Consider the following 57671-nt stretch of genomic DNA (forward strand, 5'->3'; position numbering starts at 1 on the left):
ATTAATAATTAACCACTGCAATGCAATAATACCTGCTGCATTTTGAATTAATCCTTTATTTAAATTTTTTACCGCTTCTTTAAAATCCCATACATGGGTACGAATATCTTCACCCTCATCTTTAAGACCATGAACACCACCCGCTTTGCTACTATCACAAATACCTAAATATAAGTAAATATATTCATTACTGCCGCCCACAGATGGATAGTAACGAGTGATGGGAAGTAGTTCTTTAATTTCTAAATTAGCTTCTTCAATTGCTTCTCGATAAGCTACATTCTCAGGGTCTTCACCTTCTTTATCGATCAAACCTGCAACGAGCTCTAACATCCAAGGGTTAGCACTTTTTTCAACAGCACCCACCCTCATTTGCTCAACAAATATGACTTTATCTAGCACAGGATCATAAGGCAGCATACAAACTGCATCAGGGCGCACAAATAATTCTCTAGAAAGAATAGGGCCCTCTTCACCAGAAAAAAGTTTATGACGTATTTTAAGACGATCTAATTTATAAAAACCACTGAAACAATTTTCGCGTTTAAGAATCTCTACCGCGCCACTATCTAGTGCTGTTGTTTTTTTTAAATCAATAATAGGATCAAAAGGTTTAGTCATTTTTTCAAGTAATCTCAGCAGTTATTTAATAATTATAGTCATACTCTAAGGTTTAATATCTTCGCCCCAGCGTGGGAAATCAGCCACCTCTAAGCCAAATAAATCCAAAGCTCTTACGACTGAGTGGTGCACCATATCATCTAATGATTTAGGTTTATCATAAAAAGCAGGTACAGGCGGCATTACTATTCCCCCCATTTCACTAACTGCTAACATTTGCTTAATATGACCTGTATGTAATGGTGTTTCCCTTAGCATTAACACCAGTCTACGTCGCTCTTTTAATACCACATCAGCAGCCCGCGTTAATAAATTAGAAGAAACACAACTAGCAATCTCTCCCAACGTTCTTACAGAACAAGGAGCAATTAACATTCCTACTGTTTTAAAAGAACCGCTAGAAATAGCAGAGCCTATATCATTAATCGCATAATTAACATCAGCTAAATCCCTTACTTCCTCTCTGCTAAAATCTGTTTCATATTCGCGGGTTAACTCAGCAGGTTTGGTAATCACTAAATGACTTTCTACATTTAATTTTTTTAATAGTTTGAGGGCATGCACACCATACACAAAACCTGTTGCACCTGTTATTCCCACTATAATTCGCTGCTTTGTCATACCAAACCTTTATTCGCTATCTTTTAGCATAATGGGTTGTTAAAAGCTTTTTTCAACCCAATGCTTAACTATTAACCTCTATATTTCTTCTAACACGTATTTAACAATGATTTGTTCAGGTATTTCTACTAAGCTTACAAAATACACCATATCATCTAAAACGTTATTATCTTCATCTTTAAAATACCAGATTAAATAATTGTTTAACTGATTAATAACCAAATCATCATAATTACCAACTTGCTGCCAACCATCTTCTTTATAAAGTTCGGCTAACTCTTGATCTAATAGATTAGAGCAATAGCTATACTCTGCACCTTGTGCCACTTGATAGTAAAGCATCAACGCTAAAAATGACTGTAAATCAAATTCTAAATCATAACTAGAGCCATCTTCATCACACTGAAAAACTTTGCCTTGCTGATCAACACCCCAATAGCACACACCTTGATTTTCTTCTAAAAAGACCAATAAATTATCTTTAATATGTAATTGTTCTGGCAAAGCAAACAACTGAAAAGCACTCATAAATTGAGGCACTTTACCCACTGTTTGATAGAGGCTTGTTAGCTCCACGGGTAAAGCTTGCCCTAGTCTTTGCTCTGTTTGATCTAATATACTTTGCTCAATTCCATCTTGGGCTGTTAAAGCTCTACCCAAAAGGCTTTCTGCAATAGTTTGAAAGGCGTTATTTTGCTTGTTTAGTTGCGTCATGCTAGCCACTTACCGTTATTAATAGATTACTAGGTGATAAGTATTAACGATGACCCCATGATTAGCAATTAATTTATAATGAATTATGTAAAAAAAAGGCCATACATTTTACTGTATAGCCCAAAGGAGTAGACTACAATTTAGGCAGGAATAGAAGCTATATTTGCCTCTCTTTCCCAAACTCTGTGTTGTTTCATTACTTCTAACAAGCTAGCTACTAATTTCTTAGGATCGTCATTTAATAGCACACCTGCATCCTCTACTAAATCAGAAGCAGCATCAAATACTTCTTTTGCATCCTCTTGTAAGGCAATGGCTTTTAAATGTTTAAAGGCTTGTAATAGATAGTGCTTAGCATCACCATTAGCAGCCAAGGTAGCAACATTCTCATTACCAGTAGGTATTAATACTGCATCAACTAATACTGATGGCATACCACCAATAATATCGTCAACCATCAACTGTTCACCTTCGCGCGTTTTTACCATACCTGAGCGAGGAGCTAATACCACACTAAAGACACCCGCCTTGGTAAGTGCATCTTTTATCTTGCCAACAGAAGTACCACATACGCCATCTGCTACCAATATCGCCACTTTACTTGCTGCCACTGGACGTTCTTTATTGGCATAAAGACTAAGGGCTGGATCTTTCTCTAACCCATTTACTGCCTTAGGCACAGGATATTTCAATTGTTCTGGAGTTAACTCAATGCTTAAATTCGCGCCAACACGTTTAGCTAGCTCATGATCAACATGTGCTAATAAATCAACAATGCGTTCTCTAATATATCTTCTCGCTACTTTACCTAATTCAAAACTAAAGGCGCCTACAATATGATCTTGTTCTACTTTAGTTTGGCTTAGCCAGAATAAACGAGGATGTGAATAGAATTCTGTAAAAGAAGGACTACGCTCACGAATTTTTTGCGCATCTATACGCTCGTGATAGCTCTCATAACCACCGCCTTTTGCAGCTGCAGGTGTTTCTCTTGGCCAGTTATTACTTACTGAATTAGGCTCATAGTTTGCACCTTGAATCACCTCAGATTGATGGAAACCATCACGCTGATGATTGTGATAAGGACAAACTGGACGATTAATAGGTATTTGATGGAAATTAGCGCCACCTAAACGATGTAATTGGGTATCTCTATAAGAGAAAATACGACCTTGTAATAAAGGGTCATTAGAGAAATCAATACCAGGCACAACATTAGCAGGGCAGAAAGCCACTTGCTCTGTTTCTGCAAAGTAGTTATCTGGGTTGCGATTAAGTACCATTCTACCTACTTTTTTCACAGGTACTAACGCTTCTGGAATTAGTTTTGTTGGGTCTAAAATATCAAAATCAAATTTATGTTCATCTTCTTCTGGAATAATTTGTAAACCTAACTCAAATTCAGGGTATTGGCCTGCTTCAATTCGCTCCCAGAAATCTTTACGATGGAAATCTGGATCTCTACCCATAATAGCGTTTGCTTCATCCCATAATAGAGAAGCTGTGCCATATTTAGGTTTCCAATGGAATCTTACAAAATGACTCTTACCTTCTGCATTAACTAAACGATAGGTATGAATACCAAAGCCTTCAATAGTACTTAAACTACGAGGTATACCACGGTCTGACATTGCCCACATCACATTATGTAATGCTTCTGGTTGTAATGAAATATAATCCCAAAACGTATCATGGGCACTTTGTCCTTGTGGTACTTCGTTATGTGGCTCAGGTTTAACAGCATGCACAAAATCAGGGAATTTCATGGCATCTTGGATAAAGAACACCGCTGTATCATTACCCACTAAATCATAGTTACCTTCTTGGGTATAAAACTTAGTAGCGAAACCACGAATATCACGTACAGTATCTGACGAACCTCTGCTACCTTGCACCGTAGAAATTCGTACAAAAACAGGCGTTTTTATTTTAGTGTTAGTTAAAAAATCCGCTTTTGTATATTTTTCTAATGACTCAAATACTTCAAAAAATCCATGAGCACCTATTGCACGTGCGTGCACAACACGTTCGGGAATACGTTCACGATCAAAATGCCCCATTTTATCTTGCATGATAAAATCTTCTAACAATGAAGGGCCGCGGTTACCCACTTTCAATGTATTTTGATTATCAGCAATTTTAGCCCCAAGATTGGTAGTTAATGGTTGTTGATCGCCACTAACACGAACTTTGTCGAGGTCTTTACTTTTATCAGTAGTATTATTAGGTAATTTTAATGAACCAGGTGCTGTTGGTTCTTGACCAGGTGGCGTTGGTTTGGGGGTTGGTTTAATCGATACATCAGAAGGAGCTGTGTCTTTAAGATGGGGGGCGACAGCTTCTTTACCAGGCATAGGTGCTTGATGTGACTTTTTACTCATCGTATTGCTCCTTATAATCACTGCAATTTATTTTGCGTTATTACAAGCAAATAGGCTCTGCTACTAACTAAACTTATAAGTAGAAACTTATAATACAATCGATTGTTATCACCGTAGAAAGCCTAAAGCTTTTATTTAATCGGTTAGGCTAATGTTACAAATCATCTATACCTTATGAGAGTAATCAAACATTTAATGGACGACAATAAGACGTTAGCCTTAGAGTTAATAAGGAGATGTTGTTTTTTAAATAGATTTTGTAGTGAAAAGTAATTTAGCTCTGTACTGTTATTCCCTATAATAGCGCTATGAAAAACACAAATATTTTAAACTCAGCTTGGCGTAAAGACTTTCCTGCCCTACAAAATTTAGCAAAACAAAATACAGTTTGGCTAGACAGTGCTGCTACCTCACAAAAACCTAACTCTGTAATACAGACTATTACCGAGTACTACCAACAAGGATCGGCTAATATTCATCGTGCTCAATATCCATTAGCACAAAAAATTACTAATGATTTTGAACACGTTAGGCACAAAGTAGCTCAATTTATAAATGCTGCCACTGATGAGCAAATTATTTTTACCCGCAGTACCACCGAAAGCATTAACTTATTAGTATATGGTTTAGAAGCTAACCTGCCCAATACGGGTAATATTGTCATCAGTGGCTTAGAACATCATGCCAATCTTTTACCTTGGCAACGATTGGCGCAACGGAAAGGACTCGAATTAGTGGTATTGCCATTTACCACTGAGGGAGTAATTGATTTACAAGCTGCTCAAACATTGATTAATCAGCAAACCCGACTGTTAGCGGTTAGTCAAATGTCCAATGTATTTGGAACGCTACAGCCTATTAAACAGCTTATCCAAATGGCTAAGCAACAGGGTGCTATCACCGTTATAGATGGCGCACAAGGTGTTGTGCATCAATCTACTGATGTACAAGCATTAGACTGTGACTTTTATGCTTTTTCAGGGCATAAACTTTATGCCCCTGAGGGAGTAGGTGTACTTTATGGCAAAACAGAGCAACTAAATAAACTCCATCACTGGCAATTTGGTGGAGAAATGGTACAAATTGCTACCTATCAAACTGCTAGTTTTTATCCTGCCCCATTAGGATTTGAAGCAGGTACTGCTGCTATCGGCTCAGTACTAGGATTAGGCGCTGCCATTGATTATCTAAATGCTCAAGATAGAGTGGCGATAAAAAATCATGAACAAGCCCTTCTAACTTACCTTATCAATGAGTTAACTCAACGCGAAGGTGTAAGTATTTTAGGTCAACCTGATCAATCACTTATTAGTTTCTATATTAAAGGCATTCATCCCTCCGATTTAAGCCAACTACTCAGTGAACAAAATATTGCTACTCGTGCGGGACAACATTGTTGTATGCCTCTTTATAATACATTGGGCTTAAATGGATCTATTCGGGTTTCTTTAGCACTTTATAATAACCAAGACGATATTCAACAATTCCTAATAGCGCTAGATAAAGCAGTTGAGTTATTAGCATGAGTCTTTCAAATACAGCCCAACAGATTCTTGATACCTTTACTGCTGCCAATAGTTGGGAACAAAAAATGCGTCTACTGATGCAAGTAGGTGCAACATTACAACCGTTGGATGAAAAAGAACAAATTGATAAAAACCAAGTTCAAGGTTGCGAAAGCCTAGTTTGGTTAATTGCAGAACAACACAACCAGTTATGGCACTTTAAAGCATACAGCGATGCACGGTTAATGCGCGGTTTATTAGTGGTACTAATAGTTCGAGTAAATGGATTAACCGCTGATGAAATAAAACAAATTGATTTAGAAGATTGGTTTCTACAGCTAGGATTAGCTAGACAATTATCAAGCTCTCGGCGCGATGGTTTAAAAGCCATTTTTCAGAAAATAAAATCTATTTAATAAACATAAAAAAACGGTAACTGCTTAAGCAAGTTACCGTTTTTACTATGCAATAGCAAATTACATATTTTGACGAATACCTGCCACTAACCAAGGCTTATTCTCACCCTGTTCACGCTCCATCCGCCAGCTTTCATTAAACGCTTCACCTTGATCAAAACGAGATGTCTTAGCAACGCCTGTAAACGTTAAAGTTGCTACCGTTTTTTCAGCATCGTTATCTACTCCATCAAGCACTACATCAAGATTTTCAATATAAGTTGACTGGAAACCATCACCTGCTTCTGCACGCTCTTGCTTTAAGAAAGTTAACAACTCAGGCGTCACATACTCAGCTATTTTATCCATTTCATTAGCATCCCAATGCTCTTGTAATGACATAAAATGCTCTTTAGCTGCCGCTACAAACGAATCTGCATTAAACCAAGCAGGTGCATTAATCACAGGTTCAGCACTAGTTGTTGTTACTCGCTGTGTTCCAAAGATAGGAGATTGATTATTATCATGTCCTTGGAATGTATTAACAGAATTATTAGCGCCCTGTTGTTGTGGTCTCATACGGCTTCTGATAAAACGAATAATAAAGAAGGCTAATAAGCCAATAACAATAATATCGAAGAAATTGATACCATTAAAACCACCCATAAACAACGAAGCTAACAAACCACCTGCGACAAAACCAGCTAAAGGTCCCATCCAACTTCTACCAGGCGCAGCCTGTTGATTAGGGTTAGTGGCAGGCCTATTAGGTGTTGCTTGACGGCTTTGTTGATGAGAAGGGGCTTTGCCAAATGAACGGCCGCCACCAAAACGTCTTGCATCAGCATCAAAACTCACCAATACCATCGATAAACTAAGACAAACGATTGCAAAAAAGCTAAAAATACGTTGCATTATGAAAAAATCCCCTCAATAACAGATAAATCTTTATACTACATGGTGACATATTATTAATATTTCATTACCAATAGTGATTAATTTTGTTTCTTTTCTTTGCAAAAGTCTATCACAGTAGTAAAAGACTATACAGTCTTTAAACAGGAGAAAGCATGGAACCAAGAATTAGTATTATCACCCTAGGTGTGAAAAGCTTAACTGATTCTTATAATTTCTATCACCACGGTTTAGGCTTTGCAACCAGCGGCACTCCTGACGATGGAATTTTATTCTTTAAAACAACTGGCTGCTGTCTAGCTTTATACCCCTATCAACAGCTAGCGGAAGATGCTTTACAGGAAATACCAAGCAAAGCTAGTTTTTCTGGAATTACCTTAGCGCACAATACGCGAACTGCAGAGCAAGTCGAACAAATACTTGAGCAAGCGGCAAAAGCAGGCGCTAACATTATCAAACCAGCTCAAACTACTTGTTGGGGTGGCTACCATGGTTACTTTACAGACTTAGATGGGTATCTATGGGAAATTGCTTACGGCGCGATGTGGCAATTTAATCCTGATGGTAGTTTATTAATCAAGTAACAATACTGCTATTCACTTTTAGCTTTCTTATTAAGCTCGTTACCTTGGGGCTTAAATGCTTTGCCACAGGGAGGACAAACAATATCCTCATTCTTTTTATAAGTTTGTTCAGTTACTTGAAAAATCTTGCCACAGGCTGGACATTTAATATCTATTTCTTTGTTCATAATTCGCTCCTTTAGGTTAAACTATTTACAGAGTATTAGCGTATCATTAGCAAACAAATAATAAAGTTATATTAAAGTCAAGAAAGGGCTATAACTTTGGTAGCATTTTCCCTAAATATGCCTTACTTTAACTCATTTTAAAAATACAAAATAACTAGCCAAGCGCAAGTGAGATAGGTATATTTTAGAATTTAAAAATTTAGTCATTAGCGAGTAAACATTTTTGCATAAAGTAATATTGTTGTTATTAAGTATCATAATAACAAATCAAGGATTAGCAGCCACCTATGAAAGCCATGGTTATGCGCAATTTGGACAACTTAAATACCCTGCTAATTTCAAAAATTTTGCTTGGGTAAATCCTAAAGCTCCCAAAGGCGGCACGCTTAAAATAATGGCTACAGGTACTTTTGACACCCTAAATCCTTATTCAATAAAGGGTACTAGCCCCATTGCTACACCTAACTTTTACCAATATGGTGTTAACGAGCTTAATGAAACTTTAATGGTAGGTAGTGGTATCTATGATCCATCTGGAGACGAACCTGCCTCTAATTATGGCTTAATCGCCAAAACAATAGAATATCCTGATGATCGCAGTTGGGTTATTTTTAATCTACGCCCAGAAGCACGTTTTCATGATGGTACACCAATTACCGCCGAAGATGTTGCTTTTTCTTACTATAGTCTGTCCGAAAAAGGTCATCCGCAATATCGCGCCATGCTACAAGATGTGGATAAAGTTCGTATAATGGGGCCGCACCGTATTAGTTTTGATTTAAAAACAGTAGGTAACTCCCTAACTATTTTACGTTTAGGGGAAATGCCTATTATTTCAAAAAAATATTGGGCTAATAAAGACTTTGCAGCAACCACTTTTACTCCTCCATTAAATAGTGGCCCTTATAAAATAGTGGCTGTTGAACCAGGTAGGCGTTTAGTATTTGAACGTGTAAAAAATTGGTGGGGAGAAAAATTAGCGGTTAATAAAGGAAAGTATAACTTTAATCGAGTTGAAGTTGAGTTTTATCGTGATTCAACGGTAGCTTTTGAAGCATTTAAAGCAGGCGAGTTTGATATCTATATTGAAAACAAAGCTAAAAACTGGCTAACAGCTTATAATTTCCCTGCAGTAAGACGTGGCGAAATCATTAAGAAAGAAATTAAAAATAAACTTCCAGCGCAATCCCAAGGTTTATTCTTTAATACTCGTCGCACAATCTTTCAAGATGTTAAAGTACGGCAAGCACTCTCTTTACTATTTGATTTTGAGTGGTCAAACCGTACTTTATTTAATAATAGTTATTTACGCAGTGAAAGCTATTATCCCAACAGTGAGTTTGCAGCAACAGGTATTCCTAAAGGTAATGAATTACTGCTACTAGGCGCATGGCGTGATAAATTACCTGAGCAACTGTTTACCACGCCCTTTCAACTGCCAAAAAATCAATTTGGTGGTTTAAGTAGAGATACTCTTCGACAGGCTTTTAAATTACTAAAAGAAGCAGGTTGGCACGCTACTAGAGACGGTATGCGAAATGATAAAATGGAATTATTGTCTTTTGAAATCTTATTAGTCAATCCAAGCTTAGAACGTATTTTATTACCCTACCGTAATAATCTAAACCTACTGGGTATCAATGTAACCATAAGAACTGTGGATCGTGCTCAATATAAACAACGACTCGATAATTTTGATTATGATATGATTCTAATGACATTACCACAAAGTTTAAATCCTAACTTTGAACAGTGGTTATATTTTCATTCTAGCCAAGCATGGGGCAAAAGTAGTAAAAACTTTGCGGGTGTTACTAATCCTGTAGTCGATGCTTTACTAGTACAATTATTGGCTTCAAAAACCAGAGAAGCACAAGTTGCTGCTACTAAAGCATTGGATAGAGTATTATTATGGAATTACTATATGATTCCTAATTGGTATATTGATAGCACACGTATCGCTTATCAAAACAAACTTGGTACGGTTAAATCTCCCCCCTATACAATGGGGTTACGTGGTTGGTGGTTAAAAAAGTGAGTAGCGCATGGTGATAACAACTAATAAAACTCTACCCTTATTAATTATTTTAATAGTGAGCTTTATTTGCCCTTTAACTCAAGCAAAACCTCAGCATGCTATGACCATGTATGGTGAGCCATCCAAATATCCCGCTGACTTTAAACATTTTGCTTATGTTAACCCTGACGCGCCTAAAGGAGGTACGTTAAGACTAGCCAGTTATGGTGGTTTTGACTCCTTCAATGGTTTTATACCCAAAGGTCAGGTTGCGGATTATGTTGGCTTAATCTATGACACGTTAACTATTCAATCTTATGATGAACCCAATACAATCTATGGACTAGTTGCAGAAAAAATAGATAAAGCACCAGATTCAAGTTGGGTACGTTTTTATTTACGTAAAGAAGCTAAATTTCATGATGGTCATCCTATAACGGCTGAAGATGTAGCCTTTACTTTTGATATTTTAAAAAGTGATGGACGCCCCTTTTTTCGTCAATACTATGCAGATGTAAGCAAAGTAATTGTAGAAAATAAACATCAAATACTATTTAGGTTTAAGGTTAAAAATAACCGTGAATTACCAATGATTATAGGACAACTTCCAATATTGCCTAAACATTGGTGGCAAGATAAAGACTTTACAGTTACAAATCTTATTCCGCCATTAGGCAGTGGTCCTTATAAAATAGGTAAAGTAAAAGCCAATGCCAGTATTGAATACGAACGAGTAGAAGATTGGTGGGCAAAAGATTTAGCTGTTGTTAAAGGCTTTTATAATTTCGATAAAATAATTATTGATTATTACCGTGATATGTCCGTTGCTTTAGAAGCTTTTAAGGCTGGGCAATTTGATTTTAATTTAGAATATTCTGCTAAAAGTTGGGCAATTGGCTATGAAGGTACCGCCCTAAAAGAAGGAAAGTTAATCAAAAAAGAACTAACCAATCATAATACTGCAAATATCCAAGCATTAGCTTTCAATTTACGGCGCCCTATTTTTCAAGATAAAAAAGTGAGGCAAGCTATTAGTTTATTGTTTGATTTTGAATGGTCAAATCGGCAACTTTTTTATAATAGTTATAAACGAATCAGTAGTTATTTTGAAAACTCAGAAATGGCAGCTCATGAGTTACCTACCGAAAAAGAGCTAACAATTTTAGAGCCTTTTAGAGGACAAGTACCTGATGAAGTATTTACGACTGTATTTACTGCCCCCCAATCAGATGGTTCTGGTATTATCCGAGAACAACAACGCAAGGCTTATCAACTATTACAAGAGGCTGGCTATGAAATTAAAAATGGCAAAATGGTTGATAAAGAAGGTCAGCAATTAAAATTTGAATTTTTAATGCACCAAGCAAATCTTGAGCGCGTTCTTTTACCATTTAAAAATAATCTAGCTGAAATAGGCATTGATATGGAAATCCGCCGTGTGGATACCTCTCAATTTATCAATCGTATTCGCTCACATGATTTTGATATGGTTTCTTATATTTGGGGACAAAGCACCTCACCAGGTAATGAACAACGCAACTATTGGTCATCATCTAGTGCCGATGTTGTTGGCAGTCAAAATATTCTTGGTTTAAAAGATCCTGTGGTAGATAAGTTAGTTGAACAGCTTATTCAAACTGACTCTCGAGAAAGTTTAATTCTCCACGCGAGGGCTTTAGACCGTGTTTTACAATGGGGCTACTACGTGGTATGGAATTACTACACGGATAAATGGCGTATAGCTTATTGGAATAAATTTGGCCAACCTGAAATAGCGCCAGACTATGATTATGGCCTGTTTACTTGGTGGGCTTTAGATACTGAGCCTAAAAAAGATAACACCATGCAACAAAATCCCAAAAATCCCACAACACAACCTGCTTCTAAAACAGAGCAGCCAACTACAGAACAGGTAGGCAAATAATAAATGTCTGACTATATTTTACGGCGTTTACTGCTCATTATTCCTACCTTATTTGGTATTTTGTTACTTAACTTCGTTATTATTCAAGCAGCGCCTGGCGGCCCTGTAGAACAAACCATTGCACGCCTTGAAGGTTTAGATGCAGCAACAGGTGGCGCCACTGGTCGTATTACAGGAGGTGGCGGTGAGGTTTCAGTCAGTACAGGTTATCGCGGGGCACAAGGGCTAGATCCTGATCTCATTAAAGAAATTGAGAAAATGTATGGTTTCGATAAACCAGCAGGTGAACGCTTTTGGATAATGGTAAAGAATTATGCCACCTTTGATTTAGGTAAAAGCTTTTATAGAGATACAAATGTGACTGACTTAATCCTAGAAAAAATGCCTGTTTCTATTTCTCTAGGGTTATGGAGTACCTTATTAATGTACTTAATCTCTATCCCCTTAGGTATCACCAAAGCCATACGCCATAATAGCAAATTTGATATTTGGACAAGCACTGTGGTTATTATTGGTTATGCTATTCCTGCCTTTTTATTTGCTATCTTATTGATTATTTTATTCGCTGGCGGTAGTTATTTTGACTGGTTCCCACTGCGTGGCTTGGTATCTAATAATTTTGACTCATTATCTTTATGGGGAAAAATTACTGATTACTTTTGGCATTTAGCATTACCCATTACTGCCTTAGTGATAGGCAATTTTGCTACCCTAACCTTTTTAACTAAAAATAGTTTCTTAGATGAAATCAGCAAACAATATGTTATTACTGCACGCGCTAAAGGGTTAACTGAACGACAAGTTTTATATGGACATGTATTTAGAAATGCGATGTTAATTGTTATCGCTGGTTTCCCTGCTGCGTTTATGGCTATGTTTTTTACAGGTTCATTATTAATTGAAGTTATTTTTTCATTAGATGGCTTGGGTTTGCTGAGTTTTGAATCAGCTATAAGTCGTGATTACCCTGTAGTATTTGGTACCTTATTTATTTTTACGTTGTTAGGGCTAATCATGAAGTTAATTGGCGATCTTTGTTATTGCCTAGTTGATCCACGTATCGATTTTGCTAATAGGGAAAATTGATATGGGATTTATGACTCGACTATCACCACTTAATAAGCGACGCTTCGCTCAATTTAAAGCCAATAAACGTGGTTGGTTTGCATTATGGATATTTATTACACTATTTGTACTTAGTCTAGGTGCAGAAATTATTGCTAATGATAAGCCGCTGATTTTTCGTTTTGATGGTAATTGGTATTTCCCTGCGTTTGTACGTTATAACGAAGAAGTCTTTGGTGGTGAAATGCCATTGCCCCTTGAGGCAAATTACAAAGGGCCATATATTCAAGAATTAATTAAACAAAAAGGTGGCTGGATGGTTTGGGCACCTATTCGTTTTAGTTATCAAAGTATCGATTATGATATGAAAGTACCTGCACCTGCTCCACCCTTTTGGAGTTATAAAACAGAGTATTTTAATGGCTGCACAAAAGCTCCTTATCCTGCATTCGATAGCGCTAGCAAACTACCTGATATAGAACAATTAGCTAAAACAGCCTCACTACCTGCTGCAACCTATAAATTATATTGTGTTGATATGCAAGGTAAACCACCACCCGTAAAATCATGGCATTGGCTTGGAACTGACGATCAAGGGCGAGATGTGTTAGCTCGAATTATCTATGGTTTTCGTATTTCCATATTATTCGCCTTAACACTTACTATTATTAGCTCAATTATAGGTGTCATTGCAGGGGCTATTCAAGGTTTCTATGGTGGTTGGATCGATTTAGTCGGTCAGCGCTTTATGGAGATTTGGTCAGGGCTACCCATGCTTTACCTGTTGATTATTCTAGCAAGTTTTGTGCAACCTAATTTTTGGTGGTTATTAGGCATTATGTTGTTATTCTCATGGATGGCATTGGTTGATGTGGTACGTGCTGAATTCTTACGCGGTCGTAACCTTGAATATGTCAGGGCTGCACGCGCCTTAGGCATGCGTAATAGCAGCATTATGTTTAAACATATTCTACCCAATGCAATGATTTCTACCATGACCTTTTTACCCTTTATTTTAACAGGCGCTATTGGCACGCTTACTTCTTTAGATTTCTTAGGCTTCGGTTTACCTGCTGGTGCACCATCACTAGGTGAGTTAGTAAGGCAAGGTAAAGAAAATTTACAAGCACCTTGGCTCGGTATCAGTGCCTTCTCTGTATTAGCCATAATGTTGTCATTACTGGTATTTATTGGTGAGGCAGCCCGTGATGCATTTGACCCAAGGAGATAATCATCATGGCTGATAACCTAATCGAAATTCGTAATTTATCGGTAGAGTTCACATCTGACAATGCTGTACGTCGAGTTGTTGAAGATATTAGCTTCGGTATTAAAAAAGGCCAAACAACGGCCTTAGTTGGGGAAAGTGGCTCTGGCAAGTCAGTGACTGCCCACTCTATTTTACGGCTTTTACCCTATCCTGCAGCTAGCAACCCAACAGGTAGCATCACTTATGATGGCGAAGACTTATTAAAATTACCACTTAGAAAAATGAGAGCTATTCGCGGTGACAGAATAGCCATGGTTTTTCAAGAGCCTATGACCTCATTAAATCCTCTGCATAAAATTAGCAAACAAATTGGTGAAGTTTTAGCACTGCATATGGGGATGCGAGGAAAAAAAGCAGAAGCACGGATTATTGAATTACTCACCTTAGTAGGTATTGAAAAACCTGAAACCAAACTTAATGCTTTTCCCCACCAACTATCTGGAGGACAGAGGCAACGGGTTATGATAGCAATGGCACTTGCCTGTGAACCTGCACTACTAATTGCTGATGAACCAACGACTGCACTTGATGTTACCGTTCAACTAAAAATTTTAGATCTACTAAAAGATCTACAAAAACGTATGGGAATGTCACTGCTTATTATCAGCCATGACTTGAATATCGTAAGACGCATAGCTCACCATGTATGTGTAATGAAAGAAGGTAAAATAGTTGAACAAGGAGACTGTGAGCAACTATTTAAAAATCCACAACACCCTTATACACGAGAACTTATAGCAGCAGAACCGACAGGTTACCCTTCGTCTAAAAAGTTAGGTGCTGAATTATTAAGGGTTGATGATTTAAAAGTCTGGTTTCCTTTACCAAAAAGATTATTAAGTCGCCAGCAAGAATATTTTCGAGCAGTTGATGGTATAGATATTACCCTACGGCAAGGTGAAACATTAGGTATAGTGGGGGAAAGTGGCTCAGGTAAATCAACACTTGGTTTAGCTGTATTAAAACTGCTAAAAAGTCAGGGCAAAATTAATTTCCAAGGACTTGAAATTGATCAATACAACCAAAAACAAATGCGCCCTATTCGTCGCCAAATGCAAGTGGTATTTCAAGACCCCTTTGGTAGCCTTAGCCCCCGAATGTCAGTGGGACAAATAATTGGAGAAGGCTTAAAAATTCACAACATAGGTTCGCGAGACGAGCAAGAAACTGCTATTATTAGAGCATTAAATGAAGTAGGTTTGGATGAAGATTGTATTAATCGTTATCCCCATGAGTTCTCTGGCGGACAAAGGCAACGTATTGCTATTGCGCGCGCCTTAGTACTTAAACCATCGCTCATTTTATTAGATGAACCTACCTCAGCGTTAGATCGTACTGTACAAAAGCAAGTTGTAGAACTTCTTAAATCACTTCAAGAGAAGTATAATCTTGCTTATTTATTTATTAGCCATGACTTAGCTGTAGTCAAGGCACTCAGTCATCAACTGATGGTAATTAAATCAGGGCATGTGGTAGAGAAAGGGCCTGCCGAGCAACTCTTTTCCTCTCCTCAACATCCCTATACTAAGCAATTATTGGAAGCTGCATTTTTGGCTCCCATTAATGACAATGAAACAGTTCCAAAAGAGGAATAAACTATGGGTTTTTTAACAGGTAAGCGTGCGTTAATTGTTGGTGTTGCAAGTAAATTATCAATCGCTTCTGGTATTGCTGCTGCTATGCATCGTGAAGGTGCAGAACTAGCCTTCACTTATCAAAATGATAAATTGAAAGGTCGTGTAGAAGAATTTGCTGAAGGCTGGGGTTCGAGCAAAGATTTGTGCTTTCCATGTGATGTAGCTAGTGATGAACAGATTGAACAAGTATTTGTTGATCTTGGTAAAAAATGGGATGGTATTGATATTATTGTGCATGCAGTAGGTTTTGCACCAGGCGACCAATTAGATGGCGACTTCACCGCAGTGACTAACCGTGAAGGTTTCAAAATTGCTCATGATATTAGCTCATACAGCTTTGTTGCTCTAGCGAAAGCTGGCCGTAAAATGCTAGAAGGCCGTAACGGTTCATTATTAACTCTTTCTTATCTTGGCGCTGAGCGCACTATGCCTAACTACAATGTTATGGGTATGGCAAAAGCTAGCCTTGAAGCTGGTGTACGTTACCTAGCAGGTAGCCTTGGCCCAGAAGGTATACGTGTTAATGCTATTTCTGCTGGTCCTATCCGTACTTTGGCTGCTTCTGGTATTAAAAGCTTCCGTAAAATGTTAGCGGCTAATGAACGCCAAACGCCTCTTCGTCGTAATGTAACTATTGATGAAGTAGGTAATGCTGCTGCTTTCTTATGTTCAGATTTAGCTTCTGGTATTTCTGGTGAAATCCTTTATGTAGATGGTGGTTTCAACACAACTGCTATGGGTACCTTAGAAGACTAATTCTACTCACCATCCAGCTTCTGCTGGATGGTATTACCTTATTTCAATTAACAGTACAGCTTTTGCTATATCATTTTAGACAAAGCGAATGACGAAGACATTACCACCTAGTCCACAAAGTCATTCAATGATGTATAAAAGTGTAGCGCAATAGTGATAGCTAGGGAAATACCTAAAGATGCCGTTATACCAACAGCCTTTTTTTGTTAGCTCCCTGCTAATAGTACTAGTCAGCCTAAATGCCAATGCCCTTCCTTTTAGTATTGGTCCTGTAGAAGGACAATTTGAAACTGAATTCTCTATCAAAAATAGCTGGGCAACTGCCAAAGCAGACCATAATCTTATAGGTCGTAACAATGGTGGTAGGGGTTTAGCTACAACCAATGACAATAATAGATTAAATTTTAAAAAAGGCGATAGCTTTTCCCGATTATTTAAGGGCAAACACAGTATGCACCTTAAATATGACAACTATGGCTTGCTTATTAGTGGTCAATACTGGTATGACTTTGTAGAAAAAAACCAACGGCAACCTTTTGCCAATATTAGTGATCGTGGTCGCTATATTAGTTCACGGTCTTCAGGGGCAGAATTACAACAAGCTTTTGTGTACCACCACTACCAACTAGCTGATAAACAAGGCACCGTTCGTTTAGGTCGACAATTACTTAATTGGGGAGAGGAACGTTTTATTACAGGTGGTATTAATGTAATCAATCCTATTGATAACCGAGAAGGCTGGCGTTCAGATATGAATACTCGTGCTGAACGCACACCTGTGAATTTACTGTCTTTTTCCCAACAGCTCACTCAAAACCTTTCTACTGAATTTTTTTATCAACTGGATTGGCGCCCTGCTGTTTCTGAAAATTGTAATTCTTTTTTCGCCACTAACGACTATACAACCCATGGCTGTACAGATAACTTACGCGTATTACGTTCCACCAATCAATTATCTAGTGCTGATTTGGCTGCTCTTACAGGTGTTAATATAAATAATGAAGGCGTTTTATTACGACGTGAAAAAGATAAACGAGCTAAAACTTCTGGACAATTTGGTATAGCCGTCAATTATTATGCTGAACCAATTGCTACAGATTTAGGTTTCTATTTTATTAATTATCATAGCCGTACAGGCTTTATCAATGGTCGTTCAGCCAATCAAACGGCAATTAACCAAGCAACAAGTTTAGGCCAACTTGCTCCAGAATGGTTAGCAGGCCATTCGAGTTACTTTATTGACTATCCTGAAAATATTCATCTATATGGGATTAGTTTTACTAAAGATATTAGTGCCGATTTAATATGGCGCGGTGAATTTAGTTATCGACCCAATAAGCCCATTCAAATTAGTCCTATTGAACTATTTAAAAATACCCTTGGTGAAACCAATACTTTAACAGCCAATCAAAAAATTAGAGGCTATGATCGTAAACGGGTGAGTCAATTACAAACCAGCTTAACTAAAACAGCTAATGAAGTAATGGGAGCCAAAACCTTTTACTTAACTTCTGCGCTAGGCATGACTTATATTGCTGGTCTCAGTCAGCAAACTTTGTATGGCCGTGATGCCGTATTTGGTAGTGGCTATGATTGCACAATTAGCACACGCTATTGTGAAAAAGATGGCTTCACTACTCGTTTTGCTTGGGGTTATCGAATCCAAGGCGAATGGCAATACCAAGATATTTTGTTACCCCGTTTAACGCTAAAACCTAGTATAAGTTGGTTGCACGATGTACAAGGTTATTCACCAAGCAATGAGGCTACTTTTGTAGAAGCACGTAAAGCGATTAGTTTAGGTGTAACGGCAGAATATCTAAAAACTTACTATGTCACTTTAAACTACACCAATTTCTTTGGTGGTCGCTATAACACTTGGTCAGATAGAGATTTCGCCAGTCTAGAAATAGGTTTAAAATTCTAAATAAAACTTTTCTACTAAAGTATTCTCTAAGCCTCTATTACTCTTTATAAAAAACACTAAAATATCACTTTTAACTATCATAGAGAATCAATCATGCCCGTTTGGTTAATTACTGCATTAATGCTTACCGTATCTAATTTATTTATGACTTTTGCATGGTATGGCCATTTACGCAGCATGCAAAGTAAACCATGGATTATTGCGGCTTTAGTAAGTTGGGTAATTGCGTTAGGAGAATACTTAATTCAAGTACCTGCTAATCGAATTGGTTATACCCAACTTTCTTTAGGGCAATTAAAAATTATGCAAGAAGTGATTACCCTTGCAGTATTCGTACCCTTTAGCATTTATGTGATGAACCAACCCCTAAAACTCGATTACCTATGGGCTGGAATCTGTATGATGGGTGCAGTGTTTTTTATCTTTCGCAGCTAATAACTGTATTACAATAATATAAACTAGAGCAAAATATCATTGATTAAGTTTACTGCTATAATTAATCAATTAATGTCAAAGGTAATACAATGCAATTAGGATTAGATTTTAATTTAGTGGAAGATTTAATAGCAGGTGTTGATGAAGTGGGCAGAGGCCCTTTATGCGGCCCAGTAGTGACAGCAGCCGTTATTCTTGACCCCAGTAAACCTATTGCTGGCTTAAATGACTCTAAAAAACTGTCTGAAAAAAAACGTGAATCTCTATTTGAAGAAATTAAACAAAAGGCATTAGCATGGTCTATTGCGCGCGCAGAAGTTGCAGAAGTAGATGAACTAAATATTTTACATGCTACTATGTTAGCCATGAAACGTGCAGTAGAAGGTTTAAAAATAACGCCGAAACTGGCTTTAATTGATGGCAATAGATGCCCCCAATTAAATATACCCTGCTCTGCAGTGATTAAAGGGGATGCAACCGTTCCTGCCATTGCTGCTGCTTCCATTCTCGCCAAAGTAAGCCGTGACAGAGAAATGGTAGAACTGGACAAACAATATCCAGGCTACGGTATAGCAGGCCATAAAGGCTATCCAACAGCTACTCATTTAGCTGCGCTACAGCAACTAGGCCCAACTATTATTCATCGCTACTCATTTGCACCAGTACGAATGGCTGCTGAATTAATTAAAGAAAGAACTTCCTTATGATAGACCCTCGTTTTGCAGGTATTGCACGCTTATATGGTGAGCAGGGGTTAGCTCGCCTGCAAAAGGCACATATCGCTGTTGTGGGTATCGGTGGTGTAGGCTCTTGGGCAGCAGAAGCACTAGCTAGAACTGGAGTTGGTGAACTGACTTTAATTGACTTGGATGATATTTGTATCTCCAATACTAATCGTCAATTACATACACTACAAATGGATGTCGGCAAAACCAAAGTAGAGATAATGGCGGAACGTATTCAACAAATTAATCCAATTTGCAAAGTACATCCCGTTATCGATTTTGTTACTCGCGATACCATGGCAGAGATAATTCATAATGATTTAGATGGTGTTATTGATTGTATAGATAGTGTAACCTCTAAAGCTGCCTTAATTGCTTGGTGTAAACGTCGCAAAATCCAAATTATTACAACAGGTGGCGCAGGCGGACAAATAGACCCAACTCAAATCCAGATTACTGATTTAAATAAAACTTATAATGATCCTCTAGCAGCAAAAGTTCGTTCTTTATTACGTCGAGATTACGGTTTTTCTAAAACGGCTGGCCGTCATTACAGTGTGCCTTGCGTGTTTTCTACAGAGCAATTACGTTACCCACAAGCAGATGGTACTGTTTGCCAAGCTAAGGGATTTACTGGTGATGGGACTCGTTTAGATTGTTCAGGTGGTTTTGGTGCAGTCACCATGGTTACCGCTAGTTTTGGCATGGCCGCAGCTGCAAAAATGGTAGAAAAAATAGTGAATGGTTCCCGTCGTCCTAGTGAACGACAATCACTTAAGAGTTAATTAAGTTAAGTGTTGCTGTAGCAGCTTTTTCAGAAGCATTTTGCCGCAAAGTTAAATGAATAGCTTTGAAATTATCTGTTTGCTCTTTAGTTTTGCCATCTAGTAACGGTTGTAATTCAGCAAACAACTTATCAGGTTCCGCTTGTTCTTGAATCATCTCTGGTACTAATAATCTTCCAGCTAAGATATTAGGCAAAGAAACATAAGGTGTTTTTACCAAACGTTTTGCAATCCAATAGGTGAGAGAAGCCAATTTATAAGCTACTACCATTGGTCGCTCATAAAGTAATGCTTCTAAGGTAGCTGTACCAGAAGCAATTAATACTACATCACAAGCAGCTAAAGCCTCATGAGACTGTCCATCCAGTAAAGTAATAGGCAGTTGATAATAGACCAATAATTGCTCAATCTGTTCTTTACGCTGTTGATTGGCACAAGGTATAACAAATTTTACAGTGGGATAATGCTTGAAAATAATATCTGCTGTTTTAAGAAATACAGGTGCTAACCGACTAACTTCCCCACCTCGGCTACCTGGCATTAATGCAACCACTTTATTATCTTGAGCTATACCCAATTTTGTTTTAGCAGCCGCTCTATCAACTTCTAAGGGGATTGTATTTGCTAATGGATGACCTACAAAACAAACAGGCACATCATATTTCTCATAAAACTTAGCTTCAAAAGGAAATAATGTTAATACCAAGTCACAGGCTTTTTTTATTTTAAAAACACGTTTTTGCTTCCATGCCCATACAGAGGGACTCACATAGTGAATGGTTTTAATGCCTGCTTCCCGTAGTTTTAGTTCAATACCTAGATTAAAATCAGGGGCATCAATACCTATAAACACATCCGGTTTAGCCGCGATAATGTCTTTAATTAATTTAGCACGACGTTTGATAAGTTCAGGCAAACGGCCTAAAACTTCTACCAAACCCATAATAGAAAGACGCTCCATAGGGAACATAGAAACCAGTCCTTCAGCTTCCATTTTAGGGCCACCAACACCAATAAATTGTATATTGGGATGCTGTTGTTTAAGGGAGGCCATTAAGCCAGCGCCTAAAATATCACCTGAAGCCTCTCCTGCTACTAGCGCTATACAAAGAGGCTGGGTATTAGCGTGTAATTCCACGCTTGGAATTGATGATTGAGTCACGGAATAAAGCGACCTCGGTATATTGATTCGCTAAATCAGCTAATTCATTAATAGCTTGTTCTGTTGTTAATCCTTTACGATAAACAATTTTATATGCTGTTCGTAAAGCATGAATAACATCATCAGCAAAGCCTTTGCGATGCAACCCTTCAAAATTCATGCTTCGTGCTTCAGCAGGGTTACCTAATACTAAAACAAAAGCAGGTACATCTTTACTAATAAAAGAAGCTGCCCCTAAGAAGCTATAAGCTCCAATATGGCAATTTTGATGCACTAAAGCATAACCACCTAATATTGCCCAGTCACCCACATGGCAATGACCTGCAACACCAGAATTATTCACCATAATCACATGGTTACCAATCACTGAGTCATGCCCAATATGGACATAAGCCATAATTAAATTATGATTACCAATAGTGGTTTCACTGCGATCTTGAATCGTTCCGCGGTGAATAGTTACCCCTTCACGAATAATATTATGGTCACCTATCACTAAACGTGTAGGTTCACCTTTATATTTCATATCTGGTGTATCTTCACCTACAGAAGAAAATTGATAAATATGATTATGACACCCTATCTTGGTAGGGCCTTTGATAATAACATGAGATTCTATTACTGTTCCTTCACCGATCTCTACATCTGGACCAACAATAGACCATGGACCAACTTTAACGTTATCCGCTAATTTAGCCTTAGGATCTACAATAGCTCGTGAATCAATCAAAGTCATAATTTGCGTTCCGCACAAATTACCTCAGAAGCAGCCACTTCTTTACCATCAACTAGAGCTTGGCACTCAAACTTCCAAATAGTACGCTTAGCACCTAAAAACTTAGCTCTTAATTCTAATTTATCACCAGGTAATACTGGCTGACGAATTCTTAATTTATCAGTGCCTACAAAGTAATACAAAGTACCATCAGTAGGTTTTTGCCCCATCATTTTAAAGCTTAAAATTCCTGCTGCTTGTGCCATAGCTTCCAATACCAACACACCTGGCATAATAGGATGGTTAGGGAAATGACCTTCAAAAAATGGTTCATTAATTGTGACGTTTTTATAAGCACGGATAGTTTTTACTTCACCATCAATATCTAACTCTTCGACGCGGTCTACCAATAAAAATGGGTAACGTTGCGGTAAATGTTCAAAAATCTCTTTAATATCCATCTTCATCAATGCGGACCTATCTAATATTGTAATTTAACCGAGCAGTATATTATAAAAGCCACTAAATTATGAAGAACTTTTATCGTTTTGCTCTACTTCTGCTAATCTTTTTTCTAGCTGTTGTATCTTGCGCGCCATCTCATCCAAATGACGAAAACGAGCAACACTTTTACGCCATTCGGCAGATGTCTGCATAGAAGTACCTGAAGAATAAGTACCTGGCTCGGAAATAGATCTAGTGACCATCGTCATACCTGTTAATATAACATTGTCACAAATCTCCAAATGACCTGCCATGCCAACACTACCACCAATAATACAACGCTTGCCAATCTTGGTACTACCTGAAATACCAACACAAGCTGCCATTGCAGTATGGTCACCAATTTGTACATTATGACCAATCATAATTTGGTTATCTAACTTAACGTCATTACCAATAATAGTATCTGCCAATGCGCCACGATCAACTGTAGTATTAGCTCCAATTTCGACATCATCACCTAATGTAACGCCGCCAATTTGGGCTATTCTAAACCAATTTCCTTTTTCAATCGCAAAACCAAAGCCTTCACCACCAATCACAGCACCTGATTGTATTACCACTCGTTTACCGATCTTAACGTCATGGTATAAAGTAGCACGAGGAGCAAGCCAGCCATCTTCACCTATTACACAACGAGCACCAATAAAACAATGGGCACTAATCACCGTTCTTGCACCAATAACTACATCTGCTTCAATAACGGCATGAGCGCCAATACTCGCTGTAGGATCAATTTTCACTGAATCAGCAATAACTGCTGTAGGATGAATACCTGCCTGACTAATAGGTTTAGTATCGAAGAGGTAAGAAATTTTGGCATACGTTAGATAAGGGTCATCTAATATAATGGCATTACCAACAAACATATCTGCTTGTTCTGCCTTAAGTAGAACAGCGCCTGCCTTGGTATCTAACAAATATTTCTTATATTGAGCATTCGCTAAAAAACTTAAATCATTTTCTGTGGCTGTTTGTAAACTGGCTAAGCCACTTACTGAGTGGTTTGGATCACCTTTAACAGTTCCATTAAATTTTTCTGCTAATTCCGCAAGCGTATATTTAGGCATAACAATTTGCCTTATTTCATTTTATTTAAACGATCAATCACTTGTTTAGTAATATCATATTGTGGCTTAACATCAACTACAGCACCACTTTCTAACACTAGATCATAGCCGCCAGCTTTCAATGCATCTTCAACTGCTTTATCCAATTTTGGCTTGATAATCTTCAGCATATCTTGATCTGCTTTCATTTTACTGTCATTGAGTTCTTTAGACTGCATTTGGAAATCACGGGCTTTTTGATTAAGTTCAAGCTCTAAACGTTCACGTTCAGCTTGTTTCATCTTTGAGCCATTTTTAATTAAATTATCTTGTAATTTTTTCGCCTGCTCTTCTAATGATTTTAATTTAGTAATACGTGGACCAAATCTTTTCTCAGAATCTACAGCATATTTTTTGGCAACATCAGATTCTAATAATGCCATCTGATAATTTAACACCGCTATTTTCATTTCAGCATAAGCTGGAGCACTAAATGCTAGAAAGGCAACTAACGCTAGCTTAGTAAGTTTATACATAAATTTCGCTCCTAAAAACCTGTAATATTTTGCTTATAACCAATAAATTAAAAAGTTTGTCCCAATGAAAATTGGAAGATTTGAGTATCTGCGTTGTCTGGCTTCTTAACTGGCATTGCCAAACTAAAACTTAATGGACCAAAGGCTGTTACCCAAGTTACGCCAATCCCTACAGAACTAGCTAAATCACCAAAATTTGGATTTTTACAATTCTTAGTAGTTGATAATGGGCAATTATTACTAAACACATTACCTGCATCCCAGAATAAAGCTGTTCTTATAGTTCTTTGATCGTTTACAAAAGGTGTTGGTACTATTAACTCTACACCACCTGTAATAAGTATATTACCACCAAAGGGATCATCATCGTCGTTCCAATCATCGTAATAAGGATTATAGTAACGATAACTTGGTGTACTACGTGGGCCTAGTGAGCCATCTTTAAAGCCACGTACTGAGTTATAACCACCTGCATAATAGTTCTCATAGAAAGGCAGCATATTCGTTGAACCATAACCATCACCATAACCTAAATCAGTATGGAAACGTAAGATATAATTATCAGTAATTGGCTTAAAGTATTGCGCACTATAGTCTATTTTATAGAACGTTAAATCACTACCAGGAATGGCTATTTGTACAGAAGCTGTTTGAGAAGCGCCTCGAGTAGGTAGTAAACCTCTATTTAAGGTAGACTTACCCCAACCTAAATTAAGTTTATAGTTCAGATAATTAGTACCATATTTATCTGTAAAATGATAAACTTCAGCAGCACTAGCATTACCAGGCTTAACTTTATCATTTTGAACCGTCAAGCCATAACTTACGCTGGATGTTTCACTGATAGGATAACCAAAACTAAAACCAGCACCCAAGCTATCTACTGAATAGCTGGTATAATCCACATCTAACTTATCGTAGTCAGTGGTTCTATAAAATACGTTATAACCTAAGCTAACACCATCTACTGTCCAATAAGGATTTAAGTAGCTAAAGTTAATATTGGTTTGATAATCACTACGCGTCATACCAATACCTACTTTATTACCTGTTCCTAAGAAGTTGTCTTGCTTAATAGAACCACCTAATACCAAACCTGAACTTTGCGCAAAACCAACCGATGCTGAAATTGAGCCTGATGGCTGCTCTTCAACGGTATAATTCACATCTACTTGATCATCTGTACCAGGTACTGCTGCTGTTTCTACTTTTACTTCTTTAAAATAACCTAATCGTTCTAAACGGGTTTTAGATTGATCAATCAAATAAGTAGAAGCCCAACCACCTTCCATTTGACGCATTTCACGACGTAATACAACATCTTCTGTTTTAGTATTACCACGGTAGTTAATACGGTTTACATACACACGTTTACCTGGGTCTACAATAAAGGTAATAGATACGGTATGATCTTCAGGATGTGTTTCTGGAATGCCCCTAACATCAGCAAAAGCGTAACCATCATTGCCCAAACGACGACTTAATAACTCTGAAGAAGTCACCATCAACTTGCGAGAGAATACCTGGCCATTTTGTACCAATAACAAAGAACGTAATGTTTCTTCAGGAAGTTTTAAATCACCTTCCATTTTCACTTCACGAATTCGATACTTATCACCTTCTTCAATATTAACAGTGATATAAACACTTTTCTTATCAGGTGTAATAGAGACTTGGGTTGAAGCAATATCCATATTTACATAACCGCGATCCATATAATATGAACGTAGTCTTTCTAAGTCTCCAGATAATTTTTCACGAGAATACTTATCAGCACTGCTGAAAAAGCGATACCATTTCTTAGTTTTTAACTCAAATAGATTAATCAATGTTTCATCAGGAAAAACCGTATTTCCAACCACATTTATATGTGAAATAGAGGCAACAACACCTTCATTAATATTTATTTTTAAACGAACACGATTTCTAGGTTCAGAAATAACTTCTGTTTCAATATCAGCAGAATAACGGCCTTGTGCTACATATTGACGAAGTAACTCATTACGTACTCTTTCTAAAGTAACGCGTTGGAAAATCTCTCCCTCAGCTAAACCAGCTTGACGTAGACCCTTTAACAAGTCCTCGGTTTTAATAGCTTTATTACCTGAAATATCGATACTGGCAACAGAAGGTCTTTCAACAACTGTCACTAATAATACATTACCACTACGACTTAATCTGATGTCTTGAAAGTAACCTGCTCTAAACAAAGCTTTTGATGCATCCGCAAGGCTTGCTTCATCGACTTGGTCACCAATTCTAATTGGCAATGCAGCAAACACACTACCCGCAGAAACCCGCTGTAGGCCATTTATACGAATATCAGAAATAGTAAAGGACTCAGCATGAACCTCCATTGAGATAAAAGCTGCCAACACCAGCGGTAATAACAAATATTTCATGTCGCCCTTTTAATCCTGAATAATACCTGAACAATAAAAATGAACTTTAAACTTCGCATTATAACCAATTTAAATCATTCATAATAGCAAATAACATCACACCTATCATTAAAAAAACGCCTAGCTGTAATGCCGCACCCTGAATTTCCTCTGGTATAGGGCGACCGCGAACCCACTCAATAATATAAAATAATAGATGTCCACCATCTAGCACAGGGATAGGCAATAAATTAAGAATACCTAAACTAACACTGAACAAAGCTAAAAATTTTAAAAAGTAGATAAACCCTGAGTCAAAACTAGAACCTGCTACTTTAACAATACCAATAGGACCACTCAAGTTTTTTACTGACATTTCACCAGTAAACATTTTTTTAATAGATTCTAGGGTTAAAAAGGTAAAAGCCCATGTTTGATCTAACGACTTCACCATTCCCTCAATAACACCATAATTAACATGGCGCACCATTGAATCAGGCCATGCAACCTTACCCATTATTTCTATTCCCATATAGCCAGCATCTGGCATATCAGGCATAGTTGTTAACGATACTTGAGTAGCATAATCCTGCCCATTACGCTCATAACCTATCACTATACGTTGATTGGGAGATTTTTTTATCTGATCAGCTAACATTTGCCAATCAGTTACAGGCTCATTATTAAAGCGTTTAATTAAATCTCCTTTCTGCAAACCTGCCAACTCAGCAGGACCAGCTTTTACAACAGAGGCTAACATAGGTTCAATGACTGGCCGATAAGGCTCTATTCCTATACCTTCTAAAGGATTGGGTCGCTCTAAACCTCGTAACCAGTTATTAATGGCTAATTGATAAGTTTTTTCCTGCAAAGCAGAGTCTTTAACCGTAATACTAATATTGCCAGACTCACCTAAGCGTTTAAAAAGTTGAATATTAACATCTTCCCATGTTGCCGTTGGTTTATTATCAATGGCAACAATTTCTGTCATAGGCGTTAAGCCAGCAGTAGCTGCTATACTTTCAGGCAAAACCTTACCCACCGTAGGAATAGGTACTTTTGCACCAATTAAAGCTAACACCCAAAATAACAGAATGGCTAAAATAAAGTTAGCTAAAGGCCCTGCAACCACTATGGCTATGCGTTGAGCTACAAATTTACGATTAAAAGTATAAGGTAATTTCTCAACAGGGATTTCTTGCTCAGTCTCACGCTCATCTAGCATTTTCACATAGCCACCAAGCGGAATCATAGCAATAACATATTCTGTACCGTGCTTATCACGCCAACGAACTAATGGCTTACCAAAGCCAATGGAAAAACGTATTACCTCTACACCACAGCGACGGGCAACCCAAAAATGACCAAATTCATGGATAGTGACTAATACGCCTAGAGCAATTAAAGCCCCTAATAACATTGACATCTAGTGCAATTTTTCCTATTTTTGTAACTGTTTTATGTATTCACTTGCATAAATACGAGCTTGATAATCTTCTTTACCGATAACTTCTAATGAGTCTGCTGCTACAGAAGACTGCTTATTAAGTACATAGTCTACTACTTGTACAATTTCTGTGAATTTTATCTGCTCTTGTAAAAATGCTGCAACTGCTATTTCATTCGCAGCGTTTAAAATAGCAGGTGCTGTCCCTTGAGCTGTGATTGCTTGTTTAGCTAAACGCAAACAAGGGAAACGTTGCTCATCAGGCTCATAAAAATCTAACTGTGCTATTTTAAATAAATCTAAAGGCGCAACCCCTGATTCAATACGCTCTGGCCATGCTAAGGCTTGTGCAATTGGAGTGCGCATATCGGGGTTACCTAATTCAGCCAACATACTACCATCTAAATAATCCACCATCGAATGAATAACACTCTGTGGATGAATAACTACTTCTACTTGCTCTGGCTGTGCATTAAATAACCAACAGGCTTCTATAAATTCTAAGCCTTTATTCATCATAGTTGCTGAATCAACAGATATTTTTTTACCCATTGACCAATTTGGATGATTACAGGCCTGTGCGGGTGTTACATTTTCTAACTGCTCTACGGGTGTATTACGGAATGGCCCACCTGATGCTGTTAGTAAAATTCGTCTTACGCCAACAGCTGCTAAATCTCCCTTAAAGGAAGGTGGCATACATTGAAAAATGGCATTATGCTCACTATCAATAGGTAACAAGGTTACCTTATGTTCTTGTACAGCCTGCATAAATAACGCACCAGACATCACTAGCGCTTCTTTATTTGCCAATAGTATTTTTTTACCAGCCTTAACACCTGCCAAGGTAGGCAATAATCCCGCTGCCCCCATAATGGCGGCCATAACAGTATCTACTTCTGAATGGCTTGCCACATCACATAGCGCTTGCTGACCACATAATACTTCTGTACGAACTCCCTGTTCAATTAAGTTTTGCTGTAAACTTTTTCTATCTAGTTCATCAGCCACTACAGCAAAAGTTGGTTGAAATTGGATACACAACTTTTCTAATTCATTTATTCTACTGTGAGCCGTTAGCGCAAACGCTTGGTAACGCTCAGGATGTCTAGCAATAACATCTAACGTGCTTTTACCTATAGACCCTGTTGCACCTAAAATGCATACACGTTGCATAATTAAGCACCAAGTACCCAAAGTAATAACACTGCTACAGGAACAGCGGCTGTTAAACTATCTATTCGATCCAATACACCACCGTGTCCAGGTAATAGATTACTGCTATCCTTTAAGCCTGCTTCACGCTTAAACATACTCTCTGTTAAGTCACCCAATACGGAGAAAACAACCAAAATAATTAAACAAACAAGGCTTAATAATAATTTGCCTTGGATAAAATCAGTACTAATGTAAATAAATAATCCAATAATTAAAGCTGCTGCTAAACCACCCCAAAAACCTTGCCAGCTTTTACCAGGGCTAACTTTAGGTGCTAGTTTATCTTTACCCCAAGTTCTACCAGCAAAATAAGCACCAATATCTGCTGCCCAAACAAAAATCATCACACTAAAAATAATCCAATTGCCATACTCGCCAGATTGTTTTAATAGAATAAGTCCTTGCCATGCAGGTACTAAAATCAATAACCCAATTAAATATTTATAGCTATTATTCTTCCAATAATTAGTGGTTTCAGGAAATCCTATCACCAATAACCAAGCAAAACTCCACCAAACAACACCTAACAGTACAATAAATCTTGACCATGAAGGCATATTCCACAACAATACTAGCAGAACAACACAAACAGCAGCATAACCAATACGGCTACCGGATTCTTCTAAGCCAACTAATCTAGCCCACTCCCAAGCACCTAAGGTAACCACAATACCTATAAAAATAGCAAAGGAACCACCTTCTAAGTAAAAGAATCCCCATAGTGCAATGGGAATAAGTACTAAGGCTGTTAATACTCGTTGTTTTAACACGGGTTATACTCCTTGCTCTATCTGCTCACTGGTCTTTCCAAAACGACGTTGTCTAGCAGAATAATCAGCTAATGCAACATGCATTGCTTCATGTTTAAAATCTGGCCATAACACATCTGAAAAATAAAGCTCTGTGTAAGCCAATTGCCATAATAAGAAATTACTAATTCTACGCTCTCCGCCTGTACGAATACAAAGATCAGGAGACGAAAAGGGAGCGGTTACCAGCTTACTTTCAATTAAATCTGTTGTGATTTCATCGATTTGTATTTTATCAGCGAGTACTTGTGAGGCTATATTTTGGGTGGCTTGTAAAATATCCCACTGCCCACCGTAATTAGCAGCTACTTGCAAAATAAGACCTTGATTATTGGCTGTTAACATTTCTGCTTCCTGCATGGCCGCTTGTAATTCCTCACTAAAGGCCGAACGGTCACCAATAATTTTTAGCTGCACATTATGTTGATTAAGTTTTTTGACTTCTTGCTTTAAAGCCCACAAAAACAGCCGCATTAAAGACTGTACTTCAGAAACAGGTCGCTGCCAATTTTCACTGGAAAAAGCAAATAATGTTAATACCTTAACATCGACTTCTGCACAAACCTCAACCACTGCGCGTACCGCAGCCACGCCCGCTTTATGTCCTGCTGCATGGGGTAATAATCGTTTTTTTGCCCAGCGATTATTACCATCCATTATAATAGCTACATGCCTAGGGACAGATGTAGCCTGAGACTGTTTAGGCATTTTCATTAAAACTACATTAAACCGCCATTAAATCTGTTTCTTTTTGCTCTAATGCCTTATCCACATCAGCTACAAATTTATCAGTCAGTTTTTGAATTTCGTCTTGAGCACGACGCTCATCATCTTCACTGATTTCTTTTTCTTTTAATAAATCTTTTAATTGGGTAATTGCGTCACGTCGAATATTACGAATTGCCACCCGTGCATTTTCAGCTTCGCCACGCGCTTGTTTAGTATAACCTTTACGGGTTTCTTCGGTTAAAGGAGGCATAGGAACACGAATCACTGTACCTGCTGAGGCAGGGTTTAAGCCTAAATCAGATGTCATAATGGCTTTTTCTACAGCTTGCGTCATGCTCTTATCAAATACGCTAATCGCTAAAGTACGTGCATCTTCCACATTAATATTAGCTACCTGATTTAATGGTGTATCAGCACCATAATAAGAAACCATCACACTATCTAAAATGCTAGGGTGAGCGCGTCCTGTACGAATCTTAGCAAAAGCATGGCCTAGTGACTCTACTGTTTTTTGCATACGTGTTTGTGTGTCTTTTTTGATCTCATTGATCATGCTTTTTTTCCTCAATCAATGTACCTTCACCGCCGCCAACTACAATATTTAGCAACGCACCAGGTTTATTCATATTAAATACACGAAGTGGCATTTGATGATCCTGACATAAACAAATGGCTGTCAAATCCATCACGCCAAGCTTACGCTCTAATACTTCATCATAGGTTAAATGGTCAAATTTCTTTGCATCAGGGTCTTTAAATGGATCTGCGGTATAAACACCGTCAACCTTAGTAGCCTTTAATACCACATCTGCATCTATTTCAATTGCCCTTAAACAAGCGGCGGAGTCGGTAGTAAAGAAAGGATTACCTGTACCTGCTGAGAAAATAACCACCTCACCAGATTTTAAATGACGCATTGCCTTACGACGATCATAATGATCTGTTACCCCTACCATAGAGATAGCAGACATTACTAATGCTGGTATATTAGAACGTTCTAACGCATCACGCATGGCGAGTGCATTCATCACCGTCGCTAACATACCCATATGGTCACCTGTCACTCGATCCATACCAGCCGCTGATAAAGCAGCCCCACGGAACAAGTTACCACCACCAATCACTAATCCTACTTGAACTCCAATACCTACTAACTGCCCTACTTCAAGTGCCATTCGATCAAGAACTTTTGGATCAATCCCAAAATCTTCAGTCCCCATTAAAGCTTCACCACTAAGCTTTAATAAAATACGTTTATACCGTGGCTGTCTTAATCCCACTTGCTGAGCCATTTTGAATCTCCTGCAGGTAATTTCTAAGCGGCTATATTATTGCGAGTAATCGTTGGGGCGTCATTATTCCCAATTGTTACCTTTTGTTCAAGTTTAATATTGTATTATGGTTTAACAAAAAATAGAAAATAAAAAAGGCTATTCGCCAAAACGAATAGCCTTTTTTTATAAACAAAAAGTTTTTATTGCTTAGTTGCAGCTACTTGAGCAGCCACTTCAGCAGCAAAATCTACTTCTGCTTTCTCAATACCTTCACCTACACCAAAGCGTACGAAAGAAACAATTTCTGCACCATTTTTCTTAGCGTGATCACCTACTTTAACGCTATCATCTTTAACGAAAGCTTGACCTACTAAACTTGCTTCGCTTAAGAATTTTTGAATACGTCCAGAAACCATCTTTTCAACTACTTCAGCTGGTTTACCTTCAATTTTTTCTTTGTTTAGTGCTAAGAATACTTCTTTTTCTTTTGCCACTAACTCTTCAGAAATATCTGTTGGATTTAATACCGCAGGATTGCTTGCTGTAACGTGCATAGCAATATCTTTTGCTAATTCTGCATCACCACCGCCTTGCAAAGCTACAAGTGCTGCAATACGGCTGTTGCTATGAACATAAGCGCCTACAACATCACCTTCTGCTACAGCAATGCGGCGAATAGTGATATTTTCACCAATTTTTTGCACTAAAGCTTGTCTAGCAGTTTCTTGAGCTTCTGCTAATTGAGAAACATCAGTCATTTTACCTGCAAAAGCTTTTTCTAATGTATCAGCAACAAATGCTTTAAAATTATCATCACGTGCTACGAAGTCAGTTTCAGAGTTAACTTCAACCATCACTCCATATTTACCATCGTCTGCTACTTTTGCAGCAACCACACCGTCTGCTGCTACACGACCTGCTGCTTTAGCAGATTTTACAGCACCTGATTTACGTAATTCATCAATTGCTTTTTCAATATCACCATTTGCTGCAACTAATGCTTTTTTACATTCCATCATGCCAAGCCCTGTACGCTCACGCAATTCTTTTACTAATGCTGCAGTAATTTCTGCCATGTTTATATCCTCTTAATTTAGCCTGTATTTAATAAACAGCTAGCTATAAAGTGAGAAAAGGGGGCAAAGCCCCCTTAATGTTTTTCAATTAAAGAAAGGCAATAACGATTAACCTTCAGCAGTCTCTTCAGCTGCTTCTTCTTCAATAAATTCTTCAGCTACAGCGCCAGCGCCTTGTTTAGCTTTTAATACTACATCAGCTGCAGTACCTAAATATAACTGAATAGCACGGATCGCATCGTCGTTACCAGGAATAACATAATCAACGCCATCTGGATCACTGTTAGTATCCACTACACCAATTACTGGGATACCTAGCTTATTAGCTTCAGCGATAGCAATTTTTTCATGGTCAACGTCGATTACAAATAATACGTCTGGTAAACCACCCATGTCTTTAATACCACCAAGACTGCGCTCTAATTTCTCTAAATCACGAGAACGCATTAACGCTTCTTTCTTAGTTAACTTATCAAAAGTACCATCTTGAGATTGAGACTCTAAATCACGTAAACGTTTGATAGATTGACGAATCGTTTTGTAGTTGGTCAACATACCGCCTAACCAACGGTGATCAACATAAGGCATTTTGCAACGTTTAGCTTGTTCTGCAACGATTCTGCTTGCTGAACGCTTAGTACCTACAAATAAAACTTTGTTTTTACCTGATACCGCTTTTTCTAAGAAAGCGATAGCTTGATTAAACATAGGTAAAGTTTTTTCTAGGTTTACGATATGGATTCTATTACGCGCACCAAAAATGTATTTGCCCATTTTTGGGTTCCAGTAACGAGTTTGGTGACCGAAATGTACACCTGCTTGTAGCATATCACGCATTGATACTTGAGACATTATATTCCTCTGTATGGGTTAAGCCTCCATATATCCCAATATTCAACCTAGTTAAAGGCACCCAGAACATTGTGTCGATATATGTGTGGTTTGTTTAAAAAGTAGCCATAAGGCCGAGTTAAGGGCGCAATTTATACCATATTTTTTATAAAAAGACTAGCACTTTAATGGTTAGTAGAAATTATTCGCTACTAACCATTAAATCAATTGCGTTTAGTAAGGGCAAATCAATGGCTAGCTAACCACTGATCGATAACGGCTTGATATTCACCAGTGGCTTTGGCTAAGTGTAGCCATTGATCAACGTATTGCTTCCAAATGATATCACCCTTTGGCAACATATAAGCTTTTTCGCCATACTGCATAGGCGTAGTAGGATTAATGGCACATAACTCTGGATGACGTTTCTGTTGATAGAGTGCTTCTGAGCTATCAGTAATCATCACTTCATACTTTTTATCCACCAATTGCTGAAAAATCGCCATATTATCGTCAGATAAAGTTAAATTTGCTTTAGGTAAATACTTGTGTACAAAGGCTTCATTCGTACCGCCTTTCGGTTCAATCAACGTAACATGGGGTTGATTAATCTGCTCAATGGTTTGATATTTATCTTTATTTTCACAGCGTACTAGGGGAATTTTGCCGTCAATATCCAGGGTATTGGAAAAGAATGCTATTTTTTGTCGTTCTAAAATAACCGAAATTCCTCCCATGGCTATATCACATTCACCTGTTAAAAAGTCAGGGGTTAAGGTTTTCCATGTGGTTTTTACCCATTTCACCTCTGCGCCTAAACTTTTCGCTAAGGATTTAGCCATAGCAATATCAATACCTTCAAAAGTACCATCACTATTTACAAAGGTATAAGGTTTATAATCGCCTGTGGTACAAACTGCCAATACCTTCTTTTGCATAACAGTATCTAAACGAGACTCTGCAAATACAGCGCCTGCAAAAAAGGCTAAGGTTATAGCAAGCAGTTTTTTCATAGCATGACATCCTATTTTTACGGATAAAGGGATAAAAAGTCAGCCCACTATAAAACAAGACCTTTATCAATAATCTTGTGCTATATCACAAACTATTTATTTTATTAGAAAATCCCTAGTTTACAGGCTATTTTGAAACTGTAAACTAGAGGTCATTAGATTATGCTTTTTTGCTTTTCTTAGGAACTGCTTTACTTTTAACCAATAATGGCTTTAAGAATTTACCTGTCCATGAGCGGGGTATCTCAATTAGCTCCTCAGGTGTACCTGTAGCGATAATCTCTCCACCCTTTGAACCACCTTCAGGCCCTAAATCCACAATCCAGTCAGCAGTTTTTATCACATCCAAATTATGCTCAATTACTACTACTGTATTGCCATGATCTCGTAAACGATGTAATACCACTAGTAACTGTTGAATATCAGCAAAATGTAAGCCTGTAGTAGGCTCATCTAAGATATATAAAGTTTTACCTGTATCGCGCTTAGAAAGCTCTCTCGCTAATTTAACCCGCTGTGCTTCACCGCCCGATAAGGTGGTAGCGCTTTGTCCTAACTTAATATAAGACAAGCCTACATCCATTAATGTCTGTAATTTGCGAGATAATGCAGGTACTGCTTCAAAGAACGTTGCCGCGTCTTCGATAGTCATTTCCAATACTTCGTGAATAGTTTTACCCTTATATTTAATATCTAAGGTTTCGCGGTTATAACGCTTGCCCTTACATACATCACAAGGCACATAAACATCAGGTAAAAAATGCATTTCTACCTTTATAACACCATCACCTTGACATGCCTCACAACGACCACCTTTGACATTAAATGAAAAGCGTCCTACGTTATAACCACGCGCCCTTGACTCAGGCACTGCTGCAAATAATTCACGAATAGGAGTAAAAATACCTGTATAAGTAGCAGGGTTAGAACGTGGTGTACGACCAATAGGGCTTTGATCAATATCTACCACCTTATCTAATTGATCTAATCCTTTAATAGATTCATAAGCAGCCACCTCTAAGGTAGTAGCATTATTTAAGGTAGTGGCTGCTAATGGGTACAAGGTATCATTGATTAACGTGGATTTACCTGAACCAGAAACCCCTGTTACACAAGTAAATAGTCCTAATGGTATTTTTAAAGTCACCTCATTAAGGTTATTACCTTTAGCACCTTTTAATACTAACTCTTTCTTTTTATTATAGGCTGTACGTTTTTTAGGTATATCTATCTTTAAAGCACCTGATAAGTATTTTCCTGTTAATGAATTAGGATTAGCCATTACCTCTTTAGGTGTGCCTTTAGCTACAATTTCCCCACCATGCACCCCAGCTCCTGGCCCAATATCCACCACATAATCAGCTAACCGAATAGCATCCTCATCATGCTCTACCACAATAACGGTATTACCTAAATCTCTTAAATGAGTTAACGTTTTCAATAGTCGATCATTATCCCGTTGATGTAACCCAATAGAAGGTTCATCCAGAATATACATAACACCAACTAGCCCAGCACCAATTTGGCTAGCTAATCGAATACGCTGTGCCTCACCACCTGACAGCGTTTCTGCACTTCGTTCTAGCGTTAAATAATCTAACCCTACATTTACTAAAAATTCTAAACGTAAACTGATTTCTTTAAGAATTTTTTCAGCAATCGCTCCTTTTGTTCCCGTTAATGTTAATCCTGAAAAATAACTATGGGAATCTCCTACAGGTAACGCTACTACTTCAGGTAAAGTCTTTTTACCTACCCAAACACAGCGCGCTTCAGGGCGTAATCTTGCTCCACCACAATCTGGACAAGCTTGGGTGCTTAATAGTTTGGCTAAATCCTCACGAACACTTTGCGATTCAGTTTCACGATAACGTCGTTCTAAATTAGGTAACACCCCTTCAAAAGGATGTTTACGCTTAACTACATCACCACGATCATTTAAATAATTAAAACTGATCTGCTCGTGACCACTGCCATTAAGCACTAAATTTTGCTGCTTCTCTGTCAGTTCTTTAAAAGGTACATCTAAACTAAATTTATAATGGCTTGCTAAGGAATTTAACATTTGAAAAGTATAGGCATTACGACGATCCCAACCACGGATAGCCCCCTCTCCTAAGGTCAACTCTTCATTCACAATACGTCTAGCATCAAAAAACTGTTTAACCCCTAAGCCATCACAAGTAGGGCAAGCGCCAGCAGGGTTATTAAAAGAAAACAGTTTAGGCTCTAATTCACTGATTGAAAAGCCACAAACAGGGCAAGCAAATTTTGCAGAAAATAAAATCTCTTCTATTTGCTCATCATTCATAGGTGCAATAATGGCTGTATCTTCTGCCAATTTAAGTGCTGTTTCAAAAGACTCTGCCAAACGCTGTTGAATATCTGGCTTAACCCTGAAACGATCTATTACAACATCAATACTGTGTTTCTTTTGCTTATCTAATTTAGGTAGTTCATCTAATTCATATAATCGGCCATCAACTCTAGCTCTTACGAAGCCCTGCGCACGCATTTCTTCAAAAACAACTAAATGTTCACCTTTGCGTTCTTTAATAATAGGTGCCAATAACATTAGCTTAGATCCTTCTGGTAAAGCTAATACTTGGTCAACCATCTGGCTAACTGTTTGAGCCTCTAATGGTGTATCGTGATCTGGGCAATGGGGCGTACCTACACGGGCATATAATAACCGTAAGTAGTCATAAATCTCTGTAATAGTTCCCACTGTGGAACGTGGATTATGGGAAGTAGATTTCTGCTCAATTGAAATAGCTGGTGATAAACCCTCAATCGCATCTACATCGGGCTTTTCCATCATCGATAAGAACTGACGCGCATAGGCTGATAGTGATTCTACATAACGTCTTTGACCCTCAGCATATAGCGTATCAAATGCTAACGACGATTTACCAGAACCAGAAAGCCCTGTAATCACAATTAACTTATCACGAGGTAAAGTTAAATCTATATTCTTAAGATTATGGGTACGCGCACCACGGACTAATATACTTTCCAAAACAGCCTCATTAGAGAAGAGAAATTTTTCGAACTAACTACTATAACATCTGCTTAAAACTAAACCAATTAGCTTTATTTATAGGGTATATTTATAAGAATAAACAAATGGATAATAAGTAAGATAAGGGTATTTTTTTAAATTTAAAGTCTCAAATGAAAAAAATACCCAGCAAAATGCTGGGTAAAAACCGTGATTAGCCTGATGAGGAGACAAACCAAACAATCTCAAACAGCAGATCGAACGCTTTGACTTGCCAGTTGGTCTTGCGATCAACTTGGTTATATATTAATGATAATAATTATCATTTGCAAGAAAATTATTAATATTTATTTTTATCATGACCTAAAAATTGATTAATATACTCTATTAACTTACCAATGCTCTCTCTATTTTGTGTTTCTACTAAACAACTTGTAGCCTTTTCCTCTGCTGTCAAAGGTTCACGACTCGCTAATTGTTGTTTGACAACTTCTAATGTAGCATCTGACGGATCATTATTTTCTTGTTTGCGTTTCGCTAAATTCTTTTCAATTATTTCAAGCGGTGCTTCACACTCTACTATAAAGAAAGGTACACCAACTTCTTCGGCTACTTGCTTAGCTTTCACACGTTCTTCATGCTTTAAATAAGCCGCGTCTAAGATCACAACATACCCAGCTCGTAAACTATTTTGCGCTAGTTGATATAAATGCTCATAGGTTTTAATGGTCGCTTCTGGACTATAGAGCTGTTCTTTTGGTGTATCTGCACCTAATAAACGTTTACGTTCTACATCACTACGTAACCGTATAGCGCCAAACTGCTCCACTATTTTTGTAGAAATATAACTTTTTCCTACAGCAGAAACACCACAAGTAACCAATAAACAACGGGTAGGAATTAAGGTATAACTTTCAGCAAGGTTAGCGTAGTTATAATACTGATTTAATATGGCATCTTTTATACTTCGCTCTGTCACCTGCCCCAAACTGAATAAAGCCACTTTAGCACGTACCATAGCTCGATAAGCTTTATAGAAATTCATTATTTCTAATGATTGATAATCACCTGTTTTTTCTAGGTAAGTATTTAATAAACGATTAGCCAATGAATATAATTTTCTATCTTCTAAATCCATTACTAAAAAAGCGATATCTGCCGTAACATCAGTCAATCTAAAAGGCTCATTGAATTCAATACAGTCAAATATTACTACTTGCCCATCTAATATAGCTGCATTATTTAAATGTACATCTCCATGACACTCTCTTATAAAACCATTGGCCTTACGTTCTGCCAATAAAGGCTTTAATCTTTCATAACTACTTTCCGCCCATGCCTCTAAAGCCTCTAACTGAATAAAGCCTGCTTTATCTTCAGGTAACATAGCACGTATTTGCTCGAAATTTTGTCTTACAGGTGCCATAACTACTTCTGGCGAGCCTAGTTTATGATCTGGGCTTACTTTAGGCGTTGTTTGATGGAATTTAGCAATTTGCTTAGCTAACTGGTCAATATGTTGCTCTGTTAATTCTCCCCGTGCTTGTAATTGACTTAACAATTGGTCTTGAGGGAATTGGCGCATTTTCAATACATATTCTATCGCTTCGCCTTGTCCAGCAATTTGAGGATTTTCTTCTGTACCTGTAATAGCTAAAACTTCTAAATAAATGCCTTTAGTAAGACGTTGATTTAAACGTAGTTCTTCTTCACAAAAATGCTTACGATCAGCTAACTGTGTGTAGTCTAAGAAGCCAAAATCAACGGCCTTTTTAATTTTATAAGCATAAGGCCCTGTTAATATTACCCATGAAACATGGGTTTCTATCACCTCAAACTGTTCTACAGGGTGGTCATATAATGAAGGGTTTTGAAGATTCTTAACTAATTCAGCAGTCATAGGTTTTCCCTTTTAATTTTTTATCAATGGCATTATAGATGGGTAATAAAGCTATGCAATAAAAAATCCCTAACTAGCTAGGGATTTTTATTAAACCTTAAACAAAAACTATTGTTTTTGATAAGTAAAGGTATGACCACCGCCCTCTAAAATAAGCTGTGTTCCTTTTAACTTTACAGTCGCACCTGTTTTAAACATATCACCTAAGGCGGTTTCCATTAATGCTTCTTTTTCACGGAAACAGGCCATACGTGTAGAAGCTAAACCATCACTGGATAATTTACCCTGATTTAATTCTGCTTGACCAATAAACGTATTACAAAGAATACCATGTACTTTTAGCTTACCCTCTACCCCAGGCTCAAAATCTATTGTCATTGGCCTATCTGAAGTTGCTACCACTTCATTATCAAAATTTACCAGATTATATTTGCCATATAACTCAACAGCTGTGAGATTAGCAGACTTTGTTGTCTGGCAGCCAATCATCAATGCAGCCACTACTAACATCATCAATATTTTTTTCATCATTACCCCTTGCTAATTTTGCTAAGCAACAATTAAACCGCAGTTGTTTATCTATATCAACCCTTTAAATAGCTTAATTACTCATATTATTTAGTGCGAGTATTTTTATAGTTACCTCTGTAAATTCTATGAATAGTACAGTAAACTCATCAGTTTAATAAAATATTTTTATGGAGTGGTGGCATGGCAGATGTGAAAAAGGTCGTCCTAGCTTATTCTGGTGGCTTGGACACCTCTGTAATCCTCAAATGGTTACAAGATACCTATCAATGTGAAGTAGTAACTTTTACTGCAGACTTGGGCCAAGGGGAAGAAGTAGAACCAGCGCGAGCTAAAGCTAAAGCCCTTGGTGTTAAAGAAATTTATATTGAAGATTTACGTGAAGAGTTTGTACGTGACTTTGTATTCCCTATGTTTCGCGCCAATACAATTTATGAGGGTGAATACTTATTAGGTACATCCATTGCTCGCCCACTGATTGCTAAGCGTTTAATCGAAATTGCTAATGAAACTGGCGCAGATGCTATTTCTCATGGCGCAACAGGTAAAGGCAACGATCAAGTACGCTTTGAACTAGGTGCTTATGCTCTTAAACCAGGTGTTAAAGTTATTGCTCCTTGGCGTGAATGGGATTTACTATCCCGTGAAAAGCTAATGGACTATGCTGCCCTACATAATATTCCTATTGAGCGTCATGGTAAGAAAAAATCACCTTATTCAATGGATGCTAACTTACTTCACATCTCCTATGAAGGTGGTGTTTTAGAAGACACATGGGCAGAAAATGAAGAAGATATGTGGCGTTGGACTGTGTCACCAGAAAAAGCACCTGATACACCAACCTATATCGAATTAACCTACAAGAAAGGTGATATTGTAGCCATTGATGGTAAGCCAATGTCTGCTGCTGAAGTGCTAACAGAATTAAATCGTATCGGTAGCGCCAATGGTATTGGTCGTTTAGATATCGTAGAAAACCGTTATGTAGGGATGAAATCTCGCGGTTGCTATGAAACCCCTGGCGGCACAATAATGCTACAAGGCCATAGAGCGATTGAGTCTATTACCTTAGACCGTGAAGTGGCACACCTTAAAGACAGCATAATGCCACAATATGCTAGCCTTATTTACAATGGCTACTGGTGGAGTCCTGAACGTATTATGCTGCAACAGATGATTGATGAATCACAACAGAACGTTAATGGTGTAGTGCGCTTAAAACTATACAAAGGTAATGTCATGGTGGTAGGTCGTAAATCAGACGACTCATTATTTGATGCCAATATTGCTACCTTTGAAGAAGATGGCGGTGCCTATGACCAAGCAGATGCTGCTGGATTTATCAAACTTAATGCCCTACGCTTAAGAATAGCTGCTTTAAAAGGCCGTAAATTACTATAAGCAACACTTCCTTATAAAAGCGGTAGTCATGTAACTACCGCTTTTTATACTAAACGTGAGGTACTACTGATGAGATTATTGCATACCATGTTACGGGTAGGCGATTTAGATAAATCTATCGCTTTTTATACAGAAGTACTAGGAATGAAACTTCTACGCCGTAAAGATTATCCAGAAGGTAAGTTTACTTTAGCTTTCGTAGGCTATGGAGAAGAGAAAGATACCAGTGTGATTGAGCTAACTCATAACTGGGATACCAATAAATATGACTTAGGCAATGGTTATGGACATATTGCACTAGAAGTCGAAGATGTTTATAAAGCTTGTGAAACCATTAGAGCAAATGGCGGCAAAATCACTCGCGAACCTGGCCCAATGATGCATGGCACAAGTATCTTAGCTTTTGTTGAAGACCCTGATGGCTATAAAATAGAATTATTATCGCCAGATCGTAACGATTAAAGCGCTATTATGCTACAAAAAACCCGCTAAATAGCGGGTTTTTTATTTAAATATCAAAATCAAAATCTGCAATTTGTTTGTTTAGACGGCGTTCCTCTAAAATATTATCGATAATGCGGCGTTTCGCTAAATTATTTTTAGCACTATCTACCTCATCGTCTCCATCTTCTAACTCTTCAGTTAGGAAATCATCATCTAAATCAATATCTTCTTTACTCATCGCCATCACTCCATAAAATGGGGTATTTATGGCGCACCTTATATCCCGAAATGAAAGCAGGGTAAAATTAATTTTTTCAATTAACTTTATTTAAATTATTAATTATTCAAATATCTGAGGTTTTTTCTTTGTATTCACAAAGGTCTTCAATGCAGCAACTACCACAACTTGGCTTTCTCGATTTACACACATAACGACCATGTAGAATTAACCAATGATGAGCATCCACCAAATATTCTTTAGGGATAACTTTCATTAATTTATTTTCAACGTCCAATACAGTTTTGCCTGGCGCAATATTAGTACGATTACTTACTCTAAAGACATGGGTATCTACTGCCATTACTGCTTGCTTAAATGCTGTGTTTAAAACCACATTCGCTGTTTTACGGCCAACGCCTGGCAAGGCTTCTAATTCCTCACGAGTACAAGGTACTTGGCTATTATGTTTTTCAATTAATTGTTGGCAGGTGGCAATCACATTTTTAGCTTTACTGTTATATAAACCAATCGACTTAATATATTTACTTAACCCCTCTACCCCCAAAGCAAAAATAGCCTCTGGAGTATTGGCTATAGGGTATAATTTACAAGTGGCTTTATTAACACTCACATCTGTCGCTTGTGCAGACAACATTACAGAAACTAATAACTCAAAGGTAGATTGAAACTCTAACTCTGTACTGGGTTGTGGATTATTTTCTTTTAAGCGACGAAATATCTCCCGACGTTTTATAGCATTCATAATAAACTCCCTCTATTAGATGGAGAATTATAAGCCCTCGCAAACAATCTGCCCAGTTATAACTCTATTTATAGCTGTTGTTATACAATTTTAGACAAGGCAAATGACTGAAGGCAGTACAACGAGTACGACTAGGTCATTCAACGACGTATAAAAATGTAGGGCAATAGCTATAGAACTAGCTGCCTTACTGCTATACTAGTAAATCAATATTTATACTGGCTCTATCAACTCTCTCATGTCTATCTTATTAACCACCTTAAATGCTCGTTTCGCCCATGCCTCATTAGCGTTACGTTATCTCTATGCCAATATGCACGAGCTACAACAACAAACCGAAATTGTTGAATTTACTATTCAGCAAAATGTGGAAGATATTTTAGAAAAAATAATTGAAAAGCAGCCTGCTATTATTGGTTTTTCTGTTTATATCTGGAACATAATTGAAACAACCCAACTGGTTGCAGAACTTAAAGTACTGCGCCCAGAAATCACTATCATTATTGGTGGCCCAGAAGTTTCTTATGAATATGAACATACCGCTATCTATCAGACTGCTGATTATCTAATCAAAGGTTGGGGAGATATTAGCTTCTATCAACTATGCCATAAACTACTTAACCAACAAATAATCCCTGAAAAAGCTATTCAAGGTATTCAGGAAAAACTAGAAAATATTATTCTGCCTTATGATTACTACACAGAGCATGATATTAAACACCGTACTATTTATGTAGAAGCGTCGAGAGGCTGCCCTTTTAAATGTGAGTTTTGTTTATCTAGCCTTGATAAAACAGCATGGACTTTTCCCTTACAAGCTTTTTTACAGCAAATGGACAAACTTTATCAGCGAGGTTTAAGGCAATTTAAATTTATTGATAGAACCTTTAATCTGAAAAAAGAATTTACTACCCGTATTCTAAAATTCTTTTTAGATAAAATATCTGATAATCCTAATGAACCTTTATTTTTACACTTTGAATTAGTACCTGATCATTTACCTGATGAATTAAAACAACTCATCCTGCTATTTCCTGAAGGGAGCTTGCAATTTGAAATTGGTATACAAACGTTAAATCCTACGACGCAAGCATTAATTTCTCGCAAAACTAATTTGCAAAAAGCTCAAGAAAATATTCGTTGGCTATCCACCAAAACTACTGTGCATTTACATGTGGATTTAATTGCTGGCTTGCCCGCAGAAACATTAGAAGAATTTGGTAAAGGCTTTAATGAATTATGGTCTTGGCAACCACAAGAAATACAACTGGGCATATTAAAACGTTTAAAAGGCACGCCTATTATTCGTCATACTGAATTCTATAATTATAAATACAGTTTAACACCCCCTTATTCTGTATTAGAAAATAAAGATATGGCGTTTGAAACATTAAACCATATTAAACGCATTGCTAAATTCTGGGACTTAATTGCTAACTCTGGTCGCTTTAAAAATACTTTACCCTTACTACTTAGAGATGATGCTTTTAATGCTATTTCAGATTTTAGTCACTGGGCTTTTCCAAAGGTTAACCAAACCCATGGAATAGCCTTAGATAAATTATTAGCTTTAGTATTTGATTATCTTAATGAACATACTGACCATAGCTTAGAAATTATCCAACAAACTATGCAACAAGATTTTATTCGCATTGGTACCCATGGTTGGCCAAGGTTTTTAGGTGATCCTCCAGATAATTGGAAAGAGCATTTAATTAGTAAAACCAAACAAAAAACATTACCTAAACGACAACAACAGCATAGTACAAATTAAAAACCATACCTTAATCTTAATGCTTCTGGATATGGATTAAAATAACTTTGTTGTAATAGATACTGATCGGGATGCTCCGCTAAATAATGTTTTAACAGCGTAATAGGCGCTAATAATGGCTGAATACCTTGTCGGTAAAGATCGATTAATTGGGTAAGTTCTTGGCGCTGTTTTGCTGTTAATTGCTTTTTAAAATAGCCCTGAATATGCATCAATACATTGGTGTGATTGGCTCTCGTTGCTTTACAACTTAACAATGCCATAAATTGATTACGGTACTCTATAAAATATTGTTGCAGAGAATCCCACTCTGCAATACTGGCTACAAACCGACCAATTTCTCTATACTTTGCTTGCGAATGAGCTAATAAGGTATATTTATAACGACTATGAAAATCTATTAGCTTTGCTCGCGTTAAACCCCTTTCTTGTAACTTATTTAGCTCATTAAGGGCGAACACCCGTTCAATAAAGTTTTCACGAATAGCGTTATCATGTAATCTACCATCTTCTTCTACAGGTAGCCACGGTAGTTTTTTCATCAATTCAGCAGTATAAAGCCCAACGCCTTCTTTACGAGCATAGTTACTATTTTCTTCATAGACTTTTACTCGCTCCATCCCACAGCTTGGTGATTTAGCGCAAACAATATAGCCACTTAAATGATGTAAAGCAGCCACCTGCTTTTTAGAAAAGGTTTGCATTGTTTCTGTTAAATCAACATTATCATCGGTAAAACGCATAACGACATCATTGTTACTTTTTATCAAGCGTATGGTTGGACGAGGAATACCTAAACCTATAGCCATTTCAGGGCAAACTAATTGAAAATCAGCATAGGCAGATAACTCATCAAGGGCAAAGTCAAAACGCTTGTTACCACCATTGTAACGAACATTTTCACCCATAAGACAAGCACTAATACCTATCTGTATCTTATCCATCATTTACGTCTTCTCAAATACTGAATTTTTATCTATTGATATTGTATAAGCTCTATGATGAAAAGATATATCGACTAATGTCGGCCGTCTACTCAATCTTTCCTATAAAATCTATGGTTACGAAAGATAAAAATCACATAAGCTCTACAAGCAACTTCTCAACGCCTCGTAATAGGCTGTATTGCAAGGATATTCAACTAATTATCTATAGGCTTATGTCTAGTATGAAGTTTTTATGTTTAGCCTTATAAATATAAGGTGTTCTATTTAAAAACTATTAGAGGAGTTTAGAATGGCTGGTGTCTTTGAAATAAAAAAAGCACGTGATGGGCAATTTTATTTTCATTTAAAAGCTAGTAATGGCGAAGTTATTCTTACTAGTGAAATGTACAAACAAAAAGCTTCAGCACAAAATGGCATTGCTTCTGTACAAAAAAATAGTGGTGACGATACCAAATACAGCCGCTTAAAAAGTAAAAATGGTAAAGTATTCTTTACTTTAAAAGCAGCTAATTACCAAGTTATTGGTAGTAGCGAAATGTATAATAGCGAAGCTGCTAGAGACAGTGGCATAGCATCTGTTAAGAAAAATGGTTCTACCACTACTATTAAAGATTTAACGAAAGCATAAAACTTCTAGCCAACTCAGGTGCCCTTAAGTGGGCACCTAATAGTTTTTATGAGTTACTCCCACCTTAATCTCCATAATTCCCACTTCAATTATTGTGTATTATTTGTCATACTTTCTAAATAAAGGACATGAGCTAATACACTCGATGCAAATTCAACCAGTACTTGAGAATAAAAAAAGTTTTCTTGATTTGTTATTACTCGCCGATGAACAAGAAAGCATGATAGATAAATATTTAGAACGTGGCGATATGTTTGCACTTTATGATGAAGATTTAAAAAGTATTTGTGTTGTTACCCAAGAATCAACCGATCTTTATGAAATAAAAAATATTGCTACTGTTCAGAAATATCAAGGGCAAGGCTATGGTAAAGCATTAATTCACTATGTTTTACAACACTATAAAAATAAGTGTAAAGCTATACAGGTGGGTACGGGAGAGAGCGATTTAACTATTCCTTTCTATGAAAGCTGTGGTTTTAGTTATTCCCATAAAATAGCAAACTTCTTTATTGATAATTACGATCATCCGATTTTTGATAGAGATAAACAATTAATCGATATGGTCTATTTAAAAATAGTATTGTAAAAAAATAAGGGGTAGTTTTATAACTACCCCCTTTTGCTATTTACAGATTATAACGACTAATAATTTCTTGATGAGGCTCTACAGCAGCACCCACTGCTTCCGCTAAACGCAACCAATGCACAGGATACTGCCAATCATCTGTGACCTCTTCTAATAATTTATGTAACTCCGCAGGCGATACATTACTGGGAGCTGTAATAGAGAAAAATATACCACGTAGTGGTGTTTCATCTAAATCAAATTGATCAGTCACTTGGTAATTTTGGTTACTATTAACCCATACTCGCCAGCCTTTAGATTGCACTAAACGTTCAAAAGCATTGAAAGCTTCATCGCCAGGATAAACACCATCCACAAACCACGTTTGTCCAAAATTACCTTGTTGTAATGTTTTAATCATTCTATACAGCGGAATAAAATATTTTCGTTCTTCTTCATCTTCTGGCACAGGCGCTAATTGAGCTGCATCGTAAACTACCCAATCATCTACGCGCTGTGTTTTAGAAGGATGCGCAGGCTCTTTAATTACTGCTGTTACTGGCCCTGTACATCTTGCTAGATACTCGATGGTTTCACCCTCTTCCAATACTTCAACACGTACCCAACCCCAATCTTCTTCGATCACTCCCTCAGTGGATTTTAAAGGTAATTCTAAACGCTTAGCTACTTCCCGCGCTTCTGTCCAATCTTGGTTGGCACAACTATAGGTTAATAAATCCCATAACTCTGAACGAGGATCTTCTGTGCTTTTCTCAACCACAATTTGTTGCCATTTTTCTGCCTCTGCAAAGTCTTGTTGGCGTACCGCAATAGTCACCAAAATACGCAGTGGCCCTAAATAATCAGGTACTAACTCATGCATTTCTAAACTAAGCTGTTTTGCAGTATCTAATTCATCTTTAGCAAACGCTTGTTGTATACGACACCATAAGGCAATAGTTGGTTGTGTTTCTTTATAGTAATTAACTAGACGATCAATTTCCGCCAGTTGGTTACTACCTAATAGTAAATTCAACAAATAGTAAGCCAGACTTGATTCATGCTGATGGTTACGTTCTATATAACCCCATAACAATGTTTCAGCTTCTTTAGCTGCATTACATGCTTGCAATGCTGAACTAGTGATATCAACTAGCTGTTCATCATCTGGTCGCTCTGCTACTGCCAACATCAGCAGCTCAACCTCTTGCTCAGGATTACGTCCTGCTTGTTCATTTTGTTTTGCTTGATTTTCCAACCACTCTAATAACTGCTCAGCAGGAACAGGTAATGTTGTTTTGGCAGATAATGTATCAATTTTTGCTGATAACTCTGCCAATAATTGATCTGCCCCTAAAGGCGCTCTTAATTTGGGTAGTGTTTCATAAGCTATATTTAATGCTCTTTTAGCTGTCCACACACTACCTCTTGCTAAGGCAACTCTAATTTGTACCTCTGCAACCTCAATCACTTTACGTTGCGCACCAACCTTAACAAAATGATCTAATGCGGCTTGTATAGCACTACCCAATGACCAATTGTTTTGTTTTGGATCCTTCGTTAATAAAGCATCAATGGCTCTTATCCAACCTAAATAATAACGAGGCACTACTTCACGCCAAGCAGGTAATACTTCCCATGCTTCTTCTGTACGCCCTAATAACGCTAAAATATGAGCCTTAAGAATTTGCCTATCTTGTTTATTAACAGGCCAATCATAGCCTTCAATTTCTGCTTCACATTGTTCAATAATAGTAAGTGCTTGTTCTGGTTGATTTAATCTTAATAAAGCTTGTATTTCAAACGTACGTAATGCTTCACTAATATCCTCACCTGCTGCAACTATTTTTTCTTCTTGTACTTTTAAATAATCTAACGCTTCTTGAGGTTTTCCTTCATCTAATAACGCATCGGCATATTCACAGGATAAACAATGAAAACAATTCCATTTTGGATTAATACGTTCAAAGGTTTCATTACAAACAGCTTTACGTTCTTCCACCCAACCTGGGCCATCAATATTAGCGTAACAGGCTGATAAATCTTGTGTGACACAAACTGTTTGTGGGCAAGTAATGGTTTCATCACGATGGGCAAATTCAAATAAAGAAACTACATCAGCTAATGCCGCCTCCCCTTCGGATTTATTACCAATACGATTACGCATTTCCCAATGGCGAAAAAACACCTCCAACCAAGGATTTTTTAAACTACGGCTTAAGGCAATAGCTTCTGGAATGAGAGCATCCGCTTTACCAATATTAAGATCTAATATTTCGGTAGTAACTTGTTCAATAATACGGCTGGCATGTTCTTGCCCTGCTTCTTCTAAATCGTTTTCTAAACGAATGACCCAATCCCAAATATCCATGTTGTTTCCTCTGTATAATCACGTGTGCGTTAATACGGTTTGTATCGTTTCAGTGAAATCAATCAACGCACGATTTAAATCTAATGTATGGTTATGAATATCACGTCCAGCCATAATAACCTTTAACGATTTTAATAATCTTGCCGCTTGTTCTACATTTGTGTTGTTTGTATGAAATGCTTTTAATAAATCAATAACTGCATGATTATTTAAGTTTATATATAACTTTGCTGTCTCTGTTGCACTAATCTTTGCTGTAAATTGGCGGGCTAAACGCAATGCAGCTTGCGATATTTTTTTATCTGCTTCATCTTCTTCTAGGCGTTTTTTTAATTCAGCCTCTCTATCAGCCACCACCACTAAAGGCAATTCAGCAGGGGAAAAGCGAGCAGCCACTACAGCCTCACCATCAGCTAACTGTTCCGTTAACCATTGTTTTTCATCTGCCGCTAATTCAGCCAAAGAAAATAAATGCTGATTGCCTTGCTCAGTACCTAACTCTATTAATTTACATCCCATTGTGGCTGCATAACGACGTAAAAAAGGCACTACTGCATAACGATCACCTAACGCTACAGGCACTTGTAACGCTCGAAATAATGTATCCTCAAAACCGCCACTATTACTCAACATAACATGAATAGCATTATTAGAACGTAATTCTTGAACAGTTAAATCACCTTGTGAACTTGGAATACGGATAGTATTCATTAGTAATTGAAATAAACGATCATCGCACAATGAAGCACCTAATAAAGCTTCATTATGACGTTTTAAGATACGACGCCACACTTCTGATTGTTTACTGGCAACATCAGCAAGCCCATTAATTAATGCTTCACTTAATGCATATTGCACAGCATGATAATTTTCATCTTTTTGTAAGTCTTCTCGACTAGCCGTAGGTATTAAACGATTCGATTCAATAACACCACCAATAAAACCTGCCCATGAAGGTAATAAATCACGAGCATCATCATCTAACAACATACCACGCAAGAAAATGGAAAGATTACGGTTATCACTGGTACCATAGGTAGCTCCATCCTGTACCCATAACATACCAATAGCATCACTCTGCTCAGTTGGAGTGACAGGGAAGGTACAAATAGGCTCAAAATTTTGCTCAAATCTAGCAGCAAAACTCAATCTTTTGCGCATCTCTTGTAACGGATGTACAACTATCTCACTATCATGTTTACGCCAAGGTGGTGGTTCAGGGTTTATCGGTTCTTTCGCTTCATTAATATAAATAGGCTCATGCAGTAGCACACAATAACGGCCTAAAATATGATTAAGGGATTCTTGGGTGCTTAAAAATAAAAACTCATCTTTTAATTCTAGTATGATCTCCGTTCCTACTATAGCCCTGGGTTCAACAGCAGTGACCGTATATTGTTCAGCATTTGTTGAACGATAACACCAACCTTGCTCAGGCTGTTGATAAGAAGTAGTAATTAAAGTTACTTGCTTAGCTAAAACAAAGGCTGATAGAAAGCCTAAGCCAAACATTCCAATTAAGCCTGTTTCATCATCTTGCTGTCGAAGTTTGCGGGTATAACCAACGCCTACTGTGGCTAGAAAGGTATGGATCTCATACTCAGTTAGACCAGCACCCGTATCAATAATGCGAACTTGTTTGTTATGGCGATCACCGATCACTGTAATACGTCCTTTATCTTGCCAATCAGGTTGCTCGATACGACGCCTTACTAGTGAATCGTGACCATTTTGCACTAACTCTCTGAGTGCCACCATCGGTGTTGAATATAAATGCTTACTTAATACCTGCATTAAACCATTAAGATCTACACCAGCCACGCAGATTTTTGAATCCACTGAACTATCACTAATTTGTTGATTACTCATAAATTTTACACACAGTAATTATTATTTAATGGTGCTATTAATTTCTGTTTTCGTCACAACATTTAAACCTTTCAGCAAAGACAATGCCTGACTTAATTGATAATCTTTATTTTGTAACTGTTCGGTGTTGGTTTGAATACTACTTGAAGGAATATCATTTTTAGCATTATTTAAATGATTTTGTAAATCTGCTTCTCTGACTTCAAAATTTGCTTTATTTTGTGAAACAGTAGCTTGTGCCACAATAATATCAGGCACAATACCTTGTGCTTGGATAGAACGTCCTTTCGGCGTGTAATACAAAGCAGTGGTTAATTTTAGAGCTTCTTTTTTATTAATCGGCAATACCGTTTGCACAGAACCTTTACCAAAACTTGTAGTGCCCATAATCACTGCTCGTTTTAAGTCTTGTAATGCGCCAGCTACAACCTCAGCAGCCGAAGCACTACCATTATTAATTAATACCACTAAAGGGACTCCTTTACTGGGATCACCTGCATTTGAATAAAAGCGTAATTCTGTATTAGGCAAGCGCCCCTTGGTATAAACTACTAACTCTTTATCAACAAATTGATCTACCGTATCAATTGAAGCCTGTAATACCCCACCAGGATTATTTCTTAAGTCGAGTACAATACCTTTTAAATTGGCATTATTTTGTTTAGCTAATTGCGTTAAGGCTGTTTTAACTTCTTTGCCTGTATTATTTTGAAACTGCGCAATACGGATATAACCATAATCCTTTTCTAACAACTGCGTCTTAACACTTTTAAACTGTACTTTGGCACGGGTTATGGTGACAGTAAAAGGTTTACCTTGTCCTCTTACAATTATTAAGTTTATTTTTTCGCCTATTTTACCCTGCATCTTTTCTGATGCATCAGTTAGTGACAAATCTTTAGTGGGTGTATCATTAATCCTTAGAATAATATCACCTGCCTTGATACCTGCTTTAGCTGCAGGTGAATCGTCAATAGGCGTAACAATCTTGATAAAACCTTCACTTTGTTCTATCTCAATGCCTAAACCACCAAATTGACCTGATGTCACTTCTTCCAAACTACTATACATCTTGGCATCTAAATAAGCAGAATGAGGATCTAAATTACTTACCATGCCCTTTATGGCATTATCCATTAATGTCTTATCATCAATAGGCTCAACATAGGATGATTTAATACGCTCAAATACTTCAACAAAAGTACGTAGTTCATCTAAAGGTAAAGTACCTTGCGTAGTAAGTGATTTCTCAGGAGTTGTTTGCCCATATGCAGTCTGTCCTAATAAAGAACATACAAGTGATATAATCACTAATGGCATAAAACGTTGTTTCACTGGCATAAGCCACTCCTAAGTACTAAAAAAATTAAATTCTATTACTGACACCACAAAACTGGGTTTACTGCTTGACCTTGCTGCCTGATGGAAAAATACAAAGCAACAGTATCGATACCACCACTATTGCCTGCTGTTGCTATAGCGTCCCCTGTTTTAACAACATCCCCTACTTTTTTTAATAATGTCTGGTTATGCCCATAAAGACTATAATAGCCTTGCCCATGGTCTATAATAGTTAGCCAACCTGTACCTCTTAACCAATCTGAATAAACAACTCGTCCTTCATGAACTGCTTTTACACTGGCCCCACGAGAGGCAGAAATTAATACGCCATCCCATTTAGTACGGTCATCATCACCACGGGCTGAACCATAATTGGCAATAATTTTGCCACTGACTGGCCATGATAATTTGCCTTTAGCTTGAGCAAAATTACCTACAAACCCTGTGCTAATATTGGATACAACTGTTTTTCCTTGGCTTGTATTGGTGGTAGTGGTTGTTACTGATTGCTGCGCTTCACGCTCTCTTGCCTGACGTGCTAATGTTGCATCAATAGTACGAAGTACTTTATTTAATTCGATTTGATCCCTTTCACGTTGTACTATACGATCATTATTTTCTTTAATTTGTTTATTGAGACTCGCTAATACAGCTTGGCGTTTTTTTCTTACTTCTGCTAGTTGGTTGCGTTGTTCCTGTAAAGCTGTATTTTGAGTATTTAATTGTTGCTGATAATGCTCCATTTCCTCAGTAATTTCTTTTAACTGCTTAACGGTTTCTTGAAATTCCGTTAGCTGCATCAATCGCGCTTGGCTTAAATAATCATAATAAACCAATGTTCTTGATACTTTATCTGGCTCTTGTTGATTTAATAATAATTTTAAGTATTCTTGACGACCACTTTCATAAGTGGCTTTTGCCTGACTGGCAAAAATACGCTCTTGTTCTTGACGTTTTTGCTCTGCTTTTTGTTGTTCTTCTGCTAACCAAGTGAGTTTAGTCTCTGTTTCTGTCTGCTCTTTCTTAAGTTCTGCAATTTTCTTCTGCAAATTAGCTATTTCTGTTTCAGTGGCACGCAACTGTTTAAGGGATGTACTTTGTTGTACTCTTAATTTACCTAACGCTTTTTCTAGCTCAGCCACTTCCTGTTTGGCCATTTCAATTTGGTGTAAAGTATCTCTACGCTCATCAGCCATCATTGGCTGAGCAACAAATAAAGAGATTAAAAGAGCCCAATAAAAACGCTGCATATTAACTAAATACACCCTTAAAAAAGGTTATTTTAACAGTTAGTTAGCAGTGACTAAAGCCATAAACCGTCGATTCAGTCACCATTCTATATTACAAATTAAAACTTAATCAAAAATGACCAAACTCTGCCCTGTCATTTCTTTAGGAATAGCCAATCCCATTAGCGTTAACATGGTAGGCGCCACATCTGCCAAGACACCTCCTTGTCTAATATGCAATTTACGTTTACCCACATAAATAAAAGGCACGTGTTCGCAAGTGTGTGCTGTATGTGCTTGCCCTGTGTCATCGTCTTGCATTTTTTCTACATTACCATGGTCAGCGGTAATCAATGCCTCACCACCTACTTCATTCAGTGCATTAACTATACGACCTAAACAGTGATCCAATGTTTCTACTGCTTTTACAGCGGCATCAAATACACCAGTATGCCCTACCATATCACCGTTGGCATAATTAACCACAATAACGTCATAACGTTTTTGCTCTATCGCTTCAACAATATTATTGGTTACCTCATGGGCACTCATTTCTGGCTGTAGATCATAAGTAGACACCTTAGGAGAAGGAATTAGAATTCGCTCTTCACCCTCATAAGGCTCCTCACGTCCACCTGAGAAGAAAAAGGTAACATGGGCATACTTTTCAGTTTCAGCAATACGCAATTGGGTTTTACCTTGTTTGGCTAAATACTCACCCAATACATTATCTAAACTGCTTGGTGGAAAAGCACAATCTGTTTCAATAGTAGCTGCATATTGAGTCAACATTACAAAACCAGCTAATGAGGGTACACGCTCTCGTTTAAAACCTGCAAAATCCTTTTCTACAAAAGCACGGGTTAACTCACGGGCACGATCTGCGCGGAAATTCATAAAGATCACAGCATCGCCATCATGTACAGGCGCAACATCACCTATACGAGTAGCTTTTACAAATTCATCACTTTCACCACGCTCATAAGCGGCCTGCAACGCTGAAATAGCATCTTTTGCGATAAAATCAGCTTTATGATCGACCACTAACTCATAAGCAGCTTGTACACGCTCCCAACGATTGTCTCTGTCCATCGCATAATAGCGACCAATCATCGTGGCAAGACGTCCCTTACCTAATTTAGCAAACTGTTGATTAAGTTTATTAAGTGAATCCTCAGCACTTTTTGGTGGGGTATCACGGCCATCTAAGAAAGCATGTACATAAATCTGATTTGCACCTTGTTTAGCAGCCATTTCTACCATAGCTAGAATATGATCTTCATGACTATGTACACCGCCTGGAGAAAGTAGCCCCATGATGTGTACTGCTTTATGCTGTTTAATCGCTTTGTCTAATACATTACAAAGAGCCGTATTTTTGAAAAAATCACCTTCATGAATAGCTTTACTAACACGGGTTAGGTCTTGGTAAACAACGCGACCAGCGCCAAGGTTCATATGTCCAACTTCTGAGTTACCCATTTGCCCATCTGGCAAACCTACATCCATACCAGAACCAGAAATAAGGCCATGGGGGTAGTTTTTTAATAGATTATTATAATTAGGGGTATTGGCCGCTAAAATAGCATTATATTTAACCTCTTCGCGATGGCCAAAACCATCTAAAATCACCAAAACTAAGGGAGAAGCAGAATTAGACATAAATAAATTCTCTAATTAAAACACCATAAAAAAGGGTTATAGTTTAACCTAAGACTATTGCCAATATAGCATAATCCTTAATAGATATTGTAAATAGCTGTTATAAAACCGCTGCATATAATATTACTTTATAATTTTTATTTGCAGTTCATTGGAAATAATGATTAAGTAAGCTTAATAGATTACTTTATGCAGAGTAAAATAATGGCAAATATGGATACTCAACAGATACTAAACTTTCTAAGAACTCGTCGTTCTGCGGCAACACCTACTTTAACAGCTCCAGGACCAACACCAGAAGAGCTAACAGATATTCTTAATATCGGTCTACGCACACCCGATCATGGCAAAATAGAGCCTTGGCGTCTATTAGTTGTAGAGGGTGATGCCAGAAAAGTTTTAGGCGCACAATTAGCACAAAACTTTGCTCTTGAGAAAAACACATTAACTGACAAGCAACAAGAAAAACTAACTCAAATTGTTACCCATACAATAACCGATGTTCCTCTTATTATTTACGTAATTAGTTGTATTGATAAAAACTCCCATATACCTGAGCTTGAGCAATTACTTTCAGCAGGTGCAGTATGTATGAATATTTTATGGGCTGTTAATGCTTATGGTTATGGTGCCAATTGGATTAGTGGTTGGCTGGCCTATAGTGAGCATACTAAGAAAACGATTGGTATCAAAGAAAATGAAGAAGTCGCAGGGGTTATTTTTATTGGTAGTACCGATAAAGTAAATCCTGAACGAAAACGCCCCGATTTAAAAGAAAAAGTTAGCTATTGGTCTGCGACTGAATAATTACTTTTAAATACAGTACTACTGGCAAAATACGCTATACTATACGGTAGTAGAAATTTTGTAATAGATAAATGAGTTATGGCTAAAAAGAAGAAAGTATCCCCTGGCAATATTGCTCAAAACAAAAAAGCATTTCATGATTATTTTATTGAAGAACGTTTTGAAGCAGGGCTTGCCTTAACAGGTTGGGAAGTAAAAAGCTTAAGGGCTGGCAAAGCACAGCTTACGGATAGCTATGTGCTATTAAAAGATGGGGAAGCATGGTTACTAGGTAGCCATATTATGCCATTACAAACCATTAGCACCCATGTTGTGGCTGATCCTGATCGTACTCGAAAATTGCTCCTTCATAAACGTGAGCTAAGTAAGCTATATGGTGCGGTACAACAAAAAGGCTATGCCTGCGTAGCACTATCACTGTACTGGAAAAAACACCTTGTTAAATGTGAAATTGCACTGGTGAAAGGGAAAAAAGATTACGATAAGCGTCACACTGAAAAAGAAAAAGACGCTAACCGTGAAATTCAAAGAGCTTTCCGTAAAGAACAACGTTAAAAAATTATCTATAGACCAATAAAATAATAGTAGGAGATGCAAATGTTCAAGCAAGTTGATGCCTATGCAGGTGATCCCATTTTTTCTCTAGTTGAACAGTTTTATCAAGATACCAAGCAAGAGAAAGTGAACCTTAGCATTGGTCTTTATTACAACGAACAAGGCCAAGTTCCACAGCTTCCTTCTGTAAAACAAGCATTAACTATTATTCAACCTGAACAATTAAAAAAACCAACCCTTTATTTACCAATGGAAGGTTTAGCCGAATATCGCTTAGCAGTTTTACCCCTGTTATTTGGTAATGACCACCCTTGTCTAAAGGAAAACAGAATAGCTATTGCCCAAACATTAGGCGGCTCTGGCGCATTAAAAGTTGGGGCTGATTTTTTAAAAAAATACCACCCTACAGCAACGGTATGGGTCAGTGATCCGACATGGGAGAACCATAAAGATATTTTTGCTGGCGCTGGTTTCA

The 57671-nt window shown here is 37.5% G+C and carries 53 protein-coding genes (2 of these 53 running past the window's edge); 21 read left to right on the forward strand and 32 right to left on the reverse strand.

Going from position 1 to position 57671, the window contains the following annotated elements; genetic code table 11:
• The 4 genes from JHT90_RS14585 to katE all read right to left on the reverse strand — a co-directional run.
• On the reverse strand, window positions 1–621 hold the 5' portion of the coding sequence (locus tag JHT90_RS14585; RefSeq protein ID WP_201092353.1) for an NUDIX domain-containing protein. It extends 30 nt beyond the left edge of the window; the window shows 621 of its 651 coding nt (coding positions 1–621); the start codon lies at window positions 619–621; its stop codon lies beyond the left edge, outside the window.
• Window positions 622–666: 45 nt separating this feature from the next.
• A complete protein-coding gene (locus tag JHT90_RS14590) occupies window positions 667–1242 on the reverse strand; it encodes a UbiX family flavin prenyltransferase (protein WP_201092355.1) in 576 nt (191 codons plus the stop codon).
• Window positions 1243–1320: 78 nt separating this feature from the next.
• On the reverse strand, window positions 1321–1956 hold the full coding sequence (locus JHT90_RS14595) for a hypothetical protein (protein WP_201092357.1): 636 nt from the start codon (window positions 1954–1956) through the stop codon (window positions 1321–1323).
• 140 nt (window positions 1957–2096) lie between these two features.
• The gene (gene katE, locus JHT90_RS14600) at window positions 2097–4310 is read right to left on the reverse strand and encodes a catalase HPII (protein ID WP_407926495.1); all 2214 of its coding nucleotides are present in this window, start codon (window positions 4308–4310) and stop codon (window positions 2097–2099) included.
• Between the two features lie 335 nt (window positions 4311–4645).
• Between katE and JHT90_RS14605 the strand changes: the two genes are divergently transcribed.
• On the forward strand, window positions 4646–5863 hold the full coding sequence (locus JHT90_RS14605; protein ID WP_201092362.1) for an aminotransferase class V-fold PLP-dependent enzyme: 1218 nt from the start codon (window positions 4646–4648) through the stop codon (window positions 5861–5863).
• On the forward strand, window positions 5860–6258 hold the full coding sequence (locus JHT90_RS14610; RefSeq protein ID WP_201092365.1) for a SufE family protein: 399 nt from the start codon (window positions 5860–5862) through the stop codon (window positions 6256–6258). The genes JHT90_RS14605 and JHT90_RS14610 overlap by 4 nt, the downstream gene beginning before the upstream one ends.
• Window positions 6259–6318: 60 nt before the next feature.
• On the opposite strand, the gene JHT90_RS14615 is transcribed toward JHT90_RS14610, so the two are convergent.
• Window positions 6319–7152, reverse strand: a complete 834-nt coding sequence (locus JHT90_RS14615) for a Tim44 domain-containing protein (RefSeq protein WP_201092367.1) — start codon at window positions 7150–7152, stop codon at window positions 6319–6321.
• Between the two features lie 155 nt (window positions 7153–7307).
• Here JHT90_RS14615 and JHT90_RS14620 point away from each other — a divergent pair, with 155 nt between their 5' ends.
• The gene (locus JHT90_RS14620) at window positions 7308–7736 is read left to right on the forward strand and encodes a VOC family protein (protein WP_201092369.1); all 429 of its coding nucleotides are present in this window, start codon (window positions 7308–7310) and stop codon (window positions 7734–7736) included.
• 8 nt (window positions 7737–7744) lie between these two features.
• Here JHT90_RS14620 and JHT90_RS14625 read toward each other — a convergent pair whose 3' ends face one another.
• On the reverse strand, window positions 7745–7903 hold the full coding sequence (locus JHT90_RS14625) for a hypothetical protein (protein ID WP_201092371.1): 159 nt from the start codon (window positions 7901–7903) through the stop codon (window positions 7745–7747).
• Between the two features lie 223 nt (window positions 7904–8126).
• On the opposite strand from JHT90_RS14625, the gene JHT90_RS14630 reads away from it, so the two are divergent.
• The 10 genes from JHT90_RS14630 (at window position 8127) to tcdA (ending at window position 20444) form a co-directional block, all read left to right on the forward strand.
• Complete coding sequence (locus tag JHT90_RS14630) at window positions 8127–9941, forward strand: extracellular solute-binding protein (RefSeq protein ID WP_201092372.1); 1815 nt, start codon at window positions 8127–8129, stop codon at window positions 9939–9941.
• A 7-nt stretch (window positions 9942–9948) separates the two neighbouring features.
• Complete coding sequence (locus JHT90_RS14635; RefSeq protein ID WP_201092373.1) at window positions 9949–11844, forward strand: extracellular solute-binding protein; 1896 nt, start codon at window positions 9949–9951, stop codon at window positions 11842–11844.
• A 3-nt stretch (window positions 11845–11847) separates the two neighbouring features.
• The gene (locus JHT90_RS14640) at window positions 11848–12930 is read left to right on the forward strand and encodes a microcin C ABC transporter permease YejB (RefSeq protein ID WP_201092375.1); all 1083 of its coding nucleotides are present in this window, start codon (window positions 11848–11850) and stop codon (window positions 12928–12930) included.
• Between the two features lie 10 nt (window positions 12931–12940).
• Complete coding sequence (locus JHT90_RS15300) at window positions 12941–14140, forward strand: ABC transporter permease (RefSeq protein ID WP_236254131.1); 1200 nt, start codon at window positions 12941–12943, stop codon at window positions 14138–14140.
• A 5-nt stretch (window positions 14141–14145) separates the two neighbouring features.
• A complete protein-coding gene (locus JHT90_RS14655; protein ID WP_201092376.1) occupies window positions 14146–15774 on the forward strand; it encodes an ABC transporter ATP-binding protein in 1629 nt (542 codons plus the stop codon).
• 3 nt (window positions 15775–15777) lie between these two features.
• The gene (gene fabI, locus JHT90_RS14660; RefSeq protein ID WP_201092377.1) at window positions 15778–16572 is read left to right on the forward strand and encodes an enoyl-ACP reductase FabI; all 795 of its coding nucleotides are present in this window, start codon (window positions 15778–15780) and stop codon (window positions 16570–16572) included.
• Between the two features lie 178 nt (window positions 16573–16750).
• Window positions 16751–18499 (forward strand): DUF1302 domain-containing protein, encoded by a 1749-nt coding sequence (locus JHT90_RS14665; protein ID WP_201092378.1) that lies wholly within the window; start codon window positions 16751–16753, stop codon window positions 18497–18499.
• Between the two features lie 93 nt (window positions 18500–18592).
• On the forward strand, window positions 18593–18934 hold the full coding sequence (locus tag JHT90_RS14670) for a DMT family protein (protein ID WP_201092379.1): 342 nt from the start codon (window positions 18593–18595) through the stop codon (window positions 18932–18934).
• 89 nt (window positions 18935–19023) lie between these two features.
• Window positions 19024–19641, forward strand: a complete 618-nt coding sequence (rnhB, locus tag JHT90_RS14675; protein ID WP_201092380.1) for a ribonuclease HII — start codon at window positions 19024–19026, stop codon at window positions 19639–19641.
• Window positions 19638–20444 (forward strand): tRNA cyclic N6-threonylcarbamoyladenosine(37) synthase TcdA, encoded by an 807-nt coding sequence (gene tcdA, locus JHT90_RS14680; protein WP_201092381.1) that lies wholly within the window; start codon window positions 19638–19640, stop codon window positions 20442–20444. The genes rnhB and tcdA overlap by 4 nt, the downstream gene beginning before the upstream one ends.
• Here the strand turns inward: tcdA and lpxB are convergent.
• From lpxB to JHT90_RS14770, 18 genes are all read right to left on the reverse strand, one after another.
• Window positions 20434–21606, reverse strand: coding sequence for a lipid-A-disaccharide synthase (gene lpxB / locus JHT90_RS14685; RefSeq protein ID WP_236253982.1), 1173 nt, complete (start codon window positions 21604–21606; stop codon window positions 20434–20436). The genes tcdA and lpxB overlap by 11 nt on opposite strands.
• Complete coding sequence (gene lpxA / locus JHT90_RS14690) at window positions 21566–22342, reverse strand: acyl-ACP--UDP-N-acetylglucosamine O-acyltransferase (protein ID WP_201092382.1); 777 nt, start codon at window positions 22340–22342, stop codon at window positions 21566–21568. The genes lpxB and lpxA overlap by 41 nt, the downstream gene beginning before the upstream one ends.
• The gene (gene fabZ, locus JHT90_RS14695) at window positions 22339–22782 is read right to left on the reverse strand and encodes a 3-hydroxyacyl-ACP dehydratase FabZ (protein ID WP_201095933.1); all 444 of its coding nucleotides are present in this window, start codon (window positions 22780–22782) and stop codon (window positions 22339–22341) included. Before fabZ ends, lpxA begins: the two co-directional genes overlap by 4 nt.
• Before the next feature lie 66 nt (window positions 22783–22848).
• Complete coding sequence (gene lpxD, locus JHT90_RS14700) at window positions 22849–23895, reverse strand: UDP-3-O-(3-hydroxymyristoyl)glucosamine N-acyltransferase (protein ID WP_201092383.1); 1047 nt, start codon at window positions 23893–23895, stop codon at window positions 22849–22851.
• An 11-nt stretch (window positions 23896–23906) separates the two neighbouring features.
• Window positions 23907–24410, reverse strand: coding sequence for an OmpH family outer membrane protein (locus tag JHT90_RS14705; RefSeq protein WP_201092385.1), 504 nt, complete (start codon window positions 24408–24410; stop codon window positions 23907–23909).
• A 47-nt stretch (window positions 24411–24457) separates the two neighbouring features.
• Window positions 24458–26812 (reverse strand): outer membrane protein assembly factor BamA, encoded by a 2355-nt coding sequence (bamA, locus tag JHT90_RS14710; RefSeq protein WP_201092386.1) that lies wholly within the window; start codon window positions 26810–26812, stop codon window positions 24458–24460.
• A gap of 58 nt (window positions 26813–26870) precedes the next feature.
• Window positions 26871–28217 (reverse strand): RIP metalloprotease RseP, encoded by a 1347-nt coding sequence (gene rseP / locus JHT90_RS14715; RefSeq protein ID WP_201092388.1) that lies wholly within the window; start codon window positions 28215–28217, stop codon window positions 26871–26873.
• Window positions 28218–28232: 15 nt separating this feature from the next.
• Window positions 28233–29414, reverse strand: a complete 1182-nt coding sequence (ispC, locus tag JHT90_RS14720; RefSeq protein ID WP_201092389.1) for a 1-deoxy-D-xylulose-5-phosphate reductoisomerase — start codon at window positions 29412–29414, stop codon at window positions 28233–28235.
• A gap of 2 nt (window positions 29415–29416) precedes the next feature.
• Window positions 29417–30226 carry a phosphatidate cytidylyltransferase gene (locus tag JHT90_RS14725; RefSeq protein WP_201092390.1) on the reverse strand — a complete coding sequence of 270 codons (810 nt, stop codon included), beginning with the start codon at window positions 30224–30226 and terminating at the stop codon, window positions 29417–29419.
• A 3-nt stretch (window positions 30227–30229) separates the two neighbouring features.
• A complete protein-coding gene (locus tag JHT90_RS14730; protein ID WP_201092391.1) occupies window positions 30230–30979 on the reverse strand; it encodes an isoprenyl transferase in 750 nt (249 codons plus the stop codon).
• A 10-nt stretch (window positions 30980–30989) separates the two neighbouring features.
• Window positions 30990–31547 carry a ribosome recycling factor gene (gene frr / locus JHT90_RS14735; protein WP_201092392.1) on the reverse strand — a complete coding sequence of 186 codons (558 nt, stop codon included), beginning with the start codon at window positions 31545–31547 and terminating at the stop codon, window positions 30990–30992.
• Complete coding sequence (gene pyrH, locus JHT90_RS14740) at window positions 31537–32286, reverse strand: UMP kinase (RefSeq protein ID WP_201092393.1); 750 nt, start codon at window positions 32284–32286, stop codon at window positions 31537–31539. Before pyrH ends, frr begins: the two co-directional genes overlap by 11 nt.
• Before the next feature lie 182 nt (window positions 32287–32468).
• Window positions 32469–33344, reverse strand: a complete 876-nt coding sequence (gene tsf / locus JHT90_RS14745) for a translation elongation factor Ts (RefSeq protein ID WP_201092394.1) — start codon at window positions 33342–33344, stop codon at window positions 32469–32471.
• A 108-nt stretch (window positions 33345–33452) separates the two neighbouring features.
• Complete coding sequence (gene rpsB, locus JHT90_RS14750; RefSeq protein ID WP_201092395.1) at window positions 33453–34196, reverse strand: 30S ribosomal protein S2; 744 nt, start codon at window positions 34194–34196, stop codon at window positions 33453–33455.
• A 227-nt stretch (window positions 34197–34423) separates the two neighbouring features.
• Complete coding sequence (locus JHT90_RS14755) at window positions 34424–35188, reverse strand: transporter substrate-binding domain-containing protein (protein ID WP_201092396.1); 765 nt, start codon at window positions 35186–35188, stop codon at window positions 34424–34426.
• 160 nt (window positions 35189–35348) lie between these two features.
• The gene (gene uvrA, locus JHT90_RS14760) at window positions 35349–38207 is read right to left on the reverse strand and encodes an excinuclease ABC subunit UvrA (protein ID WP_201092397.1); all 2859 of its coding nucleotides are present in this window, start codon (window positions 38205–38207) and stop codon (window positions 35349–35351) included.
• 322 nt (window positions 38208–38529) lie between these two features.
• Window positions 38530–40089, reverse strand: a complete 1560-nt coding sequence (locus JHT90_RS14765; protein WP_201092398.1) for a bifunctional aminoglycoside phosphotransferase/ATP-binding protein — start codon at window positions 40087–40089, stop codon at window positions 38530–38532.
• 108 nt (window positions 40090–40197) lie between these two features.
• Window positions 40198–40620: an META domain-containing protein gene (locus JHT90_RS14770; protein WP_201092403.1), complete on the reverse strand. Its 423-nt coding sequence runs from the start codon at window positions 40618–40620 to the stop codon at window positions 40198–40200.
• Between the two features lie 180 nt (window positions 40621–40800).
• Here JHT90_RS14770 and JHT90_RS14775 point away from each other — a divergent pair, with 180 nt between their 5' ends.
• Together JHT90_RS14775 and gloA are read left to right on the forward strand one after the other, a co-directional pair.
• Entirely contained in the window at window positions 40801–42018 is a 1218-nt protein-coding gene (locus JHT90_RS14775; RefSeq protein ID WP_201092404.1) for an argininosuccinate synthase, read from the forward strand.
• A gap of 69 nt (window positions 42019–42087) precedes the next feature.
• Window positions 42088–42480 (forward strand): lactoylglutathione lyase, encoded by a 393-nt coding sequence (gene gloA / locus JHT90_RS14780; protein ID WP_201092405.1) that lies wholly within the window; start codon window positions 42088–42090, stop codon window positions 42478–42480.
• Between the two features lie 46 nt (window positions 42481–42526).
• Here gloA and JHT90_RS14785 read toward each other — a convergent pair whose 3' ends face one another.
• Entirely contained in the window at window positions 42527–42700 is a 174-nt protein-coding gene (locus JHT90_RS14785; RefSeq protein ID WP_379971651.1) for a PA3496 family putative envelope integrity protein, read from the reverse strand.
• A gap of 106 nt (window positions 42701–42806) precedes the next feature.
• Complete coding sequence (nth, locus tag JHT90_RS14790) at window positions 42807–43445, reverse strand: endonuclease III (protein ID WP_201092408.1); 639 nt, start codon at window positions 43443–43445, stop codon at window positions 42807–42809.
• Between the two features lie 238 nt (window positions 43446–43683).
• Between nth and JHT90_RS14795 the strand changes: the two genes are divergently transcribed.
• Complete coding sequence (locus JHT90_RS14795; protein ID WP_201092410.1) at window positions 43684–45219, forward strand: B12-binding domain-containing radical SAM protein; 1536 nt, start codon at window positions 43684–43686, stop codon at window positions 45217–45219.
• Here the strand turns inward: JHT90_RS14795 and JHT90_RS14800 are convergent.
• The gene (locus tag JHT90_RS14800) at window positions 45216–46166 is read right to left on the reverse strand and encodes a YbgA family protein (RefSeq protein ID WP_201092412.1); all 951 of its coding nucleotides are present in this window, start codon (window positions 46164–46166) and stop codon (window positions 45216–45218) included. The two genes, JHT90_RS14795 and JHT90_RS14800, sit on opposite strands and share 4 nt — an antisense overlap.
• A gap of 289 nt (window positions 46167–46455) precedes the next feature.
• Here JHT90_RS14800 and JHT90_RS14805 point away from each other — a divergent pair, with 289 nt between their 5' ends.
• Both JHT90_RS14805 and JHT90_RS14810 read left to right on the forward strand, forming a co-directional pair.
• Entirely contained in the window at window positions 46456–46794 is a 339-nt protein-coding gene (locus JHT90_RS14805) for a YegP family protein (RefSeq protein ID WP_201092414.1), read from the forward strand.
• Between the two features lie 145 nt (window positions 46795–46939).
• Window positions 46940–47383 (forward strand): GNAT family N-acetyltransferase, encoded by a 444-nt coding sequence (locus JHT90_RS14810; protein WP_201092415.1) that lies wholly within the window; start codon window positions 46940–46942, stop codon window positions 47381–47383.
• Window positions 47384–47423: 40 nt separating this feature from the next.
• Here the strand turns inward: JHT90_RS14810 and JHT90_RS14815 are convergent, their stop codons facing one another.
• From JHT90_RS14815 to gpmI, 5 genes are all read right to left on the reverse strand, one after another.
• The gene (locus tag JHT90_RS14815; protein WP_201092416.1) at window positions 47424–49733 is read right to left on the reverse strand and encodes a hypothetical protein; all 2310 of its coding nucleotides are present in this window, start codon (window positions 49731–49733) and stop codon (window positions 47424–47426) included.
• Window positions 49734–49751: 18 nt separating this feature from the next.
• The gene (locus JHT90_RS14820) at window positions 49752–51602 is read right to left on the reverse strand and encodes an ATP-binding protein (RefSeq protein ID WP_201092417.1); all 1851 of its coding nucleotides are present in this window, start codon (window positions 51600–51602) and stop codon (window positions 49752–49754) included.
• Window positions 51603–51623: 21 nt separating this feature from the next.
• A complete protein-coding gene (locus JHT90_RS14825) occupies window positions 51624–52943 on the reverse strand; it encodes a S41 family peptidase (RefSeq protein ID WP_201092418.1) in 1320 nt (439 codons plus the stop codon).
• A 35-nt stretch (window positions 52944–52978) separates the two neighbouring features.
• On the reverse strand, window positions 52979–54193 hold the full coding sequence (locus JHT90_RS14830; protein WP_201092419.1) for a murein hydrolase activator EnvC family protein: 1215 nt from the start codon (window positions 54191–54193) through the stop codon (window positions 52979–52981).
• Between the two features lie 105 nt (window positions 54194–54298).
• A complete protein-coding gene (gene gpmI, locus JHT90_RS14835; RefSeq protein WP_201092420.1) occupies window positions 54299–55834 on the reverse strand; it encodes a 2,3-bisphosphoglycerate-independent phosphoglycerate mutase in 1536 nt (511 codons plus the stop codon).
• A gap of 189 nt (window positions 55835–56023) precedes the next feature.
• Here gpmI and JHT90_RS14840 point away from each other — a divergent pair, with 189 nt between their 5' ends.
• From JHT90_RS14840 to JHT90_RS14850, 3 genes are all read left to right on the forward strand, one after another.
• Complete coding sequence (locus JHT90_RS14840; RefSeq protein WP_201092421.1) at window positions 56024–56641, forward strand: nitroreductase family protein; 618 nt, start codon at window positions 56024–56026, stop codon at window positions 56639–56641.
• 78 nt (window positions 56642–56719) lie between these two features.
• Window positions 56720–57196 (forward strand): SsrA-binding protein SmpB, encoded by a 477-nt coding sequence (gene smpB, locus JHT90_RS14845; RefSeq protein ID WP_201092425.1) that lies wholly within the window; start codon window positions 56720–56722, stop codon window positions 57194–57196.
• Between the two features lie 42 nt (window positions 57197–57238).
• A protein-coding gene (locus JHT90_RS14850; protein ID WP_201092427.1) for an amino acid aminotransferase crosses the window boundary here: on the forward strand, window positions 57239–57671 show its 5' portion. The gene runs 761 nt beyond the window's last position; only the first 433 of its 1194 coding nucleotides appear in the window; it begins with the start codon at window positions 57239–57241; its stop codon lies beyond the right edge, outside the window.

The organism is Entomomonas asaccharolytica, assembly GCF_016653615.1.
Lineage (GTDB): Bacteria > Pseudomonadota > Gammaproteobacteria > Pseudomonadales > Pseudomonadaceae > Entomomonas > Entomomonas asaccharolytica.

What these genes read in the sequence shown, in the direction of transcription:
- JHT90_RS14590 (WP_201092355.1), bottom strand. Translation starts at nt 1,242, where the DNA reads ATGACAAAGCAGCGAATTATAGTGGGAATAACAGGTGCAACAGGTTTT.
- JHT90_RS14595 (WP_201092357.1), bottom strand. Translation starts at nt 1,956, where the DNA reads ATGACGCAACTAAACAAGCAAAATAACGCCTTTCAAACTATTGCAGAA.
- katE (WP_407926495.1), bottom strand. Translation starts at nt 4,310, where the DNA reads ATGCCTGGTAAAGAAGCTGTCGCCCCCCATCTTAAAGACACAGCTCCT.
- JHT90_RS14605 (WP_201092362.1), top strand. Translation starts at nt 4,646, where the DNA reads ATGAAAAACACAAATATTTTAAACTCAGCTTGGCGTAAAGACTTTCCT.
- JHT90_RS14610 (WP_201092365.1), top strand. Translation starts at nt 5,860, where the DNA reads ATGAGTCTTTCAAATACAGCCCAACAGATTCTTGATACCTTTACTGCT.
- JHT90_RS14615 (WP_201092367.1), bottom strand. Translation starts at nt 7,152, where the DNA reads ATGCAACGTATTTTTAGCTTTTTTGCAATCGTTTGTCTTAGTTTATCG.
- JHT90_RS14620 (WP_201092369.1), top strand. Translation starts at nt 7,308, where the DNA reads ATGGAACCAAGAATTAGTATTATCACCCTAGGTGTGAAAAGCTTAACT.
- JHT90_RS14625 (WP_201092371.1), bottom strand. Translation starts at nt 7,903, where the DNA reads ATGAACAAAGAAATAGATATTAAATGTCCAGCCTGTGGCAAGATTTTT.
- JHT90_RS14635 (WP_201092373.1), top strand. Translation starts at nt 9,949, where the DNA reads ATGGTGATAACAACTAATAAAACTCTACCCTTATTAATTATTTTAATA.
- JHT90_RS14640 (WP_201092375.1), top strand. Translation starts at nt 11,848, where the DNA reads ATGTCTGACTATATTTTACGGCGTTTACTGCTCATTATTCCTACCTTA.
- JHT90_RS15300 (WP_236254131.1), top strand. Translation starts at nt 12,941, where the DNA reads ATGACTCGACTATCACCACTTAATAAGCGACGCTTCGCTCAATTTAAA.
- JHT90_RS14655 (WP_201092376.1), top strand. Translation starts at nt 14,146, where the DNA reads ATGGCTGATAACCTAATCGAAATTCGTAATTTATCGGTAGAGTTCACA.
- fabI (WP_201092377.1), top strand. Translation starts at nt 15,778, where the DNA reads ATGGGTTTTTTAACAGGTAAGCGTGCGTTAATTGTTGGTGTTGCAAGT.
- JHT90_RS14665 (WP_201092378.1), top strand. Translation starts at nt 16,751, where the DNA reads ATGCCGTTATACCAACAGCCTTTTTTTGTTAGCTCCCTGCTAATAGTA.
- JHT90_RS14670 (WP_201092379.1), top strand. Translation starts at nt 18,593, where the DNA reads ATGCCCGTTTGGTTAATTACTGCATTAATGCTTACCGTATCTAATTTA.
- rnhB (WP_201092380.1), top strand. Translation starts at nt 19,024, where the DNA reads ATGCAATTAGGATTAGATTTTAATTTAGTGGAAGATTTAATAGCAGGT.
- tcdA (WP_201092381.1), top strand. Translation starts at nt 19,638, where the DNA reads ATGATAGACCCTCGTTTTGCAGGTATTGCACGCTTATATGGTGAGCAG.
- lpxA (WP_201092382.1), bottom strand. Translation starts at nt 22,342, where the DNA reads ATGACTTTGATTGATTCACGAGCTATTGTAGATCCTAAGGCTAAATTA.
- fabZ (WP_201095933.1), bottom strand. Translation starts at nt 22,782, where the DNA reads ATGGATATTAAAGAGATTTTTGAACATTTACCGCAACGTTACCCATTT.
- lpxD (WP_201092383.1), bottom strand. Translation starts at nt 23,895, where the DNA reads ATGCCTAAATATACGCTTGCGGAATTAGCAGAAAAATTTAATGGAACT.
- JHT90_RS14705 (WP_201092385.1), bottom strand. Translation starts at nt 24,410, where the DNA reads ATGTATAAACTTACTAAGCTAGCGTTAGTTGCCTTTCTAGCATTTAGT.
- bamA (WP_201092386.1), bottom strand. Translation starts at nt 26,812, where the DNA reads ATGAAATATTTGTTATTACCGCTGGTGTTGGCAGCTTTTATCTCAATG.
- rseP (WP_201092388.1), bottom strand. Translation starts at nt 28,217, where the DNA reads ATGTCAATGTTATTAGGGGCTTTAATTGCTCTAGGCGTATTAGTCACT.
- ispC (WP_201092389.1), bottom strand. Translation starts at nt 29,414, where the DNA reads ATGCAACGTGTATGCATTTTAGGTGCAACAGGGTCTATAGGTAAAAGC.
- JHT90_RS14730 (WP_201092391.1), bottom strand. Translation starts at nt 30,979, where the DNA reads ATGAAAATGCCTAAACAGTCTCAGGCTACATCTGTCCCTAGGCATGTA.
- frr (WP_201092392.1), bottom strand. Translation starts at nt 31,547, where the DNA reads ATGATCAATGAGATCAAAAAAGACACACAAACACGTATGCAAAAAACA.
- pyrH (WP_201092393.1), bottom strand. Translation starts at nt 32,286, where the DNA reads ATGGCTCAGCAAGTGGGATTAAGACAGCCACGGTATAAACGTATTTTA.
- tsf (WP_201092394.1), bottom strand. Translation starts at nt 33,344, where the DNA reads ATGGCAGAAATTACTGCAGCATTAGTAAAAGAATTGCGTGAGCGTACA.
- rpsB (WP_201092395.1), bottom strand. Translation starts at nt 34,196, where the DNA reads ATGTCTCAAGTATCAATGCGTGATATGCTACAAGCAGGTGTACATTTC.
- JHT90_RS14755 (WP_201092396.1), bottom strand. Translation starts at nt 35,188, where the DNA reads ATGAAAAAACTGCTTGCTATAACCTTAGCCTTTTTTGCAGGCGCTGTA.
- JHT90_RS14765 (WP_201092398.1), bottom strand. Translation starts at nt 40,089, where the DNA reads ATGACTGCTGAATTAGTTAAGAATCTTCAAAACCCTTCATTATATGAC.
- JHT90_RS14770 (WP_201092403.1), bottom strand. Translation starts at nt 40,620, where the DNA reads ATGATGAAAAAAATATTGATGATGTTAGTAGTGGCTGCATTGATGATT.
- JHT90_RS14775 (WP_201092404.1), top strand. Translation starts at nt 40,801, where the DNA reads ATGGCAGATGTGAAAAAGGTCGTCCTAGCTTATTCTGGTGGCTTGGAC.
- gloA (WP_201092405.1), top strand. Translation starts at nt 42,088, where the DNA reads ATGAGATTATTGCATACCATGTTACGGGTAGGCGATTTAGATAAATCT.
- JHT90_RS14785 (WP_379971651.1), bottom strand. Translation starts at nt 42,700, where the DNA reads ATGAGTAAAGAAGATATTGATTTAGATGATGATTTCCTAACTGAAGAG.
- nth (WP_201092408.1), bottom strand. Translation starts at nt 43,445, where the DNA reads ATGAATGCTATAAAACGTCGGGAGATATTTCGTCGCTTAAAAGAAAAT.
- JHT90_RS14795 (WP_201092410.1), top strand. Translation starts at nt 43,684, where the DNA reads ATGTCTATCTTATTAACCACCTTAAATGCTCGTTTCGCCCATGCCTCA.
- JHT90_RS14800 (WP_201092412.1), bottom strand. Translation starts at nt 46,166, where the DNA reads ATGATGGATAAGATACAGATAGGTATTAGTGCTTGTCTTATGGGTGAA.
- JHT90_RS14805 (WP_201092414.1), top strand. Translation starts at nt 46,456, where the DNA reads ATGGCTGGTGTCTTTGAAATAAAAAAAGCACGTGATGGGCAATTTTAT.
- JHT90_RS14810 (WP_201092415.1), top strand. Translation starts at nt 46,940, where the DNA reads ATGCAAATTCAACCAGTACTTGAGAATAAAAAAAGTTTTCTTGATTTG.
- JHT90_RS14815 (WP_201092416.1), bottom strand. Translation starts at nt 49,733, where the DNA reads ATGGATATTTGGGATTGGGTCATTCGTTTAGAAAACGATTTAGAAGAA.
- JHT90_RS14820 (WP_201092417.1), bottom strand. Translation starts at nt 51,602, where the DNA reads ATGAGTAATCAACAAATTAGTGATAGTTCAGTGGATTCAAAAATCTGC.
- JHT90_RS14825 (WP_201092418.1), bottom strand. Translation starts at nt 52,943, where the DNA reads ATGCCAGTGAAACAACGTTTTATGCCATTAGTGATTATATCACTTGTA.
- JHT90_RS14830 (WP_201092419.1), bottom strand. Translation starts at nt 54,193, where the DNA reads ATGCAGCGTTTTTATTGGGCTCTTTTAATCTCTTTATTTGTTGCTCAG.
- gpmI (WP_201092420.1), bottom strand. Translation starts at nt 55,834, where the DNA reads ATGTCTAATTCTGCTTCTCCCTTAGTTTTGGTGATTTTAGATGGTTTT.
- JHT90_RS14840 (WP_201092421.1), top strand. Translation starts at nt 56,024, where the DNA reads ATGCAGAGTAAAATAATGGCAAATATGGATACTCAACAGATACTAAAC.
- smpB (WP_201092425.1), top strand. Translation starts at nt 56,720, where the DNA reads ATGGCTAAAAAGAAGAAAGTATCCCCTGGCAATATTGCTCAAAACAAA.